This is a genomic window from Streptomyces sp. NPDC048484 (genome assembly GCF_040651415.1).
GTDB lineage: Bacteria > Actinomycetota > Actinomycetes > Streptomycetales > Streptomycetaceae > Streptomyces.
This window is the reverse complement of record NZ_JBEZJY010000029.1, coordinates 57,672-115,342: the sequence shown is the minus strand read 5'-3', so window position 1 is coordinate 115,342 and position 57,671 is coordinate 57,672. Positions and strand designations below refer to the sequence as shown.

General features: G+C 70.6%; 44 protein-coding genes and 1 tRNA gene (2 of these 45 cut by a window edge). 30 read left to right on the top strand and 15 right to left on the bottom strand.

Annotation, left to right across the window (positions count from 1 at the left end; all coding sequences use genetic code 11):
• Positions 1-396, top strand: the 3' portion of a protein-coding gene (locus tag AB0D14_RS27835) for a GatB/YqeY domain-containing protein (protein ID WP_362784208.1). It extends 69 nt beyond the left edge of the window; 396 of the gene's 465 nt are visible here — the last part of the coding sequence; the start codon falls outside the window, past its left edge; the stop codon is at positions 394-396.
• Positions 397-556: 160 nt separating this feature from the next.
• Here the strand turns inward: AB0D14_RS27835 and AB0D14_RS27830 are convergent, their stop codons facing one another.
• Complete coding sequence (locus AB0D14_RS27830) at positions 557-2,893, bottom strand: transglycosylase domain-containing protein (RefSeq protein ID WP_362784205.1); 2,337 nt, start codon at positions 2,891-2,893, stop codon at positions 557-559.
• A gap of 408 nt (positions 2,894-3,301) precedes the next feature.
• Here AB0D14_RS27830 and wblA point away from each other — a divergent pair, with 408 nt between their 5' ends.
• Positions 3,302-3,640, top strand: a complete 339-nt coding sequence (gene wblA / locus AB0D14_RS27825; RefSeq protein WP_362784238.1) for a transcriptional regulator WblA — start codon at positions 3,302-3,304, stop codon at positions 3,638-3,640.
• Between the two features lie 329 nt (positions 3,641-3,969).
• Here the strand turns inward: wblA and AB0D14_RS27820 are convergent, their stop codons facing one another.
• On the bottom strand, positions 3,970-5,454 hold the full coding sequence (locus tag AB0D14_RS27820; protein WP_362784202.1) for an ArsA family ATPase: 1,485 nt from the start codon (positions 5,452-5,454) through the stop codon (positions 3,970-3,972).
• Positions 5,451-6,428, bottom strand: a complete 978-nt coding sequence (locus AB0D14_RS27815) for an ArsA-related P-loop ATPase (protein WP_362784199.1) — start codon at positions 6,426-6,428, stop codon at positions 5,451-5,453. Before AB0D14_RS27815 ends, AB0D14_RS27820 begins: the two co-directional genes overlap by 4 nt.
• A gap of 284 nt (positions 6,429-6,712) precedes the next feature.
• Here AB0D14_RS27815 and AB0D14_RS27810 point away from each other — a divergent pair, with 284 nt between their 5' ends.
• The 4 genes from AB0D14_RS27810 (at position 6,713) to AB0D14_RS27795 (ending at position 9,151) form a co-directional block, all read left to right on the top strand.
• Positions 6,713-6,874 carry a DUF4177 domain-containing protein gene (locus AB0D14_RS27810; RefSeq protein ID WP_107099910.1) on the top strand — a complete coding sequence of 54 codons (162 nt, stop codon included), beginning with the start codon at positions 6,713-6,715 and terminating at the stop codon, positions 6,872-6,874.
• Positions 6,871-7,338 carry a RidA family protein gene (locus AB0D14_RS27805; protein ID WP_362784196.1) on the top strand — a complete coding sequence of 156 codons (468 nt, stop codon included), beginning with the start codon at positions 6,871-6,873 and terminating at the stop codon, positions 7,336-7,338. Before AB0D14_RS27810 ends, AB0D14_RS27805 begins: the two co-directional genes overlap by 4 nt.
• 107 nt (positions 7,339-7,445) lie before the next feature.
• Positions 7,446-8,315: an NUDIX hydrolase gene (locus AB0D14_RS27800; RefSeq protein WP_362784193.1), complete on the top strand. Its 870-nt coding sequence runs from the start codon at positions 7,446-7,448 to the stop codon at positions 8,313-8,315.
• Positions 8,312-9,151, top strand: coding sequence for an MBL fold metallo-hydrolase (locus tag AB0D14_RS27795; protein ID WP_362784190.1), 840 nt, complete (start codon positions 8,312-8,314; stop codon positions 9,149-9,151). The genes AB0D14_RS27800 and AB0D14_RS27795 overlap by 4 nt, the downstream gene beginning before the upstream one ends.
• 23 nt (positions 9,152-9,174) lie before the next feature.
• Here AB0D14_RS27795 and AB0D14_RS27790 read toward each other — a convergent pair whose 3' ends face one another.
• On the bottom strand, positions 9,175-9,984 hold the full coding sequence (locus AB0D14_RS27790; protein WP_362784188.1) for a nucleotidyltransferase domain-containing protein: 810 nt from the start codon (positions 9,982-9,984) through the stop codon (positions 9,175-9,177).
• Between the two features lie 187 nt (positions 9,985-10,171).
• Positions 10,172-10,846, bottom strand: a complete 675-nt coding sequence (locus tag AB0D14_RS27785) for a Crp/Fnr family transcriptional regulator (RefSeq protein ID WP_016642758.1) — start codon at positions 10,844-10,846, stop codon at positions 10,172-10,174.
• A gap of 389 nt (positions 10,847-11,235) precedes the next feature.
• On the opposite strand from AB0D14_RS27785, the gene nth reads away from it, so the two are divergent.
• The 3 genes from nth (at position 11,236) to AB0D14_RS27770 (ending at position 14,620) form a co-directional block, all read left to right on the top strand.
• Positions 11,236-12,543, top strand: a complete 1,308-nt coding sequence (gene nth / locus AB0D14_RS27780) for an endonuclease III (protein WP_362784186.1) — start codon at positions 11,236-11,238, stop codon at positions 12,541-12,543.
• 55 nt (positions 12,544-12,598) lie between these two features.
• On the top strand, positions 12,599-13,300 hold the full coding sequence (locus tag AB0D14_RS27775; RefSeq protein WP_362784183.1) for a CoA pyrophosphatase: 702 nt from the start codon (positions 12,599-12,601) through the stop codon (positions 13,298-13,300).
• Positions 13,301-13,420: 120 nt separating this feature from the next.
• Positions 13,421-14,620, top strand: a complete 1,200-nt coding sequence (locus tag AB0D14_RS27770; protein WP_362784180.1) for a MarP family serine protease — start codon at positions 13,421-13,423, stop codon at positions 14,618-14,620.
• 130 nt (positions 14,621-14,750) lie between these two features.
• Here the strand turns inward: AB0D14_RS27770 and AB0D14_RS27765 are convergent, their stop codons facing one another.
• The 6 genes from AB0D14_RS27765 to AB0D14_RS27740 form a co-directional block, all read right to left on the bottom strand.
• On the bottom strand, positions 14,751-14,930 hold the full coding sequence (locus tag AB0D14_RS27765) for a hypothetical protein (RefSeq protein ID WP_362784177.1): 180 nt from the start codon (positions 14,928-14,930) through the stop codon (positions 14,751-14,753).
• A gap of 264 nt (positions 14,931-15,194) precedes the next feature.
• A complete protein-coding gene (locus AB0D14_RS27760) occupies positions 15,195-16,145 on the bottom strand; it encodes an alpha/beta hydrolase (RefSeq protein ID WP_362784174.1) in 951 nt (316 codons plus the stop codon).
• The gene (locus AB0D14_RS27755; protein ID WP_362784171.1) at positions 16,142-16,630 is read right to left on the bottom strand and encodes a phage holin family protein; all 489 of its coding nucleotides are present in this window, start codon (positions 16,628-16,630) and stop codon (positions 16,142-16,144) included. The genes AB0D14_RS27760 and AB0D14_RS27755 overlap by 4 nt, the downstream gene beginning before the upstream one ends.
• Before the next feature lie 160 nt (positions 16,631-16,790).
• Positions 16,791-18,272, bottom strand: coding sequence for a Na+/H+ antiporter NhaA (gene nhaA, locus AB0D14_RS27750; RefSeq protein ID WP_362784168.1), 1,482 nt, complete (start codon positions 18,270-18,272; stop codon positions 16,791-16,793).
• Between the two features lie 308 nt (positions 18,273-18,580).
• Positions 18,581-20,578 (bottom strand): acetate--CoA ligase, encoded by a 1,998-nt coding sequence (gene acs / locus AB0D14_RS27745; protein WP_362784165.1) that lies wholly within the window; start codon positions 20,576-20,578, stop codon positions 18,581-18,583.
• Positions 20,579-20,750: 172 nt separating this feature from the next.
• On the bottom strand, positions 20,751-23,156 hold the full coding sequence (locus AB0D14_RS27740; protein ID WP_362784162.1) for a SulP family inorganic anion transporter: 2,406 nt from the start codon (positions 23,154-23,156) through the stop codon (positions 20,751-20,753).
• Positions 23,157-23,426: 270 nt separating this feature from the next.
• Between AB0D14_RS27740 and AB0D14_RS27735 the strand changes: the two genes are divergently transcribed.
• Positions 23,427-24,719 carry a hypothetical protein gene (locus AB0D14_RS27735; protein ID WP_362784159.1) on the top strand — a complete coding sequence of 431 codons (1,293 nt, stop codon included), beginning with the start codon at positions 23,427-23,429 and terminating at the stop codon, positions 24,717-24,719.
• A 225-nt stretch (positions 24,720-24,944) separates the two neighbouring features.
• Here the strand turns inward: AB0D14_RS27735 and AB0D14_RS27730 are convergent, their stop codons facing one another.
• On the bottom strand, positions 24,945-25,925 hold the full coding sequence (locus tag AB0D14_RS27730; RefSeq protein WP_362784156.1) for an ATP-binding protein: 981 nt from the start codon (positions 25,923-25,925) through the stop codon (positions 24,945-24,947).
• A 101-nt stretch (positions 25,926-26,026) separates the two neighbouring features.
• On the opposite strand from AB0D14_RS27730, the gene AB0D14_RS27725 reads away from it, so the two are divergent.
• Positions 26,027-26,878: an oxidoreductase gene (locus tag AB0D14_RS27725; protein WP_362784153.1), complete on the top strand. Its 852-nt coding sequence runs from the start codon at positions 26,027-26,029 to the stop codon at positions 26,876-26,878.
• A 523-nt stretch (positions 26,879-27,401) separates the two neighbouring features.
• Here the strand turns inward: AB0D14_RS27725 and AB0D14_RS27720 are convergent.
• On the bottom strand, positions 27,402-28,226 hold the full coding sequence (locus AB0D14_RS27720) for an HAD-IB family hydrolase (protein ID WP_362784151.1): 825 nt from the start codon (positions 28,224-28,226) through the stop codon (positions 27,402-27,404).
• A gap of 626 nt (positions 28,227-28,852) precedes the next feature.
• Here AB0D14_RS27720 and ssd point away from each other — a divergent pair.
• The 7 genes from ssd (at position 28,853) to AB0D14_RS27685 (ending at position 34,327) form a co-directional block, all read left to right on the top strand.
• Complete coding sequence (gene ssd / locus AB0D14_RS27715) at positions 28,853-29,956, top strand: septum site-determining protein Ssd (protein WP_362784148.1); 1,104 nt, start codon at positions 28,853-28,855, stop codon at positions 29,954-29,956.
• Complete coding sequence (locus tag AB0D14_RS27710) at positions 29,953-31,275, top strand: TadA family conjugal transfer-associated ATPase (RefSeq protein ID WP_362784145.1); 1,323 nt, start codon at positions 29,953-29,955, stop codon at positions 31,273-31,275. The genes ssd and AB0D14_RS27710 overlap by 4 nt, the downstream gene beginning before the upstream one ends.
• A 32-nt stretch (positions 31,276-31,307) precedes the next feature.
• Positions 31,308-32,147, top strand: a complete 840-nt coding sequence (locus tag AB0D14_RS27705) for a type II secretion system F family protein (protein WP_362784235.1) — start codon at positions 31,308-31,310, stop codon at positions 32,145-32,147.
• Entirely contained in the window at positions 32,144-32,947 is an 804-nt protein-coding gene (locus AB0D14_RS27700) for a type II secretion system F family protein (RefSeq protein WP_362784142.1), read from the top strand. Before AB0D14_RS27705 ends, AB0D14_RS27700 begins: the two co-directional genes overlap by 4 nt.
• A 91-nt stretch (positions 32,948-33,038) precedes the next feature.
• Complete coding sequence (locus AB0D14_RS27695) at positions 33,039-33,269, top strand: DUF4244 domain-containing protein (RefSeq protein WP_362784139.1); 231 nt, start codon at positions 33,039-33,041, stop codon at positions 33,267-33,269.
• A gap of 54 nt (positions 33,270-33,323) precedes the next feature.
• Complete coding sequence (locus tag AB0D14_RS27690) at positions 33,324-33,725, top strand: TadE family type IV pilus minor pilin (protein ID WP_362784232.1); 402 nt, start codon at positions 33,324-33,326, stop codon at positions 33,723-33,725.
• Between the two features lie 128 nt (positions 33,726-33,853).
• Positions 33,854-34,327 carry an Rv3654c family TadE-like protein gene (locus AB0D14_RS27685; protein WP_362784136.1) on the top strand — a complete coding sequence of 158 codons (474 nt, stop codon included), beginning with the start codon at positions 33,854-33,856 and terminating at the stop codon, positions 34,325-34,327.
• Here the strand turns inward: AB0D14_RS27685 and AB0D14_RS27680 are convergent.
• Positions 34,324-36,930: a DEAD/DEAH box helicase gene (locus tag AB0D14_RS27680; RefSeq protein WP_362784133.1), complete on the bottom strand. Its 2,607-nt coding sequence runs from the start codon at positions 36,928-36,930 to the stop codon at positions 34,324-34,326. The two genes, AB0D14_RS27685 and AB0D14_RS27680, sit on opposite strands and share 4 nt — an antisense overlap.
• 80 nt (positions 36,931-37,010) lie before the next feature.
• On the opposite strand from AB0D14_RS27680, the gene bldG reads away from it, so the two are divergent.
• From bldG to AB0D14_RS27620, 12 genes are all read left to right on the top strand, one after another.
• Positions 37,011-37,352 carry an anti-sigma factor antagonist BldG gene (bldG, locus tag AB0D14_RS27675; RefSeq protein ID WP_003975386.1) on the top strand — a complete coding sequence of 114 codons (342 nt, stop codon included), beginning with the start codon at positions 37,011-37,013 and terminating at the stop codon, positions 37,350-37,352.
• 149 nt (positions 37,353-37,501) lie between these two features.
• Complete coding sequence (locus tag AB0D14_RS27670; RefSeq protein ID WP_362784130.1) at positions 37,502-37,945, top strand: ATP-binding protein; 444 nt, start codon at positions 37,502-37,504, stop codon at positions 37,943-37,945.
• Between the two features lie 760 nt (positions 37,946-38,705).
• Complete coding sequence (locus AB0D14_RS27665; RefSeq protein ID WP_362784127.1) at positions 38,706-41,111, top strand: sodium-translocating pyrophosphatase; 2,406 nt, start codon at positions 38,706-38,708, stop codon at positions 41,109-41,111.
• A gap of 203 nt (positions 41,112-41,314) precedes the next feature.
• The gene (locus AB0D14_RS27660; RefSeq protein WP_362784124.1) at positions 41,315-41,908 is read left to right on the top strand and encodes a small secreted protein; all 594 of its coding nucleotides are present in this window, start codon (positions 41,315-41,317) and stop codon (positions 41,906-41,908) included.
• Positions 41,909-42,193: 285 nt separating this feature from the next.
• Positions 42,194-43,711 (top strand): methyltransferase, encoded by a 1,518-nt coding sequence (locus AB0D14_RS27655; protein WP_362784121.1) that lies wholly within the window; start codon positions 42,194-42,196, stop codon positions 43,709-43,711.
• Between the two features lie 193 nt (positions 43,712-43,904).
• The gene (locus tag AB0D14_RS27650) at positions 43,905-46,430 is read left to right on the top strand and encodes a protein kinase (RefSeq protein ID WP_362784118.1); all 2,526 of its coding nucleotides are present in this window, start codon (positions 43,905-43,907) and stop codon (positions 46,428-46,430) included.
• Positions 46,431-46,651: 221 nt separating this feature from the next.
• A complete protein-coding gene (locus tag AB0D14_RS27645; RefSeq protein WP_362784115.1) occupies positions 46,652-46,849 on the top strand; it encodes a hypothetical protein in 198 nt (65 codons plus the stop codon).
• Between the two features lie 360 nt (positions 46,850-47,209).
• Positions 47,210-50,011 carry a type I DNA topoisomerase gene (gene topA, locus AB0D14_RS27640; RefSeq protein WP_362784112.1) on the top strand — a complete coding sequence of 934 codons (2,802 nt, stop codon included), beginning with the start codon at positions 47,210-47,212 and terminating at the stop codon, positions 50,009-50,011.
• Between the two features lie 224 nt (positions 50,012-50,235).
• Positions 50,236-53,466, top strand: coding sequence for a dTMP kinase (gene tmk, locus AB0D14_RS27635; RefSeq protein ID WP_362784110.1), 3,231 nt, complete (start codon positions 50,236-50,238; stop codon positions 53,464-53,466).
• 213 nt (positions 53,467-53,679) lie between these two features.
• Entirely contained in the window at positions 53,680-54,885 is a 1,206-nt protein-coding gene (locus AB0D14_RS27630) for a DNA polymerase III subunit delta' (protein WP_362784107.1), read from the top strand.
• Between the two features lie 202 nt (positions 54,886-55,087).
• The gene (locus AB0D14_RS27625; protein WP_362784104.1) at positions 55,088-56,689 is read left to right on the top strand and encodes an alpha/beta hydrolase; all 1,602 of its coding nucleotides are present in this window, start codon (positions 55,088-55,090) and stop codon (positions 56,687-56,689) included.
• 156 nt (positions 56,690-56,845) lie between these two features.
• A tRNA-Thr gene (locus tag AB0D14_RS27620) sits at positions 56,846-56,919 on the top strand.
• Between the two features lie 141 nt (positions 56,920-57,060).
• Here the strand turns inward: AB0D14_RS27620 and AB0D14_RS27615 are convergent.
• A protein-coding gene (locus AB0D14_RS27615; RefSeq protein WP_362784101.1) for a site-specific integrase crosses the window boundary here: on the bottom strand, positions 57,061-57,671 show its end. It continues 988 nt past the right edge of the window; 611 of the gene's 1,599 nt are visible here — the last part of the coding sequence; its start codon lies off the right edge, out of view; it ends in the stop codon at positions 57,061-57,063.

The window sequence follows — 57,671 nt, the reverse complement described above, 5'->3', positions numbered from 1 at the left end:
TCCTCGACGCTCCGGCTGACCCTCGCCGCGATCCAGAAGGAAGAGGTCGCGGGTACGGAGAAGCGCGAGCTCTCGGACGACGAGGTGCAGAAGGTGATCGCCAAGGAGGCGAAGAAGCGCCGCGAGGCGGCCGAGGCCTTCGCGCAGGGCGGCCGCGCCGAGTCGGCCGAGCGGGAGAAGGCGGAGGGCGAGGTCCTCGCCGGCTACCTGCCGAAGCAGCTCTCCGACGACGAGCTCCAGCAGATCGTCGCGCAGGCGGTTGCCGAGGCGAAGGCGGCCGGCGCGGAGGGCCCCCGTGCCATGGGGCAGGTCATGAAGATCGTGAACCCGAAGGTGGCCGGCCAGGCCGACGGCGGCCGCGTCGCCGCGGCGGTCAAGACGCTGCTCGCGGGCTGAGCCCGGAGCGAACCGGCCGCAGCCGTACGCCGATGGGGGCGCCCCTCAGAACAAGGGGCGCCCCCATCGGCGTACAGGCAATGCAAAGGGCAGGCCTACTGGACGGGTCTACGGGTCTACGGGTCTGCGGGTTACCAGACCGCCGGCCTACGGGACGGGTCTACGGCCAGTTGCCGCCGCCGCCGTTCCCGTTCCCGCCGCCGTTGTCACCCTCGTTCCCGCCGCCGTTGTCGCCCTCGTTCCCGCCGATCGTCCAATCGTCCGGGATCGAGATGGTCGGCGCCGGGAAGTCGGGCTGGCCGTTACCGCCGTTGTCCCCGCCCCCGTTGTTGTTTCCCCGGTTGTTCCCCTTGTCGCCGTCGCCGTCGTCGTTGTCGTTGTCACCGTTGTCCCCGTCGCCACGGCCCTTGTCCCGGTCTTCCTTGGGATCGGGGATGTTGACGAGGTTGAAGCCCGGGGATTCCTTGCCCGACAGGGCGCCGCTCATGGCGTCCTTCCAGATCGGTCCGGGCACCGCGCCGCCGAAGACCTTCTCGTGCCACTGCCCGCCGATCGTGATGTTGACCATCTTGACCTTCTGGGTGGCGCTGCCGACCCAGACCGCGCCGGACATGTTCGGTGTGTAGCCGACGAACCAGGCGTTCTTGCGGAAGTCCGTCGTACCGGTCTTACCGGCGTTGGCGCGGTCGGTGAGGCCGGCCTCCCGACCCGTACCGGAGTCGACCACGCCGCTGAGCAGCGTGTTGACCGTGTCCGCGGTGTTCTCCGACATCGCGCGCGAGCACGCCGACTTCGGAACCTGCAGGGACTTCTTCTCACCGCCGAGCTGCTGGCTGATCGACGCGATCGCGATCGGCGTGCAGTACTCACCCCGGTTGGCGAAGGCGGCGTACGCGCTCGCCATGGTCAGCGGCGAGATACCGGTGGAGCCGAGGGTCATCGACGCGGGCCGCTCGGGCAGCTTCGTGCCGTCGCCCTGCACGACGCCCAGCTTGTCGGTCATCTTCACCACCGGGCACATGCCGATGTCTTCGAGCATCTGCACGAAGTAGGTGTTGACCGACAGCGCCATGGCCTTCTTCAGCGGGTACGGGCCGACCTCCGACTCGTCCTCGTTCTCGACCTTCGCGTTCTCGCTGTTGCGCCAGGTCTTTCCGTCGCACGCCTGGACGCTGGCGGGATACGGCATCTGGTACGGCGCGGGGTAGACCTGTGTGGGCTGCTTGCCACCCTCCAGGGCGGCCGCGGCCAGGAACGGCTTGAACGTCGAACCGGTCGGGAAGCCGAAGTTCGAACCGCCCATCTTCTGGTCGACCGAGTAGTTGATCTCGGTCTCGTTCTTCCCGTAGCCGTACGGCTTCGACTGGCCCATCGCCAGGATCTTGCCGGAGCCGGGCTCGACGAGCGTCGACGCCGCCGCGACCTTGTCCGTCTGGTTGACGTGGTCCTTGAGCGAGGTCTGGACCGATTTCTGCGCCTGCGGGTCGAGCGTCGTACGGATCGTCAGGCCACCCTGGTTCCAGACCTTGGCCCGAGCCTTCTTGGTCTTGCCGAAGACCGGGTCGTTCTGGAACACCTTGCGCACGTAGGCGCAGAAGAAGCTGGCGTCCTTGACGGCCGTGATGCAGCCGTTGTTCGGCTTGCTGACCTTCAGGCCGAGCGGCGTCTTCTTGGCCGCGGCGGCCTCCGCCCGCGAGATGTCGTGCACCTCGGCCATGCGCTGCAGCACCACGTTGCGCCGCTTCACGGCCTCGGCCTCGTCGTTGACCGGGTCGTACCGGCTCGGCGACTGGACGATGCCGGCGAGGAGCGCGGCCTCCTGCACCTCAAGGTCCTTGGCCGACTTGGAGAAGTAGCGCTGGGCGGCGGCCTCCACACCGTAGGCCTGCTGCCCGAAGAACGTGATGTTCAGGTAGTTCTCGAGGATCTTCTTCTTGCCGAGCTCCTCCTCGACCTGGATCGCGAACTTCAGCTCGCGGATCTTCCGGCCGAGGGTCTGCTGAGTGGCCTGGGCGACCTTGGTCGCGTCGTCGCCGGCCTCCTCCACGAAGACGTTCTTCACGTACTGCTGCGTGAGCGTGGAGGCGCCCTCCGAGACGCCGCCGCTCTGCGCGTTCTTGTTGAGGGCCCGCAGGACGCCCTTGAGGTCGACCGCGCCGTGCTGGTAGAAGCGTCCGTCCTCGATCGCGACGATCGCCTTCTGCATGTACGGCGAGATGTCCTTGAGGTCGACCACCGTGCGGTCACGTGAGTAGACCGTGGCGATCTGGCCGCCCTGGTTGTCCAGGATCGTGGTGCGCTGGCTCAGCGGCGGCCGCTTCAGGTTGGCGGGGATCTCGTCGAATCCCTCGACCGAACCCTTGGCCGCGAGACCGAGTGCGCCGAACGCCGGCACGGCGATCCCGGCCATGACGGCTCCCGCGAGCACACTGACACCGAGGAATTTGGCGGCCTGCTGTGTGGGAGACAGACCACCGCCCGAGCGCTTGTTTGGCATGAGGGCAGCCTACGTTCTCATTTGCCGGACACGCGTAAAGGCATTGGCCTAAGCTGCTCTCAACTGTCACAGCAGTAGGGCTACGTATCAATACGTCCGGCGACCCCGAATCGCCTCGGTCTTCTCTCAACTTTTTTGTTGAGGACGTGCCCGAATACGCCTCATGTGTCACCTGGCGTCCGTTGTGACGGTACTCAACTGCCCCGGTTTGCCGGGAAGGTCACGTATGCCGTCGGGTCACTCCGTTGGGTGATCTGTCGCGTACCCATAGTCCATTCGGGCCATTCAAGATTGGGCCCGAAGGGGCTGGTTGACTGTGCCCACCTTCCGTAACGTCCTCAACTGGCGGCGGTGAATATGCCGCTGCCGCCGTGGGGGAGCCTCGATTCGGGAGAGGACGGCGCCGGTATGGGCTGGGTTACCGACTGGAGTGCGCAGGCGGCCTGCCGCACTACCGATCCGGATGAACTGTTCGTTCAAGGAGCAGCGCAGAACAGGGCCAAGGCGGTGTGCACCGGATGTCCGGTGCGCACGGAGTGCCTGGCTGACGCGCTGGACAACCGCGTCGAGTTCGGCGTGTGGGGAGGGATGACGGAGCGGGAGCGCCGCGCACTGCTGCGCAGGCGGCCAACCGTCACCTCTTGGCGCACGCTGCTTGAAACCGCGCGTACCGAGTACGAGCGAGGGGCAGGAATCCTGCCTCTCGACGAGGAAGAGGTGTACGAGAACTACGCAGCGGTGGGCTGACTGGACTGCCGACCGACTGACCGGACTGCCGATGGACCGCCGATCAGGCTTCCGTGCGCGTACGGGCCCACCACGGCTCCGTACGCGCCAGGGGTGCAACTGGCGTACTCGGAGGTACGAGTGACGTCTACGTGATCTCCGTACGGTGGCGTACACAACGTAGGCGACGGCGTACGCGACGTACGACGGCGTAGGTACCTACCCGACGTACGACGGCGTACGTGACCGCGTGATGTACGAGGGCGTACGGCGACTTACAGCGACGTACACGGCGCACGCCGGTGTACGCGGTCGGTGTACGCGGTCAGGGCCCCGCGGTCACGCGAGGCTCAGGAAGCTCCGGCCGGGGAAGCTCCGGCGGGTGAGGCGTTGGCCGCGAGCCGGTGCCCGATGTCCCGCAGTCCAGCGAGGTCGTGCACATCGCCGGGCAGCGCGCTCACTTCGGCGACGTCCACCTCGGGGTGGAGCGCGGCGAAGCGATCACGTGTGCGCTGTTCGCGGGAGAGCAGCTGCATACGTTCGGCGTGCAGCCTCAGCAGGCCTGCGGTGAGTTGTTCGACGGTGCGTTCGACGGTGCGTTCGGCAGTGGGGTGGGCGGTGAGGTCTTCTGTCCCGGCTCCGTCTGTGCTGGTCCGGTCCGCGGCGGGGGAGCCTGCGTCGGATGCGGGAGTCTCGGGAACGGTGGTCTGGGTAGCGGGTGGTTCTGAACTGCCGTACGTGTCGGGAGAGTTACGAAGACCAGCTTTCCCTCCCATCTGATCAACAATGCGGGCCTCGGCAAGATTTTCCGCGGCGGCGAGCGCACGCTCGGCAGACAGCTGGGTGGCGCCGCTGCCGTGGACCCGGTTCAGCACGAGACCGGCGAGCGGCATGTCCTCGGCGGCCAGCCGCTCCACGAAGTACGCGGCCTCGCGCAGCGCGTCCCGCTCGGGGGCCGCAACGACCAGGAACGCCGTGCCGGGCGCCTGGAGCAGCTTGTACGTGGCGTCCGCGCGGGTACGGAAACCACCGAAGGTGGTGTCCATGGCGGCCACGAACGTCTGCACGTCCTTGAGGAGCTGGCCGCCCAGCAGCTTGCCGATGGTGCCGGTCATCATCGACATCCCGACGTTCAGGAACTTCATCCCGGCCCGGCCGCCCAGCTTGGCCGGCGCGGTCAGCAGCCGGATCAGCTTGCCGTCCAGGAACGACCCGAGCCGCTTCGGGGCGTCCAGGAAGTCGAGAGCCGAGCGGGAGGGCGGGGTGTCGACGACGATGAGGTCCCACTCGTCGCGTGCCCGCAGCTGCCCCAGCTTCTCCATCGCCATGTACTCCTGCGTGCCCGCGAAGCCCGCCGAGAGTGACTGGTAGAAGGGGTTGTTCAGGATCGTGGCCGCCCGCTCGCGGTCCGCGTGCGCCTCGACGATCTCGTCGAAGGTGCGCTTCATGTCGAGCATCATCGCGTGCAGTTCGCCGCTCGCGGAGTCGTCGACGCCCTTCACCCGGCGCGGGGTGTTGTCGAGCGCGTCGATGCCCATCGACTGGGCGAGCCTGCGCGCCGGGTCGATGGTGAGGACGACCACCTTGCGGCCGCGTTCGGCGGCCCGCAGCCCCAGAGCCGCCGCGGTGGTGGTCTTGCCGACGCCGCCCGAACCGCAGCAGACCACGATGCGGGTCCCGGGGTCGTCGATCAGCGCGTCGACGCCGAGGACGGCCGCGGACGCGGTGTCGATCGCGCGGGCCGGGTCGTGTGCGCCGACGGGGTGACGTGCGGCGGCGCCGGCGGCGTCGTGCGCGTGGGCGGGGTCGTGTGCGCGGGCCGGGTCCTGGCTCATGAGATCCCTTGCTGACGCAGTTCCGTGGCGAGTTCGTACAGGCCCGCGAGGTCCATTCCCTCGGCGAGCAGCGGGAGTTCGTGCAGGGGCAGGCCCAGGTCCTGGAGGACGGCCCGCTGCTCACGCTCCAGCGCGTACCGCTCGGCGTACTCGTCCGCCTGGTTCAGCAGCGGCTCCACCAGACGCTCGGCGACCCCGCCGCGGCGTGCGCCGCCGAGGCCGGCGGCCGACAGCGACTTGGCGATGGCCGCACGCGGTGCCTTGCGGGTGAACTCCAGGTCGGCCTCGTCGAGGATCGCGGGCCGCACCATGTTCACGATGATCCGCCCCACCGGCAGCCGCGCGGCACGCAGCTCCGCGATGCCGTCGGCCGTCTCCTGGACGGGCATCTCCTCAAGGAGCGTCACCAGGTGCACGGCGGTCTCGGGCGACTTGAGCACCCGCATGACGGCCTGCGCCTGATTGTGTACCGGACCGATCTTGGCGAGCCCGGCCACCTCGTCGTTCACGTTGAGGAAGCGGGTGATCCGGCCGGTCGGCGGGGCGTCCATCACGACGTAGTCGTACGCGAACCGCCCGCGCTTGTCCTTTCGGCGTACGGCCTCACAGGCCTTACCCGTGAGGAGCACATCCCTGAGACCGGGCGCGATGGTGGTCGCGAAGTCGATGGCGCCCAGCTTCTTCAGGGCGCGTCCTGCGCCACCGAGTTTGTAGAACATCTGGAGGTAGTCCAGAAGGGCCAGCTCGGGGTCGATGGCAAGGGCGTACACCTCCCCGCCACCGGGAGCGACGGCGATCTTCCGCTCCTCGTAAGGCAGCGCCTCCGTCTCGAAGAGTTGCGCGATGCCCTGTCTGGCCTCGACCTCGACCAGAAGGGTGCGTTTGCCCTCGGTCGCGAGGGCGAGCGCGAGTGCTGCGGCGACCGTGGTCTTTCCGGTACCGCCCTTGCCGCTGACGACCTGAAGCCTGCTCACGTCTTCGAGCCTAATTCCTCACTGAGTGTTGCGGTGGCCGTGGGTGCGGTTACGAGGTCCGCGATTACCCGCGATCACCCGCGATCACCCGCGATCACCCGCGATCACCCGCGGTCATCCGCGACCGTGAACCCCTGGGCTGCGACCACTGACCCGTCGGCCCTGCTTCGCATACGGGTGCCCAGGGAGCGCCTCGCCCAGTCATCGGCCGGAGCGACGGCCGGAGCGACGGACAGAGGCAGGTCCACGAGGGGCGTGCCGCGCCAGCGGATACAGTCGCTCTCATGACCAAGTGGGAATACTCGACTGTGCCGCTGCTCGTCCACGCCACGAAGCAGATTCTGGACACCTGGGGCGAGGACGGCTGGGAACTCGTCCAGGTCGTGCCCGGGCCGAACAACCCCGAGCAGCTCGTCGCCTACCTGAAGCGGGAGAAGGCCGCGTGAGCGCTGTGGAGGCGAAGCTGGCCGAACTGGGGCTGACCCTGCCGGGCGTCGTGCCTCCGCTGGCCGCGTACCAGCCCGCGGTGAAGTCGGGCGTGTACGTGTACACGGCCGGCCAGCTCCCGATGGTGGACGGCAAGCTTCCGCTCACCGGCAAGGTGGGCGCGGAGGTCACGCCGGAGGAGGCCAGGGAACTGGCCCGCACCTGCGCGCTGAACGCCCTCGCGGCGGTCAAGTCGGTCGCGGGTGACCTCGACCGCATCGCGCGCGTGGTGAAGGTCGTCGGTTTCGTCGCCTCGGCCGCAGACTTCACCGGCCAGCCCGCCGTCCTGAACGGCGCGAGCGAACTTCTCGGCGCGGTCCTCGGCGACAAGGGTGTGCACGCGCGCAGCGCGGTCGGCGTGGCGGTCCTGCCGCTCGACGCGCCCGTCGAGGTCGAGATCCAGGTGGAACTCACGGAGGCGTGAGCATGCCTTCGCCCGCCTCTGCGAGGAGCCGACGCGCAGGCGGGGGCTCTCCAGGGGACCGCTTGTCGCCTCTCGAACATCAGCGCACTCCGGGATAACCTCCGCCCATGGCAAACGGGCAGTGGTACCCCCCGGAGTGGCCCGAGAGGATCCGCGCACTCGCGGAGGGCACTCTCACACCGGTCGCCCCCAGACGGGCGGCCACCGTCATGCTGCTCAAGGACACCGACTCCGGCCCCGCCGTGCACATGCTGCGCAGACGCGCCTCCATGGCTTTCGCCGGAGGCGCGTACGCGTATCCCGGCGGCGGTGTGGACCCGAGGGACGACGACCACCACCTCCGTTGGGCGGGCCCCACGCGCGCGTGGTGGGCGTCCCGGCTCGGCGTCGACGAGACCTCCGCCCAGGCGATCGTCTGCGGGGCGGTCCGCGAGACGTACGAGGAGGCGGGCGTCCTGCTCGCCGGTCCGACGCCGGACACCGTGGTCGGCGACACCACCGGGGACGACTGGGAGGCCGACCGGGCCGCCCTGGTCGCCCGTGACCTCTCCTTCGCCGAGTTCCTCGACCGCAGGGGACTCGTCCTGCGCTCCGACCTCCTGGGTGCCTGGACGCGCTGGATCACCCCGGAGTTCGAGCCCCGCCGCTACGACACCTGGTTCTTCGTGGCCGTCCTCCCGGAGGGCCAGCGCACCCGCAACGCCTCCACGGAGGCCGACCGCACCGTCTGGATCCGCCCCGCGGACGCGATGGCCGGCTACGAAAGCGGCGATCTCCTGATGATGCCGCCCACCATCGCGACCCTGCGCCGGATCGGCGCGTACGCGACCGCCGCGGAGGCCCTCGCGGCTGCGCCCGGGCTGGACATGACACCCGTACTGGCCCGGGCCCGGCTGGCGGACGGCGAGGTGGTCCTCAGCTGGCCGGGCCACGACGAGTTCACCAAACACATCCCGATCGGTGGAGCCTCCGCATGACCGACGCCGCAGCCCTCCCCGGGCAGCCACGCGGAGGGGTGCTCTCCGGACCCGCCACCCCGCGTGCCGTCAACGTCCTGGCCCCGAACGCGTCCGCGATGACCCTGGACGGCACGAACACCTGGATCGTGGCCGAGCCCGACTCCGAACTGGCGGTGGTGATCGATCCGGGGCCCCTGGACGACGTACACCTGCGGAACGTCGTCGACACGGCGGAGAAGGCCGGCAAACGGATCGCCCTGACCCTTCTGACGCACTGGCACCCGGACCACGCCGAGGGCGCCCCACGGTTCGCGGAGCTGACGGGCACGAAGGTACGGGCGCTCGATCCGGCACTGCGGCTCGGCGACGAGGGCCTGGCCGCCGGGAACGTGATCACCGCGGGCGGCCTGGAGCTGCGGGTCGTACCGACGCCCGGCCACACCGCCGACTCGCTCTGCTTCCATCTGCCCGCCGACCGGGCCGTGCTGACCGGCGACACGGTCCTGGGCCGGGGCACCACGGTCGTGGCGCACCCCGACGGGCGGCTGGGCGACTACCTGGACTCCCTGCGGCGCCTCAGGTCCCTGACGGTCGACGACGGCGTGCACACGGTCCTGCCGGGGCACGGGCCCGTCCTGGACGACGCCCAGGGCGCCGTCGAGTTCTACCTCGCCCACCGCGCCCACCGCCTCGCCCAGGTCGAGACGGCCGTCGAGAACGGCTGCACGGGCCCGTCCCAGGTCGTCGCCCACGTCTACGCGGACGTCGACCGCTCCCTGTGGCCGGCGGCGGAACTGTCCGTCCGGGCGCAGCTGGACTACCTCCGGGAGCACGGGCTCATCGGACGGGAGTGAGCCGCGGGGCCCGCTGGTGGGGCCTACTGAGGGCGCGGTTTCTTGATGCCGTGCACGCGCGCGTACTCCTCGGCGAGCCATGGTCCGAGATCGTCGACGTACGACCGCAGGACGGCGGAGTCGCCCTTCGGCTCGTAGCCGAGGCCGGCCGCTTCCCGCAGCTGGGCGGCCCGCTCCGGGTAGTACGCCCCGAACACCTCGGCCATCTCCGTCAGATCGCTCGTCCAGCCGTTCCAGCGGGGCATGACGAGGGTGAAGCCCGTCCGGACGAGATGGCGGGACATGAAGCGCACAAGGGGCCGCCTGGCCTCCTCGGAGTCGCCCGCCCCGGCGATCCGCTCGCGCCAGCGCGGCAGGAACAGCGCGAGGTCGCCGTTCGTCTCGCGGGCGAGGAGCGAGTCGGGCCGGTAGCGCGGCAGGTCCTCGGCGAGGTCCTCCCCCAGCAGCGGCGTACAGAGGCACGCGACGAACCACCCGAGGTCGTGCCTCTCCAGCTCACTCAGTACCTGCGTCCGGTCGACCAGCAGTGTCCCGGCCCCGTCGATCTGGGAGAACTCCTTGTCGAGGGCCTCGTCGAGCGAGCGCGCGTCCGTCCGGTCCGCGTCCGTGACCTCCTCGCGCAGGGCGAGCAGCAGATCCAGGTCGGAGCGGCCCACGCGCGCGGTGCCGCGCGGAACCGACCCGTACAGGTACGCGCTGTGCAACCGCGCCCCGAAGACGTCCAGCACCCGGTCGCGGGCCGTGACCACGACCGGCCGGAACGCCTGCGGGATCCGCCCGGGGGAACCCTCGCGCTCGATGTACCCCAGGGCGTCGAGCCCTTTGTTCGACATGCGACCACTGTGCCCGGACGGGGCCGCGAGGTCATGTCGTTTCCAGCGGAACAGACCGTGCCACTTCCAGCGGAACACGAGAAGGGCCCCGCCGTGGCGGGGCCCTTCAGTAAGAAGCCGTGATGTACGGCCGGCGTATGCGCTACGGCCGGTGCGTGGCTACGGCCGACCGGCGGACGCGCTGCGGCTAGCGCGAGCGCTTCGCGAGGCGCTCCACGTCCAGCAGGATCACCGCGCGGGCCTCCAGACGGAGCCAGCCGCGGCCCGCGAAGTCCGCGAGTGCCTTGTTGACCGTCTCACGGGAGGCGCCGACCAGCTGGGCCAGCTCCTCCTGGGTCAGGTCGTGCACGACGTGGATGCCCTCCTCGGACTGCACGCCGAAGCGGCGCGAGAGGTCCAGGAGCGCGCGGGCCACCCGGCCCGGCACATCGGAGAAGACCAGGTCGGACATCTGGTCGTTGGTCTTGCGCAACCGCCGGGCGACGGCGCGCAGCAGGGCGGCGGCCACCTCGGGCCGCGCGTTCAGCCAGGGCTGGAGGTCGCCGTGGCCGAGGCCCAGCAGCTTCACCTCGGTCAGCGCGGAGGCGGTCGCCGTGCGCGGACCCGGGTCGAACAGCGACAGCTCGCCGATGAGCTCGCCGGGGCCGAGCACCGCCAGCATGTTCTCGCGGCCGTCGGGGGAAGTGCGATGGAGCTTCACCTTGCCCTCGGTGACCACGTAGAGGCGGTCTCCGGGGTCGCCTTCGTGAAAGAGGGCGTCACCGCGTGCCAGAGTCACCTCACTCATGGAGGCGCGGAGCTCCGCGGCCTGCTCGTCATCGAGCGCCGCGAAGAGCGGGGCGCGCCGCAGAACGTCGTCCACGAGTTCTCTCCTTGTCGACCTGCTCAGGGGATCTTGTTCCCCGGTGTACCAGGGGACCGTGTTCCCCGTTTTGCTGGACGGTCCAAACAGTGTGATCAGTCACAAGTCTGCCGCACCGGCGTGACCGGCAGTGCGGCAGGGGGCCAATTGGGGGCCGATCTCCGGTGGCCGGGGCAGATGTCGGTGGTGGGCTTTAGGCTGGCCGGGTGTCCAAATCGCCGGTGAGAGCACAGGCCAAGGGGGCTGGGCGGGTGGGAGTACGTCGCGATTCCGCTGTGGGCGAACAGGACTCCGGTGGAGCGAAGAAAACGACAAAAGCGGCAAGGTCGAGACCTGCGAGGAGTGCGGCCGGGGCCGCCGGGAAGGCCGCGGGGGCTGCCGCCTCCGAGATGGCCGCGGCGGCGAAGAAGGCCGCGGTAGCCAAGAAGGCTGCCGTCGCGAAGCGGACGGCCAAGGAGAGCGCCAAGAAGAACGCGCCTGCGAAGGCGCCTGCCAAGAAGACCCGGGCGTCCGGAGCTGCCGCGACGAAGAGCGCGGCGGCGGCGACGCGTGCCAAGAAGGCCGCGGTCGCCAAGGCTGCGCCTGCCAAGAAGGCCGCGGTCGCCGAGGAGGCCGCGGTCGCCAGGAAGTCCACGCCGGCTGTGAAGCCCACGTCCGCCAGGAAAGCCGTGCCCACGAAGAAAGCCGTGACCGCGAAGAAAGCCGAGCCCACGAAGAAAGCCGTGACCGCCAGGAAAGCCGAGCCCACCGAGAAAGCTCTGCCCGCCGAAGCGGCGTCTGTCCGCGTCGCCCCCGCCACGCCGCCCCGGAACGAGTCGCACACGGCTCTCGTCCGGCGGGCCCGGCGCGTCAACCGTGAGCTGGCGGAGGTGTACCCGTACGCCCATCCGGAGCTGGACTTCGCGAACCCCTTCCAGCTGGTGGTCGCCACCGTCCTGTCGGCGCAGACGACCGACCTGAGGGTGAACCAGACGACGCCGGCGCTCTTCGCGAAGTACCCCACGCCCGAGGATCTGGCGGCGGCGAACCCGGAGGAGGTCGAGGAGATCCTGCGGCCCACCGGGTTCTTCCGGGCCAAGACCAAGTCGGTGATGGGCCTCTCCAAGGCCCTGCGGGACGACTTCGGGGGCGAGGTCCCCGGCCGTCTCGAGGACCTCGTCAAGCTGCCCGGCGTCGGCCGTAAAACGGCCTTCGTCGTCCTCGGCAACGCCTTCGGGCGCCCCGGCATCACGGTGGACACCCACTTCCAGCGGCTCGTACGGCGCTGGCAGTGGACCGACGCGAAGGAGCCCGACAAGATCGAGGCGGCCGTCGGCGCGCTCTTCCCGAAGAGCGAGTGGACGATGCTGTCGCACCACGTGATCTTCCACGGCCGCCGTATCTGCCACGCCCGCAAACCCGCCTGCGGCGCCTGCCCCATCGCCCCGCTCTGTCCGGCGTACGGAGAGGGCGAGACGGACCCGGAGAAGGCGAAGAAGCTCCTCAAGTACGAGAAGGGCGGCTTCCCGGGCCAGCGCCTCAACCCTCCGCAGGCCTACCTGGACGCGGGCGGCATCCCGGCCCCGCCGCTGGGCGCAACGCCGCCCGGTGCTCCCGAGCCCGGTACATCCGCGTCCGGCTCGTCCGGCGCATCCGAGTCCGGCGCGCCCAAGTCCGGTTCACCCGAGTCCGGTTCACCCGCACGGGGCACGGGATGACGGAACGATCCGCCACGCCGTGGGCGTTGAGAGCAGCAGAACGGGGGTGGCGTTGATGCGCGCGAGCCACACGCACGACATGCAGGACGGCGATCTGGCCCTGACCAGGGACGGGCTGCCCGGCTGGCTGGATCCGGTGGTGCGCGCCGTCGAGACGGTCCAGCCGGGCCAGTTGAGCCGCTTCCTGCCGCCGGCGGACGGCGCGGGGCGCCAGTCGGCCGTGCTGGTCCTCTTCGGTGAGGGCGAGCGCGGCCCCGAGCTGTTGCTCATGGAGCGTGCCACGTCACTCAGGTCGCACGCCGGGCAGCCGGCCTTCCCCGGCGGCGCCCTCGACCCCGAGGACGGCGACCCGACGGGCGACGGGCCGCTGCGGGCCGCTCTGCGCGAGGCCGAGGAGGAGACCGGGCTCGACCCCCGCGGCGTCCAGCTCTTCGGTGCGCTCCCGAAGCTCTACATCCCGGTGAGCGGCTTCGTGGTCACCCCGGTCCTCGGCTGGTGGCGCGCGCCGACACCGGTCGGCGCGGTCGATCCGGCCGAGACCGCCCGGGTCTTCACCGTCCCCGTGGCGGATCTCACGGATCCGGCCAACCGCGCCACGGCGGTCCACCCCAGAGGCCACCGGGGTCCGGCATTTCTGGTCGAATCCGCCCTGGTCTGGGGCTTCACGGCCGGAATCATCGACCGCCTGCTGCACTACGCGAACTGGGAACGCCCCTGGGACCGCGAGAAGCAGGTCCCGCTCGACTGGCGCGCATGACAGGGTGGTCCCTGTGCTGTGTCTTCCCGGGAGGCTCCGTGTCCCCCTGCCGCTGTGCGGCGGGTCGGCCCCCCGGCCAGGACGTGGCTACCGCAAAGTGATGAGGCGAGGCTCGAAGCAGTGAACGTGCTGGACATCCTGTTGCTGGTCGCCGCCGTGTGGTTCGCGATCGTGGGCTATCGCCAGGGGTTCGTCGTCGGCATCCTGTCGGTGATCGGTTTCCTGGGTGGTGGCCTCGTCGCTGTCTACCTCCTGCCCGTCGTCTGGGGTGCGGTGACGGAGGACGCGGAGGTGGGCACGACCGCCGCTGTCGTCGCGGTGGTCGTGGTGATCGTCTGCGCCTCGGTCGGCCAGGCCCTCACCACGCATCTCGGCAACAAGCTGCGCCGGTACATCACCTGGTCCCCGGCCCGCGCTGTGGACGCCACGGGCGGCGCCCTCGTCAACGTCGTGGCGATGCTGCTCGTCGCCTGGCTCATCGGCTCGGCCCTCGCCGGTACGACGCTGCCGACACTCGGCAAGGAGGTCCGCGGCTCCAAGGTGCTGCTCGGAGTGGCACGGGCTCTGCCCGGCCAGGCCGACACCTGGTTCGCGGACTTCTCCTCCGTCCTCGCGCAGAACGGCTTCCCGCAGGTCTTCAGCCCCTTCTCGGACGAGCAGATCACCGATGTGGACCCGCCCGATCCGGCCCTCGCGACGAGCCCGGTCGCGGCCCGTGCCCAGCGCTCCATCGTCAAGGTCACCGGCACCGCCCAGAGCTGCGGCAAGGTCCTCGAAGGCACCGGCTTCGTCTTCGGCCAGCGCCGCGTGATGACCAACGCCCATGTGGTGGGCGGCGTGGACGAGCCATACGTCCAGATAGGCGGCGAGGGCAGGCGGTACGCGGCGAAGGTCGTGCTCTACGACTGGGAGCGCGACATCGCCGTACTCGACGTGCCAGAACTGCGGGCGCCCGTCCTGCAGTTCGCCACCCAGGAGGCGTCCAGGGAGGACGGCGCGATCGTCGCGGGCTTCCCGGAGAACGGCTCGTACACGGTCAACGCCGCGCGGGTGCGCGGCCCCATCACCGCCAACGGCCCGGACATCTACCACCGGGGCACCGTGCAGCGGAAGGTGTACTCGCTCTTCGCGACCGTGCGCCAGGGCAACTCCGGAGGCCCCCTGCTCACCCCGGACGGCAAGGTGTACGGCGTGGTGTTCGCGAAGTCCCTCGACGACCCCGATACGGGTTACGCGCTGACCGTGGAAGAGGTCCAGGAGGACATCACCAAGGGCCGCACCGCCAACCAGCAGGTGGACAGCGATAGTTGCGCGCTCTAGACCTTCAGGACTCGCCGGACTCGCCGGACTCGCAAGTCACGCAGGACTCGGCGGACCGGCCCGGCAGAGCACCGGCCCCGAGACAGAGCACCGGCCACGAAGTTCAGGCGGGTGAAGGCTCCTGAGCGGCTCAGCCGCGGGGATGACGCAGGCGGGCCGATACCCAGCGGGCCCGACGCCTCAGAATGTGTGGAATTCCCAGCCGGGGATCCGTGCCCTGCAATTGCGGGGCGCCCCTCTGATGGGAGATCAGCCCGCCGGTCGAGCGGCGGTTGCGTGCTGCGTCACTGTAGTCGTGCGTCCAGCCCATACACCGACGTCTGCCCCCGCCCCAAGGTCGATAACCGCCCCCACGCCCCCCAATTGGCTTATGCGCCAGGCAATTGGCGTTCGTAGGACAGACGTGCTGGTGCACGTGTGGCGCACGGTGCGACGGGCCTCTCGGGTGGTCGTTCGGACAGGCGGCGGGCAGCTTCTGGACAGCCGTCGAACGGTCTTCGAACGGTCTTCGGGATGCCGTCCGAACGCCGTCCGAATGCAGGCCGAAAGCCGTCGGACCTGTGGCGCGACGGCCTCAGCGGTCCGGCTCGGGGTCCTTCAGCCAGTTTACCAATTCGGTGGAAAACGCCACCGGGTCCTCCTCGTGCGGAAAGTGCCCGAGCCCGTCGAACAGCCGCCAGCGGTACGGCGCTTCGACGTACTCCCCGGACCCCGCCGCGCTCCGCGTGCGCATCACCGGGTCGAGCGACCCGTGCAGATGCAGCGTCGGCACCCGCACCGGCCGCTTCATGCGCCGGTTGAACTGGATTCCGTCGGGGCGGGCCATCGAGCGGACCATCCATCGGTAGGGCTCGACCGAGCAGTGCGCGGTCGAGGGGATGAGCATCGCCCTCCGGTACGTCTCCACGACATCGTCCTCCGGCAGCCGCGGCCCCGACCAGCCCCGGATGAGCCGGCCGACCAGGGCGCCCTCGTCGGCGATCAGTTGGCGCTCCGGGATCCAGGGCCGCTGGAAGCCCCAGACGTACGAACCGGCTGCGGTCTGCTTCATGTCCGAGAGCATCGCCGAGCGCCAGCGCCGGGGATGCGGCATCGAGGAGACCGCGAGCCGGCGCACCAGTTTGGGGCGCATCACGGCGGCCGTCCACGCCAGATAGCCGCCGAGGTCATGGCCGACCAGCGCGGCGTCGGGCTCACCGAGGGACCGTACGACCCCGGTGATGTCGAGCGCGAGGTTCGCGGGGTCGTAGCCGCGCGGGGTGCGGTCGCTGCCACCGACGCCCCTCAGGTCCATCGCGACCGCGCGGAAGCCCGCCTCGGAGAGCGCCACCAGCTGGTGCCGCCAGGTCCACCAGAACTGCGGGAAGCCGTGCAGCAGCAGGACCAGCGGCCCGTCACCCATCTCGGCGATGTGGAAGCGCGCCCCGTTCGCCGCGACATCCCGGTGGATCACCTCTTTGGCGCCGGGCACGTCGAGCCGTACGACAGAGGTGGGTTGCGCCGGTGATGTGGGGGGATCCGTCATGAGGATGAGCGTGCCACAGCCTCGACTCCGTCACCGACCTGGTCCACCGGGGTCACCTGGCGGGGGTGCGGCTTCACGTTCTGCAGTACGGCCGCCGATTCCTTGACCGAGGCCGCCGTCTTCTGCGGACCCTTCCCCTTCTTGGCCTTCTTCGCGAAGACGATGCCGATCAGCGCGAGCACCCCGGCGACCAGCACGTTCGCGGCGAACGACAGCAGGAAGCAGACGGCCATGTTCCAGTCGCTCCAGGTGCGGATGCCGTACGCCAGGGCGAAGCTCAGCATCGGCAGGGAGAAGATCAGCACCGCGCCGGCCGCGCTGAACGCGCCGCCGCCGACCGCGCCCTTCTTGACGTCCCGCTTGAGCTGCGCCTTCGCCAGTGCGATCTCGTCATGCACCAGCGCGGACATCTCGGTCGTCGCCGAGGCGAACAGCTGGCCGATGCTGCGTTCGGCGCCGACCGGGCTGCCGTCGGGTGCGCTCATCGCGTTCTCCCTGGTGTCTTGTCGCCGTTGTCTTGCGGGTCTTGTCGGTCTTGACGGTCTTGTCGTCGTTGCTTCGGCGCCGTGGGCGTCTTGCGTACGTTCGGACCGTACGTTCGGGCTGTGCGCTTCGGACTGTGCGTTTCGGACCGTGTGTGTCAGATCATGCCGGACCGTCGTGCTCCACGCCTGCCCCGCTCGTCACTTCGGCAAGCCTTCGGTGTTCGGCGGCCTTCCGCTCGTAGATCTCGGCCATGCGCAGGTGGTAGGCCGGGTCGTCCTGCTCGTACACGTCGGGGACGCCGGAGAGGTCCTCGTCGCGCTCCTCGTCCTCCCACAGCCTGCGGTACTTGGCGTTGCGCAGTTTCAGCAGCACGCCCGACAGGACGGCCGCGATCACGGAGCCCGCCAGGACGGCGGCCTTGACCTCGTCGGTGAGCGCCGTATCGCCCTCGAAGGCGAGTTCGCCGATGAGCAGCGACACGGTGAAGCCGATACCCGCGAGCGAGGACACCGCGAAGACATCCGGCCAGGCGAGGTCGTCGGACAGCGATGCTCTTGTGAAGCGGGCCGTCAGCCACGTACCGCCGAAGATGCCGACCGCCTTGCCGACGACGAGACCGAGTACGACTCCGAGGGTCTCCGGCTGGGTGAAGACGTCGCCGAGCGCGCCACCCGACACCCCGACCCCGGTGCTGAACAGTGCGAACAGCGGCACGGCGAGGCCCGCCGACAGGGGACGTACGAGATGTGCGACGTGTTCGCCGGGCGAGTGCTCCTCGCCTTCGTCCTCGCGGGTGGTACAGCGCAGCATCAGGCCCATCGCGACGCCGGCGACGGTGGCGTGGACGCCGCTGTTGTACATCAGGCCCCAGACGACCAGGGCGAGCGGCACGTACACGTACCAGCCGCGTACCTCTTTCCTGAGCAGCAGCCAGAAGAGGGCGAGGCCTGCGACGGCGCCGCCGAGCGCGGCGAAGTTCAGGTCGTCGGTGAAGAAGACCGCGATGATCAGGATCGCGAAGAGGTCGTCGACGACGGCGAGCGTGAGCAGGAAGGCGCGCAGGGCGCTCGGCAGCGAGGTGCCGAGGACGGCGAGGACGGCGAGTGCGAAGGCGATGTCGGTCGCGGTGGGTACGGCCCAGCCGGCCAGCGAGCCGCCGCCGGTGACGCCGACCAGGGTGTAGACCAGCGCGGGCACGGCCATCCCGCAGAGCGCGGCGACGACAGGGAGCGCGGCGGCCCGGGGGTCCTTGAGGTCACCGGCGACCAGTTCGCGCTTGAGTTCGATGCCGGCGACGAAGAAGAACACCGCGAGGAGCCCGTCGGCCGCCCAGTGCTCGACGGAGAGGTTCAGACCGAGTGCGGCGGGCCCGGCGTGGAAGTCCCGGACGGCCTCGTAACTCTCCCGGACGGGGGTGTTCGCCCAGATCAGCGCGGCGACGGCGGCGATGAGCAGGAGGACGCCGCCGACCGTCTCGGTGCGCAGCGCTTCCGTGACGACGGTCCGTTCGGGCAACGAGAGTCGTCCGAGGGCTCGGCGGTCCTTCGGGGGTCCCCCGTCTGATCCGGGAGCGGGGGGCGGGGCGGGGGTGGGCGCGGACAAGGGGGTCGACCTCCGGTCGGTGGGCAGGGCTGAGCACATGCCGACCAGACTTCCCGGCGCACCTATGGAGATCTCGGAGCTCGCGGAGAGCCCAGAGTTCGTTGTCGCGTGCTGACGCGTACCGATGTGTGTCGACGTGTGCCGACGTGTGGCGAGGCGCCTTGACGTGTTACTCAGCTTACCCATGGTGCGGCCGGAGCCTCTGCCTTGCCCATGGTGCGGCCGGGTCGATCCGGTGATCTTCACGGTAGACGCGAGACGCGGAAGGGGCACCCGGCGCTTCCGCTGCCGGGTGCCCCTTCGAGGACCACGCCCCTTCGAGGCTCATGCCCCTCTCGCGCCGTGCGTCAGTCCTCGCTGACAGCCGAAGGGAGCTTTGTCTGGATGAGTGCCATGACCGTCGAGTCGGTCAGCGTCGTGATGTCTCCCAGCTGGCGGTTCTCCGCGACGTCGCGGAGCAGCCGGCGCATGATCTTGCCGGACCGGGTCTTGGGCAGCTCGGCCACCGGCAGGATCCGCCTCGGCTTGGCGATCGGGCCGAGGGCCTTGCCGACGTGGGCCCGCAGTTCGCCCACGAGGGTTTCGGTCTCCGACGCCGTACCGCGCAGGATCACGAAGGCCACGATCGCCTGGCCGGTCGTCTCGTCGGCCGCGCCCACGACGGCCGCCTCGGCGACCGACGGGTGGGAGACGAGCGCCGACTCGACCTCGGTGGTCGAGATGTTGTGCCCGGACACGAGCATCACGTCGTCCACCCGGCCGAGCAGCCAGATGTCGCCGTCCTCGTCCTTCTTGGCGCCGTCGCCCGCGAAGTACTTGCCCTCGAAGCGCGACCAGTACGTGTCGAGGAACCGCTGGTCGTCGCCCCAGATGGTGCGCAGCATCGACGGCCACGGCTCGGTCAGGACGAGATAGCCGCCGCCCCCGTCGGGGACTTCCCGTGCCTCGTCGTCGACGACCGTCGCCGAGATGCCCGGCAGTGCCCGCTGCGCGGACCCCGGCTTGGTCTCGGTCACGCCCGGCAGCGGCGAGATCATCATCGCGCCGGTCTCGGTCTGCCACCAGGTGTCCACGATCGGGGTGCGGTCACCGCCGATGTGCTTGCGATACCAGATCCACGCCTCGGGGTTGATCGGCTCACCGACGGAGCCGAGTACGCGCAGGCTCGACAGGTCGAACTTCGCGGGGATGTCGTCGCCCCACTTCATGAACGTACGGATGGCCGTCGGGGCCGTGTAGAGGATCGTCACGCCGTACTTCTGGATGATCTCCCAGAAGCGCCCCTGGTGGGGGGTGTCGGGCGTGCCCTCGTACATCACCTGGGTCGCGCCGTTCGCCAGCGGACCGTACGTGATGTAGGAGTGCCCGGTGACCCAGCCGATGTCGGCCGTGCACCAGTAGACGTCGGTCTCCGGCTTGAGGTCGAAGACGGAGTGGTGCGTGTACGCGGTCTGGGTGAGGTAGCCGCCGGAGGTGTGCAGGATGCCCTTCGGCTTACCCGTCGTCCCCGAGGTGTAGAGGATGAACAGCGGGTGCTCGGCGTCGAACGCCTCGGGTGTGTGCTCGGCGGACTGCTTCTGCGTGATCTCGTGCCACCAGACGTCGCGGCCCTCGGTCCACGCGACCTCCTGGCCCGTACGGCGCACGACGAGCACCTTGTCCACGCCGTCGACCCGGGAGACCGCCTCGTCCACGGCCGGCTTCAGCGCGGCCGGCTTGCCGCGCCGGTAGCCACCGTCCGAGGTGATGACCAGCTTGGCGTCGGCGTCCTGGATACGGGTGGCGATGGCGTCGGCGGAGAAGCCGCCGAAGACCACGGAGTGCGCGGCGCCGATGCGGGCGCAGGCCAGCATCGAGACGACGGCCTCGGGAATCATCGGCAGATAGATGGCGACCCGGTCGCCCTTCTCGACACCCAGCTCCGTCAGGGCGTTGGCGGCCCTGGAGACCTCGTCCTTGAGCTCGGCGTAGGTGATGGCGCGGCTGTCGCCGGGCTCGCCCTCGAAGTGGATGGCGACGCGGTCGCCGTGGCCGGCCTCGACGTGCCGGTCCACGCAGTTGTACGCGACGTTGAGCTTGCCGTCCTTGAACCACTTCGCGAACGGAGGGTTGGACCAGTCCAGGGTCTCGGTCGGCTCGGTGGCCCAGGTCAGCCGACGGGCCTGCTCGGCCCAGAAGCCGAGCCTGTCAGCCTTGGCCTGCTCGTACGCCTCCGCGGTGACGTTGGCGTTCGCGGCCAGGTCGGCGGGCGGCGCGAACCTGCGTTCTTCCTTGAGCAGGTTGGCCAGGCTTTCGTTGCTCACGACATCTCCCTTTCCCAGGGTGTCCGTTGTGTCCCAGGCCACAGCTCATCAGACGGGGACCCCTGGTGACAAGGGCCGTCCGAGAATTGGTTTAGACCTATGTGCGGGATCATGTGCGGGATCACGTGTTCGTGTGGCCTGCCCGCAGACACGGGCGGCCACACGTTCTCACGGACGGGGGAGGAGCGCGGTTCAGGCTCGCGGCCTGTGCGCTTCAGGCCGGGCTGTCGTGCAGGGCCGTCGCAGTGACCCGGTCGAAGAGCTCGCCCTCCTCGGCCCCGTGGGACGTGGCCTCCGTGAGGAGGTACGCCTGGGCCTCGCCCACGTGGAAGTACATCCCGTGCAGTTCGAGCGCGCCCTCCTCCAGTGCTCGCGCCACCGCCTCGTACGCCCGCAGATGCTCCAACTGCTGCACGACGTTGGTGAGACAGAGCTGCTCGGCGGCGTCGGCGGGCGCCCGTCCGGCGATCCGTGTGCAGGGCCGGTCCTTGGCCGCCATCCGCTCCACGCTCGGCAGCCCGTGCCGCAGCCACCGCTTCAACGGCGTCGGTGTGCCTCCCGGTTCGGTGTTCATCAGTGCCTGCATCGCCCCGCATCCGGAGTGCCCGCACACGGTGATGGACCGCACCTGCAGCACCTCCACCGCGTACTCGATCGCGGCCGCCACCGAGTCGTCGCCGCTCTCCTGACCGGGCGGCGGCACGAGATTGCCGACATTGCGTACGACGAAGAGGTCGCCGGGGCCGCTGGAGGTGATCATCGATGTGACCAGCCGGGAGTCGGCGCAGGTCAGGAAGAGCTGTGCGGGCCGCTGTCCCTCCCGCGCGAGCCGGGCCAGCTCACCGCGCACCAGCGGTGCGGTGTTGCGCTGGAACGTACTGATACCGGTGGCCAGTTGGTGCCCGCTGGCGTGCCCGCCGGGCGGCGGTGACTCGGGGCTCTCGCAGTGATGGTTGCGCCATGGGGTCCAGGGTCGGCAGTGACAGTGCGACGACTGCCCGTACCCGCCCTTGACGTGCGGTTCAGCGAGCCGTGCTCCGGTGCGCCCGGTCAGCTCGACGGAGCCGCCCCGGGTGGTGTGCGCGCTCTGCCAGTCGTGCAGCGACTCGTACGCCGCGTGGTCCATGAAGGAGCCGTCCAGCTCGACCACCGCTTCGGCCCCGGGCGGCACCAGATGAAGTGCCCGGCTGAGACGGGGGACTGCGAGGAACGTCAACTGCCCGCGTACCCGGATGTGATGGACGCCGTCCGGGGCCACCTCGCAGGTGATCCGTGTACGTGTGAGGCGGTGCAGGGCGACGCCGACGGCCATGGCGATCCCGAGGACGACGCCTTCCAGGACTCCGAGAACGACGACGCCCAGGGTGGTGGTGGCGTACACCAGTACCTCTCGGTGCCGGGTGACCGTGCGGATGTGGTGCAGGGACACCATCTGGATGCCGACGGCCATCACCAGGGCGGCCAGGGCCGCGAGGGGGATCAGCTCCAGGAGCGGGACCATCAGCAGCGCGGCCACCACCACCCAGACGCCGTGCAGCATCGTGGAGTTTCGGCTGAGGGCGCCGGCCCGCACGTTCGCCGAGCTCCGCACGGCCACGCCCGCGACGGGGAGCCCGCCGAGCGTTCCGGCGACGATGTTGGCGGCGCCCTGTCCGAGTAGCTCGCGGTCGAGGTCGGAACGTCCTTGCTGGGCGGGCAGTCTGGCGGTGAGCTTGTCCACGGCGACGGCGCCCAGGAGCGACTGGACACTGCACACCAGCGTGGTGGTGAGCACGGCGGCGATGATTCCGAGTGCCGGGCCCTCGGGCAGCCCGGCCAGGGCGTGGCTCCGCCAGGACGGCAGGTCGACCTTGGGCAGGGTGAGTCCGGCGAGGGCGGCCGTCGCGGTGGCCGTGGCGACGGCGACGAGCGCGGCCGGGACGGTACGCAGTATCCGTCCTGCGCGTCCGGGCAGCCGGGACCAGGCCAGCAGGATCGTCAGCGTCAGGGCGCTCATCGACAGGGCCGCCACATGGGGGTGAGCCAACTGGGCGGGCAGTTCCCGCACGTTGTCGACGACGGAGCTGCTCGGGGATCCGCCCAGCACGATGTGCAGCTGGGCGACGGCGATGGTGAGGCCGATGCCGGCCAGCATGCCGTGCACGATCGCGGGGCTGACGGCCAGTGCGGAACGGGCCACCCGCGCAAAGCCCAGGACGAGTTGGACCAGTCCGGCGAGGACGGTGATGGCGCAGGTCGTACGCCACCCGTATTTCTGGATGAGGTCGGCGGTGACCACGGTGAGCCCAGCGGCGGGCCCGCTCACCTGGAGCGGCGCACCGCCGAGCCGGCCGGCCACGAGCCCGCCCGCGGCGGCGGCGACGAGCCCCGCCTGCAGCGGCGCCCCGGTGGCGAGGGCGATGCCCAGGGACAGGGGCAGGGCGATCAGGAAGACGGCGATCGAGGCCGACAGGTCGGCGGCCGCGATCCGGGGGGTCCGGGGGACCCGGGGGAGCCGGAAGCGCCGAGGAAACCGGGGGATCCGGGGAGCTCGGCCGCTGGATCGGGGCGGGCTGTGCGGCCGCCCTTCGTCCGGCATGTGCGAAGAGTCGTCGGTGCGGGTGGGGACGCAGGCAGGCATGGTTCCCGTCTCCTCCGGGGCTACGCGGTCGCTTGGGGGCGCGGCCGTGGGTCACGGCGTACAGCGGCGGGATTTCTCAACGCTCGGTAAATGAATCGTAATGGAGAGTAAAGGCTGTGTGCGAAAAACTGGCGCAAATAGGTCAACAGTTCACACCGGAGAGTGATTAATCATTTTGATCGGCTTGTCGTACTACTTCCTTCCGGGACCTCTGCGATCTTGGCCTCGCCGTCTGTGTTGTCCCGATCGAAGGAAGAAGGTGGGCGGAACATGGCCGCCACTCAGAGGGGCCCCACGGGCGCCGCCGTCGCCGTCACCACTGTCTGCGCCGTGGCGCTCGCCGGTTGCGGGATCGGCGACACCGGCGCCGAGAAGGGAGCGCACGGCGAGGGAGCGCACGGCGCGAAGGAGGCCGTGGGCGCCCCTGCGCCCAAGAACCTGGTCCGCCTGATCGGCGACGGCTCCACCGCGTTCACCGGCGCACAGCCGCGACTGCCGCGGGCCGAGCGGCTGAAGCCCGGCCGACGGCCGCCGCAGTTCGTGGTCTTCTCCTGGGACGGCGCGGGCGAGGACAGTCAGCGGCTGTTCTCGCACTTCCGCAAGGTGGCCAAGGGCAACCGGGCGGCCATGACGTACTTCCTCAGCGGCGTGTACATGCTTCCGGAGGGCAGGCGCGACCTGTACCGGCCGCCGCAGCACTCACGCGGCAGCTCAGACATCGGCTTCAACGACAAGCAGGGCATCAAGGCCACCGTGAAGCAGCTGCGCGGCGCCTGGCTCGAGGGCAGTGAGGTCGGCACGCACTTCAACGGCCACTTCTGCGGCAGCGGGGGCGGAGTGGGTGAGTGGTCGGTCGAGGAATGGAAGGACGAGATCGCCCAGGCCAAGTCCTTTGTGAAGTCCTGGAAGACCAACACGGGCACGAGGAAGGGCCTCCCGCTGCCCTTCGACTACGACAAAGAGCTCATCGGCGCCCGCACGCCCTGCCTGGAGGGGCAGAAGAACTTCATGAGGGCCGCCCGTCAACTCGGTTTCCGCTATGACACAAGTGGTGTCAACGACCAGGTCTGGCCCAGGAAGAAGAAGGGTCTGTGGGACCTGTCGATGCAACTCGTCCCGGTCCCGGGCCGTGGGTTCGAGACGTTGACCATGGACTACAACTTCATGGTCAACCAGTCGGGCACCACGTCCCACGGCGATCCCGCCAAGCACGAGTACTGGGGCGACCAGATGCGTGACGGCCTGCTCAAGGGCTTCTCCCGCGCCTACAAGGGCAATCGCGCGCCCCTGATCATCGGCAACCACTTCGAGTCCTGGAACGGCGGCACGTACATGCGCGCCATCGAAGAGACGATCGAGCGCGTCTGTACCAAGCGCGAGGTGCGCTGCGTCTCCTTCCGCCAACTCGCCGACTGGCTCGACGCCCAGGACCCGAAGACCCTTCGCAAGCTCCGCAAGCTCAAGGTGGGTCAGTCCCCGAAGCGGGGCTGGGCGTCGTTCCTGTCCCGCCGGCCCGCCCCGGCCCCGAAGGGAGTGCCGGGCGCGCCGGCGGTCAAGCCGTAGCGGCGCCGGCGACCGAGTCGGTGCGCCTCTGTCGTGCGCCTCAGCGGTGTGCCTGGGCGGGGCGGTCAAGTCGCAGGGTCCGGACGGCACATGTGAGGCAGCGGCAGCGGGATCGGGATCGGGATCGAAATTGGCATCGGGGCCAGGCTTAGGCCAGGGCCAGGGCCAGGGCCAGGGCCAGGGCCAGCGCCGGGGTCGGCCGGTCGTGGCCGGGGGCGTGTGGGCTCACGCCGTCGCGGTCTCGGCCTCCCGCAGGACGAAGGCGGGGTCGACCTGGGCGGCCAGGTCGGCGCCCGTCCGCTCATTGCCCCACGACTGCGCGTTCTTCAGATGGAAGTGGACCATCTGCCGCGTGTAGCGCTCCCAGTCTCGCTGCTCGTAGGTCGCGTCGACAGCCGCCTGGAGGGCGTTCAGCGCACGGCGGTTGTCGTCCTCCAGCTCCTCGAACCGGGGAGGGCGGCCTTTCTCCATGGCCCGTACCCAGTCCGAGTGGCCGACCGTCAGCAGCAGGTCGTCGCCGACCTCGCTCCTGAGGAAGTCGATGTCGTCCTGGCCCTGCACCTTGTTGCCCACGACCTTCAGGGTGACGCCGAAGTCGCGCGCGTACTCCTTGTACTGGTGGTAGACGGAGATCCCCTTCCTGGTCGGCTCGGCGACGAGGAACGTGATGTCGAAACGGGTGAACATGCCGGACGCGAAGGAGTCCGAGCCCGCCGTCATGTCGACGACGACGTACTCGCCCTGGCCGTCGACGAGATGGTTCAGGCAGAGCTCCACTGCACCGGTCTTGGAGTGGTAGCAGGCCACTCCCAGGTCGGCCTCGGTGAACGGGCCGGTGACCATCAAACGGACGGTGCCGCCGTCGAGTTCCACCGGTCGCGCACAGGCTTCGTACACCGGGTTGCCCTCGCGCACCCGCAGGAGACGGGAGCCCTCACCGGGCGGAGTGGTCTTGATCATCGTCTCGGTGGAGGTGATGCGCGGGTTGGAGCCGCGCAGATGGTTCTTGATGAGGCCCAGGTGGTCGCCCATGGCGGGCAGCCGCTGCGCTTCCCTGTCGGTGAGGCCGAGTGCCGGGCCGAGGTGCTGGTTGATGTCGGCGTCCACCGCGACGACGGGGGATCCGGTGGTCGCGAGGTGGCGGACGAAGAGCGAGGACAGGGTGGTCTTGCCACTGCCGCCCTTCCCGACGAAAGCAGTTTTCATGTTCATAAAGAGTAGCGGCGTGCCTGTGCCCGAGGGCTGCCACACGTGAAGAAGACCACTCGTTCGTGGAGTGCGGGCCAGGTGTGCGTAGGGTCGTACTCATGAGTACGACAGGTGCGAACGCGGACCCCCTCGCGGCGCTGGGCTCGCTGCCCGGCGTGGCGGAATCCGTCGAGTCCGTACGCAAGGCCGTGGACCGGGTCTACGGGCACCGCATCATGCGGCGCCGCAGCAATGAGATCACCGGGGAGGCCGCGCTGCGGGGCTCCCGCGGGTCCGCGGCGCTGTCCGGCGCCGACTGGGCCCTCGAAGAAGTGCGCCGCAGGACCGACTTCAGCGGGGACGACGAGGCCAGGGTGGTGGGCGCGGCCCTCAGGCTGACCGCCGAGGCGGGCGAACTCCTCTCCATCTGGCGGCAGTCGCCCCTTCGGGTACTGGCGAGGCTGCATCTGGTGGCCGCCGCCGACAACGGGGACGCGGTCGGACGTCCGCGGCGTGACGGGGAAGCCGTCACGGAGACCCCGGCGGCAGGCGCCGCGGGACCGTCGTTGATCGGGCTTCCGCTGCCGGACGCGGCCGAGGTCGAGGGCCGCCTCGACGGTCTGGCGCGGCTGGTCATCGGGGGAAGCTCGGCGCCCGCCCTGGTGACCGCCGCCGTGGTGCACGGTGAACTCCTCGCGCTTCGCCCCTTCGGCTCCCACAACGGCCTGGTCGCGCGCGCGGCCGAACGGATCGTCCTCATCGGCAGCGGCCTCGACCCCAAGTCGGTCTGCCCGCCGGAGGTCGGTCACGCGGAGCTGGGCCGTGCGGCCTATGTCGCCGCGCTCGACGGCTATGCCTCCGGGACCCCGGAGGGGATGGCGGCCTGGATCGGCCACTGTGGCAGGGCGGCCGAACTCGGTGCCAGGGAGTCGACGGCCGTGTGTGAGGCGCTGCAGCGAGGCGCCGCGTAAGCCCCTGAGCGGGGTCGTAAGCCCTGGAACAGGTGGTAAGTCCTGACCCTGGAACAGGGTCGTAAGTCCCCTGGCCCTGGTACAGGGTTGTCGGCCCTGACCTGAATGGGGCGGTCGGCCCTGAACAGGGTTGCGGCGGTACGGATGTCCGTACCGCCGCTGGCATGTTCACCCGGTTACCAAGCGTCCTCGGAGTGTTGCCCATCAGGTCGGGAACTGTTGCCCGTCGCCTGGTGCGGCTGGCCCGTAATCGACGGGTCGACGTCGCGTGGGTGCCCGGTGTTCATGCTCGGTCCGTGGGGCCTCGGTTGCGTTAGAAGGTGATCCTTTCGGATGTCCTTGGTCTCGCGGGCCGTTAATCCCTTTGTACTCCAGGACCGGGGCAAGCGGAACCCCTCGCCGTACTTCTTTACTTTTGCCCCTAAAGGGGGCGAATCGGTCGCTCGACCCGAAAGAGCGAACGAGGAGGGGCCGACGGGAGCGAGGAGGTAGGAGTGGCACCTCGCCGACAGCTCAGCTCAGCTCAGCTCACCGCCGCGCGGCGTCGGCTCGCATACCAGACGAGTCCCGCCGTGGCCGCCGCCGCTCCGATCGCCGCCGCCGCGACGATGGCCGGCCGGGGCGGTGCGGACAGCCGCTGCTTCAGCCGCACCGGATGGTGGAAGTCGAGGACGGGCCAGGCGCGCGCGACAGCCTCGCGGCGCAGCGCGCGATCCGGGTTCACGGCGTGCGGATGGCCGACCGCCGCGAGCATCGGGATGTCGGTCGCCGAGTCGCTGTACGCGTAGCAGAGTGCGAGGTCGTACCCCTCGGACGCGGCCAGCTCCTTGACGGCCTCGGCCTTCGTGGGGCCGTACGCGTAGTACTCCACCTCGCCCGTGAAGCAACCGTCGTCTCCCACGATCATGCGGGTCGCCACCACCCGGTCCGCGCCCAGGAGCTCACCGATCGGCTCGACGACCTCCGCTCCGCTCGTGGAGACGATCACGACGTCGCGACCGGCGATGTGGTGCTCCTCGATGAGGGAGGCGGCCTCGTCGTAGATGATCGGGTCGATCAGGTCGTGCAGGGTCTCGGCGACGATCTCCTTCACCTGCTGGACGTTCCAGCCTCGGCACAGGGCGGACAGATACTCGCGCATCCGCTCCATCTGGTCGTGGTCGGCGCCTCCCGCGAGGAAGACGAACTGGGCATATGCGGTACGCAACACCGCCCGGCGGTTGATCAGGCCGCCTTGGTAGAACGACTTGCTGAAGGTGAGCGTGCTCGACTTCGCAATGACCGTCTTGTCCAGGTCAAAGAAGGCCGCTGTACGGGGCAAGGAGTGGTTTTCCACGAGGTTGAGCATATGCGCCCGCCATTCGGGCTACTGTGAGACGTGTGGGTTTGCCTGAGAGTGCTCTCGGGTACACCATGGAAGTCACGGATCGTTCGCGACCGTGCTAACCCGGTTTGGCTCCTCCCCCCCCGAGTCAAACCGTGGGGACGACCCCCGCTCTCCCCCCCGGCGGGGGTCGTCGCATGTCCGGAGGGGTTTTCCCCTCCTTTTGAAGAACGCCGGGCCCCGTTGTGCGGGGCCCGGCTTTTTTCTGCAACCGCACACGGTCTGTCACTCTGCGTAGTCGTTGCGTTGCTCCAGGGTTGCTCCAGCGCTGATCCGGGACTGCCCGGCCGCTGTTCTGTCGCTGCTCCGGGGAACTCGTACATCGGTCACTGGTTCGGGTGAAGGCGATATCCACAACCGCCGAGATGTCCACAGTTATCGACCAAGATCCACACGATTTCCAGGATCGCTGCACCGTGATTCCAGCGCGTACCGCTCGCGGAAGTTCATGGCCGGTTCCGATTGTCCGGCGGCTATGGCCGGTTCGTATCGGCGGTTCATATGGAGAGCCGGGTGCCGGTTCTTGCGCTGGGCGGGAATCGCGGGGCCGCAAGAGCTCCGCGGGGAAGCAGCGAAGGGGGCTGGAGAGCATGGCGGGAGCCATCACACATGACCGGCAGCCGGTCGCCGAAGGGCGGCAGGGCGGACCGTTGATCGTCACGGAGGACGCGAATCTGCTGGACGACCTGCTGCGGCTGTGTGCCGCGGCCGGCGCCAGGCCGGAAGTCCACCACGGGGTGCCGGAGCGTGGCGGCGGCTGGGACACAGCGCCCCTGGTGCTCGTCGGCGACGACGCGGCGCGACGGGTGCGCGGTGCCGCACGCAGACGCGGAGTGGTGTTGGTTGGGCGGGATCAGGACGATTCCGGGGTCTGGCGAAGGGCTGTGGAGATCGGCGCGGACCATGTGCTGGTGCTGCCGGATGGCGAACAATGGCTGGTCGACCGGATCGCCGACGTGGCCGAGGGAGTCGGCCCGCCCGCCCTCACCGTCGGAGTGATCGGCGGTCGCGGGGGCGCCGGATCGTCCACGCTCGCCTGCGCGCTCGCGGTCACCTCGGCGCGCCAGGGCAGGCGCACTCTCCTTGTCGACGCGGATCCACTGGGCGGCGGACTCGACGTACTCCTCGGCGGAGAGGCCGTCGAAGGGCTCCGCTGGCCGGCCTTCGCCGCCTCGCGCGGGCGGGTCGGCGGCGGAGCCCTGGAGGAGTCGCTGCCCGCACTGCACGCCCTGCGGGTCCTCAGCTGGGACCGCGGCGACTCCGTCACCATCGCGCCCGAGGCCGTCCGGGCCGTCCTGGCCGCGGCCAGGCGGCGCGGCGGGGTGGTGGTCGTGGATCTGCCGCGCCGGGTCGACGAAGGGGTCGCCCAGGTCCTCGCCCAGGTCGACCTGGGGCTGCTCGTGGTCCCCGCCGAGCTGCGTGCCGTCGCGGCGGCCGGGCGGGTGGCGTCCGTGATCGGCATGGTCCTGAGGGACCTGCGCGTCGCGGTGCGCGGGCCGTACGCACCAGGCCTGGACGACCGGGAGGTCGCCCGGCTTCTCGGACTGCCCCTGATGGGCGAAGTGCCCATGGAGGCAGGGTTGTCGGCGGCCCAGGACCGGGGCGCTCCGCCCGGCGGAGACGGCCGCGGGCCGCTCGCGCGTTTCTGCTCGGCCTTCTGGGAGCGGGCCGCGGTCGCCGGAGGGGGCGTATGAGCGGGGGTACGGGCGGGGGTACGGGCCTGCGGGGCGCCGTGCCCGCACCCGCGGTCCTGCCGGGCGGGTACAAGGTCACGGGCCTCGCGAGCAGGCCGCAGAGCGGAAGTCCGCCCGCTGATACGGGGCTGTTGGCCGGGGTCCGGCAGTGGCTGGCCGAGAGCGGGGGCGAACCGACCCCCGCGCGCGTGGCGCAGGCCCTGCGGGAGCAGGGGCGGGTGCTCGGGGACGCCGAAGTCCTTGGTGCGGCCGAGCGGTTGCGGTCGGAGCTGGTCGGGAGCGGCCCGCTGGAGCCGCTGCTCGACGATCCCTCGGTGACCGACGTGCTGGTCTCGGCGCCCGACAGGGTGTGGGTGGACCGCGGTGGTGGCCTGGAGCTGACAGCTGTGGCCTTTCCGGACGCTGCGGCCGTACGACGCCTTGCGCAACGCCTCGCGGCCGTGGCGGGGCGGCGGCTCGACGACGCACACCCCTGGGTGGACGCCAGGCTTCCCGACGGCACCCGGCTGCACGCGGTGCTGCCACCGGTCGCCGTCGGCTCGACCTGCCTGTCGCTTCGGGTGGTTCGGCCGAAGGCGTTCACGCTCGACGAACTGGTGGCCGCGGGGACGGTGCCGCCGGGCGGGGACCGACTGCTGCGGGCGCTGCTCGACGCGAGGCTCTCGTTCCTGATCAGCGGCGGTACGGGCAGCGGCAAGACGACACTGCTGAGCGCTCTGCTCGGCCTCGTCGGACCGGGCGAGCGGATCGTGCTCGCCGAGGACTCGGCGGAGCTGCGCCCCGACCATCCCCATGTCGTACGGCTGGAATCCAGACCTCCCAACCAGGAGGGCGCCGGACTCGTCACGCTCCAGGACCTGGTGCGCCAGGCACTGCGCATGCGGCCGGACCGACTGGTCGTGGGTGAGGTGCGAGGCCCCGAAGTGGTCGCTTTGCTGGCCGCGCTGAACACGGGACATGAGGGCGGCTGCGGGACCGTTCACGCCAACGCCGCGTCGGGAGTGCCGGCCCGTCTGGAGGCGCTGGGCACGGCCGCGGGGCTCGACCGGGCGGCGCTGCACAGCCAGGTGGCGGCCGCGCTGTCGGTGGTGCTCCATCTCGTACGGGACCGGGCCGGGCGGCGGCGGATCGCCGAGGTGCATGTGCTGGAGCGGGATCCGGCAGGGCTGGTCGTGACGGTGCCCGCGCTGCGGTGGGGCACGGAGGCCTTCACGTACGGGCCCGGGTGGGCGCGGCTGCGAGAGCTGCTCGGGGGCGTGAGCGACGTGGGCGGTGTGAATGGCGCGAGTGGTGTGGGCGAACGGAGGGAGGGGCTGTGACGGGGATCGGCGAGGTGTCGGTGGGGACGGCGATGGCGTGTGCGGGGGCGGCTGCCTGGCTGATGGGCGGGCCGGGGACCGGGGCGCGGCGGGCGCGGCTGGTGTGTGCGGGTGGCGCGGCGGCGGGCATCGGGCCGCCGCCGTGGAAGGGGGCGGTACGGATCGGGGAGCGGCTGCGGCGGCTGCACAGGACACGGGGCGAGTGGTGGGCGCTGGTCGCCGGGTTGGTGGGCGGGCTGCTGGGGGCGTCCGTGGTGCCGGTCGTCCTGGGGGCACTCGGGGTTCCGCTGGTACGGCGAGCCCGGCGTGCCGGAGCGGCGCGGAGAGCGGGCGAGCGGCGGGCCGCAGCGGTGATCGCGCTGTGCGGGGCGCTCGCGGGGGAGATCCGGGCAGGGCGGCAGCCGGGCGAGGCACTGCTGGGTGCCGCCCGGGACTCAGGAGGGCTCGGCGGCGCGCGGACGGTGGTCCTGGCGGCGGCCCGGTTCGGCGGGGATGTGCCGGCCGCGCTCACCGAAGCGGCACGGCGGCCCGGGGCCGAAGGACTGCTGGGACTCGCCGCGTGCTGGCGCGTCGCCGTGGACCGGGGCGCGGGACTCGCGGCCGGGCTCGACCGGCTGGAGGGGGCGCTGCGAGCCGAGCGGGACCAACGCGCCGACCTGCGGGCCCAGTTGGCGGGCGCGCGGTCGACGGCGGTACTGCTCGCGGGGTTGCCGGTGCTCGGACTGGTCCTGGGTACCGCGCTCGGCGCCGACCCGTTGCACGTCGTGCTGCACACCGGGGCGGGCCTCGGCTGTCTGCTGGTCGGAGGGGTTCTGGAGAGCGTCGGCCTGTGGTGGGCGCTGCGGATCGTACGGGGAGCGGAGGCGGGATGAGCACGGAGGTTGTCCACAGGCTGGGGGTGGCGGTGTGTGTGGCGCTGGGATGGTGGGCGCTGGCCCGGTCCATGGGCGCGGCGCAGCGGGAACGGAGGGTGCGCAGACGGTTGGCGGCGCTGCTGGTACTCCTGGCCGACGAGCGCGGGCCGGCTGGGGAGCGGATCTCCTCCGGACGGCGCCGGCAGGCGCGTGATGCCGTGCGGCGATGGCTACCGGTGATCGGTGCCATGAGCGGCTGCTGGGTGTTCGTCGGTGGCGTGACCGGGGTTGTGGTGGGGCTCGTGGCGGCGTTCGGGATGTGGCGGTGGCAGCGCAGACCGGCGCCGGTGGAGGAGTTCGACGCGGCACGGGCCGCACGCCAACTGCCCCTTGCCGCGGATCTGCTGGCCGCCTGCATCGCTGCGGGGGCGAGTCCGGTCCTGGCAGCCCGGGCGGTGGGGGAGGCCCTGGACGGGCCGGTGGGGGAGCGGCTGGCGCGGGGAGCCGCCGAGGTGCGTCTCGGCGGCGAACCGGCAGAGGCGTGGCGAGGACTGGCCGCGTTGCCGGGGGCCGGAGCACTGGCCCGGTTGCTGGAGCGGGCCGGCGAGTCGGGCGTACCCGCGGCGGTACCGGTCGCGCGTCTCGCCTCCGAGGCCCGAGCGGAACGGGAGCGTGCTGCCACGGCTCGTGCGCGACGGGCGGGCGTTCTGATCACCGCGCCTGTCGGGCTGTGCTTTCTGCCCGCGTTCATCGCGCTCGGGGTCCTGCCGGTGGTGCTCGGGCTCGCGAGCGGCGTGCTGGGCGGGGGCGACGGATGACGGGCTGAACAAGCGAAAGCGGCCGAACAGGCTGAACAGGCTGGACGACGGATGAGCAAGGTCAGCGGAACAGAGTCGTACGGGGGTTCGGATGGGTAAGGCAGTGCGGGTGCGAGTGCGGGCGTGGGTCAAGGTGGGCAAGGCCTGCGTGGGTTGGGCGCGAGTGGTCCGGAGGGATGCCGGGATGGTCACCTCCGAGTACGCGATGGGACTGATCGCGGCGGTGGGGTTCGCCGCGCTGCTCTACGAGGTGCTGACCAGCGGGCAGGTACGCGGTGCTCTGCAGGACATCGTGGGCCGGGCGCTCCATGGGCGATTCTGAGGCGGGGCGATGACGGGAGCGATGACGGGGGCGACGGCGGCAGCGGCGGCTGCGATGACCGGGGCGGCTGTTCCCGGCAGGGCCCCGGGCCCTGCCCCGCCCGCGGAGACAGGAGACCGCGGCTTCGTGACGGCGGAGGCGGCCGTGGTGCTGCCGGTGCTGGTCGCGTTCACGATGGCGCTGGTCTGGGCGTTGCTGGCCGCCGCCGCGCTGATCCAGTGCGTGGACGCGGCCCGGGCGGGCGCCCGCGCGGCGGCCAGGCAGGAATCACCGGACACGGTGATGGAGACCGCCCGACAGTCGGCACCGAGCGGCGCCCGGGTCTCCGTCCGTCGCGAGGGCGACCTGGTGTACGTCCGGGTCGAGGCCGACACACCGGGACCGGACGCGCTCGCCCTCGACCTGACACAGGAGGCCACCGCCCTGGCCGAGGAGACGGTGGGGGCTGCCCGGTGAGAACGACGAGGCGGCCGATGAGAACAGTGAGGGCGACGAGAACAGTGAGGGTGGTACGAGCCCTGCGGGTGGTGGGAACTTCGAGGGCAGTGGGAAGGGGCGGCCCCGGGCCGCGTACGAGGCCACGCGTGCCGGGGTCTGCGTCGGGCCGGGGGTTGGCGTCGGACCGGGGGTCGGCGACCGTCTGGACCGTGGGTGCGCTCGCGGTGCTGTGCGTCGTCTTCGGTGCCGTGCTCGCGATGGGGCAGGCGGTGGTGGTCCGGCATCGCGCGGGTGGCGCGGCCGACTTGGCGGCCCTCGCGGCGGCCGACCACTGGATGGACGGCGGGACGGAGGCGTGCGCCCGGGCGGACCGGGTGGCACGGGCCCAGGGCACCAGGGTCGTGCGGTGTGCGGTCAGCGGCGACATCTCGGATGTCACGGTCGCGGCGGGGCGCGGGCCGTTGACCGCCGAGGTGCGGTCACGGGCCGGCCCGGCCGGCCAGGTGGTCCCGGCCTTCCACGGGGGACCGGCGGCGCCGACCGGTTCCTCGGGGCCAGTGGGTCGGGTGGGTCGAGTGGAAGCAGGCGAGATCCTGTCCACGCCCACGGCCGGACCCTAGGTGGTTTCTGCGGACTCGCCGGTAATGCCCGTCTCCCCGCCGATCACGCCGATCACGCCGTTCTCCTGGCCGACGGCGACCTCCAAGTCGGTGGCGGGCGCCTCCGGTGATACGGGTGCCTCGGGTGCCTCGGGCGATTCCGGCGCCCCCGATGCCCCCGGGGCACCCTGTAGGAGCACCGTCAGCAGCCGTACAGCTCCGCGCTTGTGCAGCGGGTCGTTGCCGTTGCCGCACTTGGGGGACTGGATACAGGACGGGCAGCCGGCGTCGCACTCGCAGGAGGCGATGGCCTGACGGGTGGCGGTGAGCCACTCGCGAGCGGTGTGGAAAGCACGCTCCGCGAAGCCCGCGCCGCCGGGCTGGCCGTCGTACACGAAGACGGTGGGCAGCAGGGTGTCCGGGTGCAGCGGGACGGAGACGCCGCCGATGTCCCAGCGGTCGCAGGTGGCGAAGAGCGGCAGCATGCCGATCGACGCGTGCTCGGCGGCGTGCAGGGCGCCGCCGAGGATCTCGGGGTTCACGCGAGCGGCGTCGAGCTGGTCCTCCGTGACCGTCCACCAAACGGCGCGCGTACGGAGCGTGCGGGGAGGCAGATCGAGTTTCGTCTCACCGAGCACCTCACCGGTGATCAGACGACGACGCAGGAAGGAGACGACCTGATTGGTGACTTCGACGGAGCCGTAGCACAACCGGCCGTCGCCCCAGGGGATCTCGACGTCCGTCTCCAGGACGGAGATGGCAGTGGTGTCGCGGGCGACCGTCGAATAGGGCGGGTTGGCCTCCTCGACCAGGGCGACCGAATCGTCCAGGTGCAGCTCGTTGACCAGGTACGTACGACCCTGGTGGAGGTGGATCGCGCCTTCGTGGACGGTGGTGTGAGCGGCCGAGGCGTCGACCGTGCCCAGCAGCCTTCCGGAACCGGCCTCCACGATCTGCACCGGGTTCCCGCCTCCGCCGCGGATGTCGGTCAGGTCGGCGGCCCGCTCCCGGCGCGTCCAGTGCCACGCCTTCGTGCGGCGGCGCAGTAGCTTCGCGGCCTCCAGCTGCGGCATCAGCTCGGCGGTGGCCGGACCGAAGAGGGCGAAGTCCTCCTCCGTGAGGGGAAGTTCGGCTGCGGCGGCGCACAAGTGGGGCGCGAGGACGTACGGGTTGTCCGGGTCGAGGACGGTGGACTCCACCGGCTGGTCGAACAGGGCCTCGGGGTGATGGACGAGGAAGGTGTCCAGCGGGTCGTCGCGGGCGACCAGCACCGCGAGCGCCCCCTGCCCGGCCCGGCCCGCGCGGCCTGCCTGCTGCCACAGGGACGCCCGGGTGCCCGGGTAGCCGGCGATGAGGACGGCGTCCAGCCCGGAGACGTCGATGCCGAGTTCCAGAGCGGTGGTGGCGGCGAGGCCGAGGAGTTCCCCGGAGTGGAGGGCGCGTTCGAGGGCGCGGCGTTCCTCGGGGAGGTATCCGCCGCGGTAGGCGGCCACGCGCCGGGGCAGGGAGCGGTCGACCTCGGCGAGGCGTTCCTGGGCGATCACTGCGATCAACTCGGCCCCGCGGCGGGACCGTACGAAGGCGACCGAGCGGACACCCTGCACGGTCAGGTCGGTGAGGAGGTCCGCGGTCTCGGCGGTGGCGGATCGGCGGACCGGGGCGCCCTTCTCGCCGTGCAGGTCGGTGAGGGGCGGTTCCCAAAGCGCGAACACCAGTTCCCCACGCGGTGAGGCGTCGTCGGCGACCTCCACCACGCTCAGGCCGGTGAGGCGGGAAGCGGCGACCGAGGGCTCGGCGGCGGTCGCCGAGGCCATGAGGAAGACGGGGGAAGAGCCGTAGCGGGCGCACAGGCGGCGCAGCCGACGGAGGACCTGGGCGACATGCGACCCGAAGACGCCCCGGTAGGTGTGGCATTCGTCGACGACGACGTAGCGCAGGGCGCGCAGGAAGGAGGCCCACCGGGCGTGGGAGGGCAGTATCCCGCGGTGCAGCATGTCGGGGTTGGTGAGGACGTAGTTGGCGTACTGGCGCACCCACTCGCGTTCCTCGACGGGCGTGTCCCCGTCGTAGACCGCGGAACGTACGGCATGGCCCAGAGGTTGTGAAAGTTTCTTCACGGATCGGCGCTGATCTGCGGCGAGAGCCTTGGTCGGAGCGAGGTAGAGGGCGGTCGCACCGCGGCCGTTCGGCGCTTCGGAACCGTCGAGGAGTGTCGACAGGACCGGGACGAGGTACGCCAGGGACTTGCCGGAGGCCGTGCCCGTGGAGACGATCACCGATGCGCCGTCCAGGGCGTGCTCGGCCGCGAGAGCCTGGTGGGCCCAGGGGTGTTCGATGCCGGCGGTCTGCACCGCCGCGATGACCTCCGAGCGGATCCGGTCGGGCCACACGGCATGGCGACCCTCACGCGGGGGCAAGTGCTCCGTATGAGTGATGCGCGAAGCCCGGCTCGGCCCCGAGGCGAGCCGGTCCAGGATCTCGCCCGGCGAGGGGCGGGATGTGGTGTCCGTCGAGGTGCGATCGGGTCGGAGATTATTGGCCATCGGCATCGAGTGTGTCACTGGCGTGACGGACAATGGACCCAAGGCGTCGTGCACGCCTGCCGGTAAGTGATTGAATGCCATCGCGGCTGGCGAACCGTCCCGGGGGCTCCGCCGAGGTGTCCCTTGGGATGACCGCTCGATAGCAAGGTGCTGGAGGATCCGTGGACCTGTCCCTGTCGACCCGTACCGTCGGCGATCGTACGGTCGTCGAGGTCGGTGGCGAAATCGATGTATATACCGCGCCCAAGTTGCGCGAACAGCTGGTCGAGCTGGTGAACGACGGCAGTTTCCATCTTGTCGTCGACATGGAGGGCGTGGACTTCCTCGACTCCACCGGTCTCGGCGTGCTGGTGGGTGGCCTGAAGCGGGTGCGTGCCCATGAGGGCTCGCTCCGGCTGGTCTGCAACCAGGAGCGCATTCTGAAGATCTTCCGCATCACCGGCCTCACCAAGGTGTTCCCGATCCACACCTCGGTCGAGGAAGCGGTGGCGGCCACCGACTGAGCGGCCGTCGTCCGGCCCGTCCCTGACTGGCCGGTCAGTCGCCGACAGCCGGTTCCCGGCCGAGCCCGGGAGGCAGAAGTCAATGGAGGGGGGTCAGGTCTCGGCGACCCGACCCCCCGACCGCACGCCCGTAGTTCCGAGGGGGATGCATGGCCACCGTTGAACTCCGCTTCAGCGCGCTGCCCGAGCACGTCAGGACCGCCCGACTGGTGGCGGCAGCGGTGGCGCGCAGGGCCGGAGTGGACGAGGCCGTCCTCGACGAGGTCAGGCTCGCCGTCGGCGAAGCCTGCACCCGGGCCGTCGGCCTGCACCAGAGTGCCGGAATCTCGGCTCCGGTGCGGGTCTCGCTGATCGAGGAGGAGAAGCAGTTCTCCATCGAGGTCGGTGATGAGGCGCCGCACACGGTTCCCGGTGAAAAGCCGCCGGGTGCCCATGGCGGAGCCGACGGTGTGGACGCCGAGACCGAGGAGGACGAAATGGGCCTCGCGGTCATCAGCGGCCTCGTCGACGATGTGGAAGTGACCGCCGGTGAGAACGGCGGACTGATCAGGATGAGCTGGCCCACCACGCCGCCGGCCACGCTCGTTACCTGATCCACCCCCAGGCACTGCCTGAACCTTTGCGAAAGGGCCCTGCTCACCAGGGCCCTTTGGCATGTCCGGCCCCGAACTGCCTCGCACCGCACTGCCTCGCACCGCACCGCCTCGCACGGGCCGCCGCCCCGGCCTCCTGCAGCGCCGCCATCCGGCCCTGGCTACGCCCCTCACCGGCCTCCGGCCCCAGCCCCAGCCTCCGGCCCCGCCTGGCCGCCGCCTGGCCTCACCGTCCTGCCGCCACACGGCTCCGCTGTCGCCCAGGAACCCTCTCCGGCACCCATATCTCCGGGAGGCCTTCGCTTTCCCTGAGAGGCTCTCCCCGGGCCCTTCCTGAGCCACCCTCAGAGGTGTCGGCAGCTGCCCTCCCGGACTTCCCCTGCCAGCCACTCGACGGCCGCCCTCGGGACCGTCCCTCTGACCGCTCGGCGGGACGGACCTCGGGCCGCCCGGTCAGCGCTCGGTGACCGCCCCGGCGGCTCCTCAACCGCTCCGGATCAAGCCATACGCATTTCGTGAATGAATTCACGATCGGGGTTGCGATCAACAATACGATCAGCTTTACACCGCGCCGCACGGCAATGGACCTGGCGTCAACGCCTTTGAGGCATTACCGCTTTCGGGTCCCGTGCTGACGCGTGGATCATTCGCTGAAGAGCATGTGAAGGCCAATTCCGCTTACCGCGCACTGTTTCGATCAGGCTCCGGTACCTACAATCCGTCCACATCTTGAGCTCGGTCCAAGCGTCAAGGAGGACCAATGGCGGGGCTTTCTACCCCTCATCAGTTTGACCAGCCCACTACCCTCGCAGCCGCAGTACTGACAGACGACAACCGTCTCATCGTGATGGTCATCGCGGTTGTCGCCCTTGCGGCGCTTGCCGTCGCCGGTGTCCTGGTCCGCCAGGTGCTCGCGGCGGACGAGGGCACCGACAGCATGAAGGAGATCGCTGTCGCGATCCAGGAGGGCGCAAATGCCTATCTGGGGCGGCAGATGCGCACCCTCGGGGTATTCGCCGTCGTGGTGTTCTTCCTGCTCATGCTCCTGCCCGCGGACGACTGGAATCAGCGCGCCGGCCGATCGGTCTTCTTCTTGATCGGCGCGGCGTTCTCGGCGACCACCGGATATATCGGCATGTGGCTCGCCGTACGCAGCAATGTGCGTGTGGCCGCCGCGGCACGGGAAGCGACCCCGGCGGAGGGTGAGCCGGAAAAGGATCTCACCGCCGTCTCGCACAAAGCCATGAAGATCGCTTTCCGCACGGGCGGCGTCGTCGGCATGTTCACGGTGGGGCTCGGTCTGCTCGGCGCCTCCTGTGTGGTGCTCGTGTACGCGGCCGACGCGCCGAAGGTCCTGGAGGGCTTCGGTCTCGGCGCCGCGCTGATCGCCATGTTCATGCGTGTCGGCGGCGGCATCTTCACCAAGGCGGCCGACGTCGGCGCCGACCTGGTCGGCAAGGTCGAGCAGGGCATTCCGGAGGATGATCCGCGCAACGCCGCGACCATCGCCGACAATGTGGGCGACAACGTCGGCGACTGTGCCGGCATGGCCGCCGACCTGTTCGAGTCGTACGCCGTCACGCTCGTCGCCGCGCTGATCCTCGGCAAGGCGGCGTTCGGCGACTCCGGGCTCGCCTTCCCGCTCATCGTGCCCGCGATCGGCGTACTCACCGCGATGATCGGCATCTTCGCGGTCGCTCCGCGCCGTGCGGACCGCAGCGGGATGAGCGCCATCAACCGTGGCTTCTTCATCTCCGCGGTGTTCTCACTGGTGCTGGTGGCCGTGGCTGTCTTCGTCTATCTGCCGTCGTCGTACGCGGACCTGGACGGCGTCACGGACGAGGCCATCCTCGGCAAGTCGGGCGACCCGCGGATCCTCGCGGTCCTCGCCGTTGCCATCGGCATCGTGCTGGCAGCGCTGATCCAGCAGCTGACCGGCTATTTCACCGAGACAACCCGCCGCCCCGTGCGGGACATCGGCAAGACCTCGCTCACCGGCCCGGCCACCGTCGTCCTCGCCGGTATCTCACTCGGTCTCGAATCGGCCGTCTACACCGCCCTGTTGATCGGCCTCGGCGTCTACGGAGCCTTCCTGCTCGGCGGTACGTCGATCATGCTGGCCCTGTTCGCGGTAGCCCTTGCCGGAACCGGTCTGCTCACCACGGTCGGCGTCATCGTCGCCATGGACACCTTCGGACCGGTCTCCGACAACGCGCAGGGCATCGCTGAGATGTCCGGCGACGTCGAGGGCGCGGGCGCGCAGGTGCTCACCGACCTGGACGCCGTGGGCAACACCACCAAGGCCATCACCAAGGGCATCGCCATCGCCACCGCGGTACTCGCGGCGGCGGCGCTCTTCGGCTCGTACCGCGACGCCATCCTCACGGCCGCGAACGACGTGGGGCAGAAGGTCTCGGGCCCGAGCGCTCCGATGAACCTGATGATGGACATCTCACAGCCCAACAACCTGGTCGGGCTCATCGCGGGCGCGGCGGTCGTCTTCCTCTTCTCGGGGCTGGCGATCAACGCGGTGTCGCGGTCCGCCGGTGCCGTGGTCTACGAGGTGCGGCGGCAGTTCCGCGAGCACCCCGGGATCATGGACTACACGGAGAAGCCCGAGTACGGGCGCGTCGTCGACATCTGTACCAAGGACGCGCTGCGCGAGTTGACCACGCCGGGTCTGCTCGCCGTACTCACGCCGATCGCGGTCGGGTTCACGCTCGGGGTCGGCGCGCTCGGATCGTTCCTCGCGGGTGCCATCGGCACCGGCACGCTGATGGCGGTATTCCTCGCCAACTCCGGAGGTGCGTGGGACAACGCCAAGAAACTCGTCGAGGACGGCCACCACGGCGGCAAGGGCAGCGAGGCCCACGCCGCGACGGTGATCGGCGACACGATCGGCGACCCGTTCAAGGACACCGCAGGACCCGCCATCAACCCTCTCCTGAAGGTGATGAACCTGGTGGCGCTGCTCATCGCGCCGGCAGTAGTCAAATTCAGCTACGGCGAGGACAAGAGCGTGGGCATGAGGGTCCTCATCGCGGTGCTCTCGCTCACCGTCATCGTGGGCGCGGTGTACGTGTCCAAGCGGCGCGGTATCGCCGTGGGTGACGAAGGCAACTCCGGGCGGGTGGCCAAGTCGGTGGATCCGGCGGTGGTTTCGTAGCCCCTGGGCAATTGCCTGATCAGGATCCGCTCAACGGGCGGGCGGACGGCGCGCGTTGACGCGCCGTCCGCCCGCCCGCCGGTGTGTACGCCCTGTTCGTGAGCCTTATCTCGCTTGGTGCAAATGGCTGCAATAACGGTCCAAACGGATGTTCGTCACGGTGGTGTCGCCCACTTGGCGTGTATGTTCCGGGGCCGAGAGCCATGGAAGGGACCAATCCGGTGAACAAGAAGCTCGCGGCCGCACTGTCCAGCGGTGCGGTACTGGTACTGGCGCTGTCGGGATGTAGCGGTGACGACGACAGCGGCGACAAGCTGAACTCATGGGCCGAGCAGGTCTGCGAGGCCGTGCAGCCGCAGGCGAAGAAGATCTCGGCCGCCAACACCGCCATCCAGAAGCAGACCTCGGACAACAGCACTCCGGCGGACGTCCAGAAGACCGACGCCCAGGCCTTCCAGGACATGTCCGACGCCTACAAGGCGATCGGCAGTGCTGTGAAAAAGGCCGGGGCGCCGGACGTGGAGGGCGGCGAGAAGAAGCAGACGGACGCGGTCAAGGAGCTCGACACCATCTCCTCGTCGTACGGCGACCTCAAGAAGCAGGTCGACGACCTCGACACGAAGGACCAGGCGAAGTTCGCCGACGGTCTGAAGGGGATCGCCACCCAGCTGGACAAGCTGAGCCAGAGCGGCAACGACGCCCTCGCGAAGCTGGAGGAAGGCGAAGTGGGCAAGGCGATGGCCAAGCAGCAGAGCTGCAAGAGCGCGTCGGCTTCGGCTTCGGCGACGAAGAGCTGAGAGCCCGCGTCTGAAGCCCGGCGTCGTAGTCCGGCGCCGGGCTGCGGCTTGCGCCCGCCCGGCTGTCCACGACGGCCCGGCGGGCGCGATCGCGTTCGGCGTACGGCTCTCGAACCCGGCGCCCGGCGTCCGGCGCTCTGCGCTCGGCAGGATCGCTTGCGGCAGCGGCAGCGGCGGTAACGGCAAGCGGCAGCGGCGGGCGGCGGTAACAGTAAGCGGCAGCAGCGGTAGAACTGGCGGCAGTGGTGCACTCGCCCGTCGCCCGTCGCGCGTCACAATGGGCGGGTGAGTAACACCACCCTGGCACCGCTGCCCTCGTCCGACCGCACCGACGTCACCGCACGGCTGCGGGACGCCCTACTGAGCGCGTCCTTCAGCGCCGACGGGCTGCTCGACCTGCTCGGCGCCCCCGCGTACGCGGCGCTGGCCCGCAGTGAGACCGTGCCCGCGCTCCGGGCCACCCGGGGCGACTCCCCGCTGGAAGCGCTCGTACGGCTGTTCCTGCTGCAGCAGCCCGTGCCGCACGCGCGCGTGGCGGACGTCCTGCCGGTGGAGGACTGCCTGGAGGGCGGCTGGCTGACCCGCGTCGGCGGGGACGAGGTCGTGGCGGCGGTCGACGTACGGCCGTACGGCGGACCGGGCGGCGAGGACTGGTTCATCGTCTCGGACCTGGGCTGCGCCGTGGGCGGGGCCGGCGGTATCGGCAGCCGTGACGAAGGTGTCGTACTCGGTGTGGGCGGCGCGTCCACCACACTCGCGGGCATCACCGTGCGGGCCCCCGTCGCCGCAGCGCTCGATCTCGGCACCGGCTCCGGGATCCAGGCGCTGCACGCCGCACAGCACGCCACGCGCGTGAGCGCGACCGACCTCAACCCCCGTGCGCTGCACACCACCGCGCTCACGCTCGCCCTGTCCGGGGCTCCGGCGGCCGATCTGCGGGAGGGCTCCCTCTTCGAGCCGGTGGCCGACGAGACGTTCGATCTGATCGTCTCGAACCCGCCCTTCGTGATCTCCCCCGGTGCTCGGCTCACCTACCGGGACGGCGGAATGGGCGGGGACGATCTGTGCCGCACGCTCGTGTCGCAGGCGGGTGACCGCCTGAACGAGGGGGGATACGCGCAGTTCCTGGCCAACTGGCAGCACGTGGAGGGCGAGGACTGGCAGGACCGGCTGCGCTCCTGGGTGCCGCGCGGTTGCGACGCGTGGATCGTGCAGCGCGAGGTCCAGGACGTCACGCAGTACGCCGAACTGTGGCTGCGCGACGCGGGCGACCACCACGGCGACCCGGTGGAGTACCAGGCGCGGTACGACGCCTGGCTGAACGAGTTCGAGGCGCGGAAGGTGAAGGCCGTCGGCTTCGGCTGGATCACCCTGCGCAGGTCGGGGGCGGAGCAGCCCTCGATCGTCCTGGAGGAGTGGCCGCACCCCGTCGAGCAGCCGCTCGGCGACACCGTGCGCGCGCACTTCGAGAGGGTGGACTATCTGCGTACGCACGATGACGCGGCGCTGCTCACGGGGCACTTCGCGCTCGCCGGTGAGATCGTGCAGGAGCAGGTCGGACTGCCCGGTGCCGAGGATCCGGAGCACGTCGTGCTGCGCCAGCACCGCGGGATGCGGCGGGCCACGAAGGTGGACACGGTCGCTGCGGGCTTCGCGGGCGTCTGCGACGGCACACTGAGTGCGGGGCGCATTCTGGACGCCATCGCCCAACTGGTCGGCGAGGATCCGGTGCTGCTGCGCGACCGGACGCCGGCCCAGATCCGGCTGCTGGTCGAGCAGGGATTCATCGAACCCGCACAGTGACGCCCCGGGGGCGGCCCCGGCGAGTCGGCCCGGAGGCTACGGATGATGCGTATCTGTTCCCATGAGTCGGATGTGCCGGTTCTGGCAGGATTGGTCCGCAAAAGGTCTCCTGTCAGTGGCACGTGCGAAGCTACCTTCGAGAGACAGAACTGACGCGTCCTCGGGGGAGGCGCGCTGTCTCGGGGGAGGCTGTATGTCGGGGGACACACCGGGCCGGGGTGAAGGCAGGCTGATCAGCGGGCGGTACCGGCTGCTGCGCACACTGGGCGCGGGCGGTATGGGTCGCGTCTGGCTGGCGTACGACGAGGAGTTGGCCTGCGAGGTCTCCATGAAGGAGATCAATCTGCCGGATCTGCCGATGGAATCGGCGGAGTCCGAGAGCGGGGGCTCTCCTGATCGCACGGACCCGAAATCTCAGGAACGCATCGCCCGGGCCCGCAGCGAGGCACGGAACGCGGCGCGGCTGCGTGGCCATCCCCATGTGGCGACCGTGCACGACGTGTTGATGTACGAGGGGCTGCCCTGGATCGTCATGGAGTTCGTGCCGGACGCGGTCGATCTCCAGACGGTCGTCCGGCGGTCGGGGCCGCTGACACCCGAACAGACGGCCCGGATCGGGCTCGGGGTGCTCGGCGCGCTCACCGCCGGACACCGGATCGGGATCCTCCACCGCGATGTGAAACCCGCCAACATCCTGCTGGCCCCGGACGCCTCGGGCGATCCGTACGCGCGCGTGCTGCTCACCGACTACGGGATCGCGCTGCAGCCCGAGTCCCGCGAGCCCCGGCTCACCGCCACGGCCGGCATCCTCGGCACGCCCGGCTACCTCGCACCGGAGCGGGCCCGCGGCGAGCCGCCCACACCGGCCGCCGACATGTTCTCCCTCGGCGCCACGCTGTACGCGACGGTCGAGGGGCGCGGCCCGTTCGACCGGCACGGGGAGTTCGCGACGTTCACGGCCCTGCTCAGCGAGGAGCCCACCCCGCCGGAGCGGGCAGGTGAACTGGCGCCGGTGCTGCACGGCTTGCTGGTGAAGGACCCGGTGCGCAGGTTCTCGCCGGAGGCGGTGGCGCGGGGCCTGGAGCGGGTGGTGCAGACCCCGCGGGGCGGGGTCTTCGGGCCACCGCCCGGGATGCTGCCGGGCGGCGGGGCGGCGGCTCCCGGGGACGGGCCGCCGTGGTCGACACCGACCCCGGGATCCGCCCAGGGAGCCGCCCCCGGACCCGCGTTCGGGCCCGTTCCTGGGGCGGGGCAGCCCGGCGCGGGCACGCCGGGGTCGGCGCCCGGGGCGGGGCAGGGCGATCCGTGGGGCAGGCCGCAGACGCCCGGTTTCGCGCCCGGCTCCGGGCCGCCCGGTTCGTGGCAGGGGGCGGAGACGCCCGGGTCGGCGCCCGCGGCAGGAAGTCCGCCGCAGTTCCCGGCCTCGCACACGCCTCAGGGCGCGCCCGCACCGAACACGCCCCAGAGCCACAGCACTCCGCAGACGCCTCCGCAGACACCGCACACTCCGGGCACTTCTTCTGCGCAGAGCCCGCCGGGCGCGGCGCAGGGCTCCTGGCAGGGGCCCGGGTCGCGGGGGCCGTACGAGCCCTGGAATCCCTATGCGGGCGGGTCTCCCTCGGCGTACGCGGGCAGCGGCTCTCCCCAGTCCGCCCAGTCCTCCCAGCCCTACGGGAGCGCCGGTTCCGCCGCCTCGCCCTACGGGAGCCCGTCCACGCCGTACGCCGGCAACGGGGCCCCGCCCTACGGCAGCGGTCCGGCGACGGTCAGCAGCGGCGGGGCCGGTGGTGACCAGGGCGGCCGAGGCGGCGGCGAGCGGCGTCGCAAGCTGCCTGCCGGAGCGGTCGTCGCGATCGTCGTGGCACTGGTGCTGGTGATCGGCGGCGCGTGGGCGGTCGTCACGCTCGGCGGTGACGACAAGAAGGAGCCGAAGGCCGGCGGGACGAAGCCGTCCTCGGCGGACGACAAAGGGCCCTCGGACGAGCAGACGGGGCCGGCTCTTCCGTACGGGCAACAGGTCGGACTCAAGAAGCCGTTGCAAGCCGGGGACTGTGTGAGGGCGGTCTGGTCGGGAGCGGCCTTCAAGTCGGTGCCGAACCTCGGCGTCGTGAACTGCGCGGACGACTGGCCGGACGGCCAGGTGGTGGCGGTGGACACGGCAGCCGACTACGCCGACGCCCGCGACGCGGGCTCCAGGCGCTGCGAGCGGCAGGGCGAGGACATTGCCGGGGCGCTGCCGGACGCGGACCTGTACGCCGTGCTGCCGACGAAGCGGGGGTTCGAAGCGGCCGACGGCGGTACGGCATGCCTCGTACTGGGACGGCATGCCGCCATCGGTGGCGAAGTGGGGCGTTTCCGGGACGACGGGACGAAGCTGTGGGTCGGTCAGATGAGCATCGGCGACTGCTGGGTCCTCAAGGAGCTGGAGGACACCTATGAGGCCCCGCTGACCGACTGCGCCAACCTGCACACCGACCAGGTGATAGGTGTCGTCCCGGCCCCGGCGAAAATGGACTACAAGAAGGGCGCCGCCAACGCGAACAAGCTCTGCAGCAACAAGTTCGAGTCGACGTGGGCGTCCGACCCGGAGCGTGTCGTCTACGGCTGGGTGGCCGACAAGAACGACTGGAACAACGGATTCACCAAGGCGGTGTGCACGGTGAGCCGTGCCGACGGCACGCAGACGAGCGGAAAGATACCGGCCCCCGGCGCGGTGTGACGGACTCCACCCGTGGGCGTGATCGGCTCCGAGCACGTGCGGTGGCCGGGCCTGTGCACGTGCGGTGGCCGGGCCCGTGCGGGCGGTGTGGTCGCGGTGTGAGCTATCCCGCATCGGGGCGCACGGAGTGGGTCGCCTTCCGTTCATCCACGGTTGGGGTCCCGGCTTCCCGGAGGTGCCAGGGTCCCGACCCAGGGTACGCAAGGGCGAAGGGACGAGCCATGGAGAGCGGACCGGCGATCTTCACGGGATCGGTGTTCGCCCTGTTCGGAGGCGGACTGCTGCTGTGGACCGCGGTCCGGCTCAGGCAGCGCGCCCCCGTCGCCCACGGGGTGAATCCCCTCGCTTCGGCGACGGCCGCGGGCTCGGCCGGGGCGGCCGCCCTACTCCTCGCCGTGTGGTGTTTCACTCGCGTCTGAGTGCCGCCCGCAGAAGCGCACGGGCCTGCTCCCGCTGCCCGGGAGGCGCCCGAAAGACGCCTCCTCCAAGTCCGGGAACCGCGGCTCCGGCGGCGGGCGCGGGCAAGATCCACACGTGCCGGATCCCACCTCCGCGGTAATTGAGAGGTCACGCTCCGGATACCCCGGAAACGGCAGGTCGGCACTCCGGGCGGCAGGAATGGCGGGAGTCGGGTTACCGTTCGAGTGGCCGTTGCGGGCTTTTCCCGTTTGACAGGGGGGCGGGATGTACCGTCACACTCCGCAGCGTCAGCATGACCCGACCCCCGGGTTCCAGGCCTGGGGCGAGACCCCCTGCGTCGACCGGAGAGAAGAGCGAAGTTGTCCCCGACCAGCGAGACCGCACACGGCGGCCGCCGACTCGTCATCGTCGAGTCGCCTGCCAAGGCGAAGACGATCAAGGGCTATCTCGGCCCTGGATACGTCGTCGAAGCGAGCGTCGGGCACATCCGCGACCTCCCCAACGGCGCCGCGGAGGTGCCCGAGAAGTACACCGGCGAGGTGCGCCGGCTCGGTGTGGACGTCAATAACGACTTCCAGCCGATCTACGTGGTCAACGCTGACAAGAAGGCGCAGGTCAAGAAGCTCAAGGAACTGTTGAAGGATTCCGACGAGCTCTTCCTCGCAACCGATGAGGACCGCGAGGGTGAGGCCATCGCGTGGCACCTTCTTGAGGTCCTGAAGCCCAAGGTCCCCGTCCACCGGATGGTCTTCCACGAGATCACCAGGGACGCGATCCGCAGCGCCGTCGCCAACCCGCGCGAGCTCAACCAGCGCATGGTCGACGCCCAGGAGACCCGCCGCATCCTCGACCGCCTCTACGGCTACGAGGTCTCGCCGGTCCTCTGGAAGAAGGTCATGCCGCGGCTGTCGGCGGGCCGCGTCCAGTCCGTGGCGACCCGCCTCGTCGTCGAGCGGGAGCGCGAGCGCATGGCCTTCCGCTCCGCCGAGTACTGGGATCTCACCGGCACCTTCGGCACCGGCCGTGCCGGTGACCAGAGCGACCCGTCGAACCTGGTCGCCCGGCTGACCGCGGTCGACGGCAAGCGCGTCGCCCAGGGCCGCGACTTCGACTCGGTCGGCCAGATCAAGAGCGCGAACACGCTCCACCTGGACGAGACGAACGCCCGCACGCTGGCCGCCGCCCTGGAGAACACGAACTTCTCCGTACGGTCCGTCGAGTCGAAGCCGTACCGACGCTCGCCGTACGCACCGTTCCGTACGACCACGCTCCAGCAGGAGGCGAGCCGCAAGCTCGGATTCGGCGCGAAGGCCACGATGCAGGTGGCGCAGAAGCTGTACGAGAACGGCTTCATCACCTACATGCGTACGGACTCCACGACCCTCTCGGACACCGCGATCACCGCGGCCCGGGCGCAGGTCACGCAGCTCTACGGCGCGAGCTACCTGCCGGACAAGCCGCGTACGTACGCCGGGAAGGTCAAGAACGCGCAGGAGGCGCACGAGGCGATCCGCCCCTCGGGTGACCGTTTCCGCACCCCGGCCGAGACCGGCCTGACCGGTGACCAGTTCCGGCTGTACGAGCTGATCTGGAAGCGGACCGTCGCCTCCCAGATGAAGGACGCGGTCGGCAACTCCGTCACCGTGAAGATCGCGGGTGCGGCCTCCGACGGCCGGGACGCCGAGTTCAGCGCGTCCGGCAAGACGATCACCTTCCACGGCTTCCTGAAGGCGTACGTCGAGGGCGCGGACGACCCGAACGCCGAGTTGGACGACCGCGAGCGCCGCCTCCCGCAGGTCGATGAGGGAGACCCGCTGTCCGCCGAGGAGATCACGGTCGACGGCCACGCGACCAAGCCCCCGGCGCGCTACACCGAGGCCAGCCTGGTCAAGGAGCTGGAGGAGCGGGAGATCGGCCGCCCGTCGACGTACGCGTCGATCATCGGCACGATCCTCGAACGGGGCTATGTGTTCAAGAAGGGGACGGCCCTCGTGCCCTCCTTCCTGTCCTTCGCCGTGGTCAACCTCCTGGAGAAGCACTTCGGGCGGCTCGTCGACTACGACTTCACCGCCAAGATGGAGGACGACCTCGACCGCATCGCGCGGGGCGAGGCCCAGGCCATTCCGTGGCTCAGGCGCTTCTACTTCGGCGAGGGCGAGGCGACCGGCGCCGCGGAGGCGGGCAACGGCGACGGCGACCACCTCGGCGGTCTCAAGGAGCTTGTCACCGACCTCGGCGCCATCGACGCCCGCGAGGTGTCGTCGTTCGCCGTGGCCGACAGCGACATCATGCTGCGCGTCGGCCGCTACGGCCCGTACGTCGAGCGTGGCGAGAAGGACTCCGAGAACCACCAGCGCGCCGACGTCCCCGAGGAGCTCCCGCCCGACGAGCTGACCGTCGAGCTCGCGGAGGAACTGCTCGCCAAGCCGAGCGGCGACTTCGAACTGGGGGCCGACCCGGAGTCGGGCCGCCAGATCATCGCCAGGGACGGACGCTACGGCCCGTACGTCACCGAGGTGCTTCCCGAGGGCACCCCGAAGACCGGCAAGAACGCCGTGAAGCCGCGTACGGCCTCGCTCTTCAAGTCGATGTCCCTGGACATGGTGACGCTTCAGGACGCGCTCAAGCTGATGTCGCTGCCGCGCGTCGTCGGCAAGGACGCCGAAGGCGTGGAGATCACCGCGCAGAACGGCCGCTACGGCCCGTACCTGAAGAAGGGCACCGACTCGCGCTCCCTGACGAGCGAGGAGCAGCTCTTCTCGATCACCCTCGACGAGGCCCTCGCGATCTACGCGCAGCCCAAGCAGCGCGGCCGAGCGGCTGCCAAGCCGCCGCTGAAGGAGCTGGGCGCCGATCCGGTCAGCGGGCAGCCGGTCGTCGTCAAGGACGGGCGCTTCGGACCGTACGTCACCGACGGCGAGACCAACGCGACGCTGCGCTCCGACGACAGCGTCGAGGAGATCACTGCGGAGCGGGGCTTCGAACTGCTCGCGGAGAAGCGGGCGAAGGGGCCGGCGAAGAAGACGGCCAAGAAGGCGCCCGCCAAGAAGGCGCCGGCGAAGAAGACGGCAGCCAAGAAGACCGCGGCCAAGAAGACCACCACCGCCAAGAAGACGACCGCGAAGAAGGCGACCGCCGCCAAGGCGACGCCCGAGGACTGAGCGGCTCCATAGAGCACCTCGCTCCACAGAGCACCGAACCGCTCCATATTCGGTGCTCTCTATCGGGTGGGTGCTCCATATTCGGTCGAGGACCGGTCCGGAGGCGGACCGGGTTCTTCACCTTCGGTTCGCCGAACGAGCGCCCTGGCACCTCTTGGTGTCGAGGGCGTTCGCATGTTCGGGGGCCTCTTCGAGGACGGGCCCCCTGCCGATAGGCTGGTGGAATGACGCGTGCCGAGCAGCCAACGGCCCACCAACCGGCCCCTGACGACGCCCTGGTCGCGGATTCGCGGGAGCGAGCCGTCCGGGCGCTGCTGCGTGTACCGCAACTGAGGCGGTTGTGGAGCGCCCAGCTGGTGGGTGGCGTCGGCGATGCCCTCGCGTTGCTCGTCCTGGTTCTGCTCGCCCTGCAGGCGGCGGTGCTCGACGGTTCCTTCGGAGGCGGCTACCGCGGAGTGGCCCTCGCCATGTCGGCGGTCTTCGGGGCACGGATCCTCGCGACGCTGCTCTTCGGGGCGGTACTTCTCGGCCCGCTCACCTCACTCACCTCCCAGGACGGTCCGCTCGACCGCCGCTGGACCATGGCCGGCGCGGACGGCGTACGGGCCGTGCTGCTGATCATCGCGCCCCTGTGGATCGACTGGACACCCGAGAACGCGCCGGCCGTGCTCCTGGTGACGGCGTTCGTGATCGGAGTCGCCGAGCGCTTCTGGACGGTGTGCCGTGAGAGCGCGGCTCCCGCGCTCCTGCCCACGCCGCCGCTGGAGGGCGCGACGGTACGGCCGCTGCCGGACCACATGGACGCACTGCGGCGCCTGGCACTGCGTACGGGCTTCGTCACGGTGCCCCTCGCGGCGGCGGCGCTCGTTGTCGCCGGGCTCGTCAACAATCTGCTGGGCGCCGGAGTCGCGTGGTTCGACCAGCACCAGGCGGCGCTCGCCTCGTACGTCTCCGCGGGCCTTTTCGCCGCCTCCCTGTCGATCCTCACCTTCCTCGAACTGCCCGACGCACGGACCCCCCGCGCGCGGTCGCCGCTCGAAGGGCTGCGCCGCCCCAAGACCGGTACAGGCATCGACAAGGGCCGCACGGGGGTCATCCCGCTCCTGGTGCTCGCCTGCGCGGCCGTCGCCGGTGCGATCGCGGCCGCTGTCGCCGTGGCCGTGCTGCACGCCAAGGACCTGGGCGGCGGCCCGGTGACGTACGGGCTGCTGGTGCTCGCGCTGACCGGGGGTGTCGCGATCGGCATCCGTACGGCGGCCAAACTGCTGCCGTCCCTGTCGCGCCGGCGCCTGCTCGCCCTGGCGATCGCCTTCACCGGGATCGCCCTGCTCGCCGCCGGGCTCGTCCCGGACGTCACCACCGAGCTGCTGATCGTGGGCCTCGCGGGCATCGGCGCGGGCGTCGCCGCGAACACCGGGCACGCGCTGCTCGACCAGGAGGCCGAGGACTACCGGCGGTCGCGTACGACGGAACACCTGCACGCGGTCGTACGGGTCTCCGTGGCCCTCGGCGCCCTGCTGGCCCCGCTGGTGGCGGCCGCCATCGGGCCGCACCGCCTCGAAAACGGCAAGTTCGTGTTCGCGCACGGGGGCGCCGCCTTCACGCTGATGCTGGTCGGCGCGCTCCTGCTGCCGGTCGCCGCACTGGTCCTCGCCAAGGCCGACGACCGCGCCGGAGTGCCCCTGCGGCACGACCTGCGCGACGCGCTGCGCGGCGGGGACGATCCGGTGCAGGCGCCCACCGACGCCGGGTTCTTCATCGCCCTGGAGGGCGGCGACGGGGCCGGCAAGTCGACCCAGGCCGAGGCGCTCGCGGAGTGGATCCGCGCCAAGGGACACGAGGTCGTGGTGACGCGAGAGCCGGGCGCCACACCCGTGGGGAAGCGGTTGCGGTCGATCCTGCTCGACGTGTCGTCGGCCGGACTGTCGCACCGCGCGGAGGCGCTGCTGTACGCCGCCGACCGCGCGGAGCACGTGGACACCGTGGTGCGGCCCGCCCTTGAGCGGGGCGCGGTCGTGGTGTCGGACCGGTACATCGACTCCTCGGTGGCCTACCAGGGAGCGGGACGCGATCTGTCCCCGACCGAGGTCTCCCGCATCAACCGGTGGGCGACGGACGGGCTCGTTCCGCATCTGACGGTTCTGCTGGACGTGTCGCCGGAGACTGCGCGGGAGCGGTTCACCGAGGCGCCGGACCGGCTGGAGTCGGAGCCCGCCGAGTTCCACGCGCGCGTGCGGTCCGGTTTCCTGACGCTGGCCGCGGCCGACCCGGGCCAGTACCTGGTCGTCGACGCGGGCCAGGAGCCCGAGGCCGTCACGACCGTGATCCGGCACCGGCTCGATGTGGTGCTGCCGCTCTCCGAGGCCGAGATCAAGGCCAAGGAGGAGGCCCGCAAGGCGGCCGAGGAAGAAGCCCGCCGACGCGCCGAGCAAGAGGCCGCCCGCAAGGCCGAGGAGGAGCGGCTGGAGCGCGAGCGCCAGGAACAGCTCGCCCGGCTGCGCGCGGAGGAGGAGGAGCGCAAGCAGCGCGAACTGGAGGAGGCCCAGCGGCGCGAGGCCGAGCGGCAGGCCGAGGAGGCCCACCAGCGGGCCGAGGCCGCACGCGTGCGTGCCGAGCAGGAACAGGCGCGGCAGCTCGCGGAGGAGAAGACCCGCGCGGCCGAGGAGGAGCGCCGGCGCAAGCAGGCCGAGGATGAGGCGCGGCTCCGGGCCGAGGCCGAGGAACGGCGCCTGGAGAAGCAGCGGAAGGCCGAGGAGGCGCTGGTCCGGGCCGAGGACGCGCGCAGGGCCGCCGCTGAGGCGGCTGAGGCAGCCGCCGCGGCTACGGCAGCCACGGCGACTGCTGCTTCCGAGATGGGGTCTGACGGTGGGTCTGCCGGGGCCGGCCGGTCGGCGAGTGCTCGTGACGACGAGAGCACGGTGCAGGTACCCGTCGTGACGCCCACGAACACGTTCGGTGGCCCGGCCGACGAGACGGCCGTCCTGCCTCCGGTGGCGCCACGGGACACCGGACGACCGGACACCGGACGGAAGGCCGGACCGAATGCCGAGGAGACGACCGAGCTGCCGCTGCCGCAGCCCCCGCACGCCCCGCAGGGAGCTGCTGACGAGACGGCCGTGCTGCCTCAGGTCCCTCAGGGCGGGCGTGGCCCGGCAGCGGACGAGACGGCGGTCCTTCCTCCGATACGGGACGACCGCGGCGGTGAGCAGGAGAACGGGCCCGCGGACCGGGTGCCTCCCGGGTACTCACGTGGTGGGCGGCCGGAAACAGGAGCCTCCGACGGCGGTACTCGTGAACTGCCCCAGGTCGACGCGCAGGGCGTGCCTCGGCGACGTCCCCGCTCGGACTGGGCGGAGGAGACGCCGCTGGACGATCTGCCGACGCTGGCCGACGAGTTGCTGGGCCCGCCCGACGACGACGAGCAGGACGAGGGGCGCGGGCGGCGACGACGCTGACGGCGGTGGGGCCCGCGCCGGCGGGGCGCGGGGCATGCGCGGTCGGGCGGTTGCACCGGCCGGGCGGTTGCCGGGCGAGGGCGCGCCCGGCCTCCTCTCCCGCCCGCTCGCCGGAGCCGGCCTCCGTACGCGGCCGCCACGGACCTCGTTGTCAGTCCCCTCCCGCACAATGGGACGCAGCAGGGCACAGGTGCGACGAAAGGGCGGCACCCCATGACCGTATGGGACGACCTGGTGGGCCAGGAGAAGGTGAGCGAGCAGCTCGCGGCTGCCGCGCGGGACGCCGATGCCCTGGTCACCGCGGTCGCGGCCGAGACACCGTTGCCCGAGGCCTCGAAGATGACGCACGCCTGGCTCTTCACGGGACCGCCGGGTTCGGGCCGTTCCACCACGGCGCGCGCCTTCGCGGCGGCCCTCCAGTGCACGAGCCCCGACCGTGCCCTCGGCGGAGCCCCCGGCTGCGGATTCTGCGACGGCTGCCACACGAGTCTGATCGGTACGCACGCGGACGTGCAGATCATCCGCACCGACCTCCTCTCCATCGGCGTGAAGGAGACCCGCAGCCTGGTCCGCCGTGCCCAGCTGTCCCCGGCGGTCGGCCGTTGGCAGGTCATCGTCCTGGAGGACGCCGACCGCCTCACCGAAGGCGCGGGCAACGTACTGCTGAAGGCCGTCGAAGAGCCCGCCCCCCGTACGGTCTGGCTCCTGTGCGCGCCCTCCCTGGAGGACGTGCTGCCGACGATCCGCTCCCGGTGCCGCCACCTCACGCTCCGGACGCCCCCGGTGGCCGCGGTCGCCGACGTCCTCGTACGCCGTGACGGCATCGAGCCGGACGTCGCGGCCGCCGTGGCCCGTGCCACACAGGGCCACATCGGGCGCGCCCGCCGTCTCGCCACGGACGAGCGGGCCCGCGCGCGCCGCGCCACCGTCCTCAAACTGCCTCTCCGGGTCGACGACGTGGGCGGCTGCCTCAAGGCGGCCCAGGAGCTGATCGACGCGGCCTCCGACGACGCCAAACAGGTAGCCGAGGAGACTGACGGGAAGGAGACCGAGGACATGAAGGCAGCCCTCGGCGCGGCGCAAGGCGGCCGTATGCCGCGCGGCACCGCGGGCCTGATGAAGGAGCTGGAGGACAAGCAGAAGCGCCGCAGGACACGTACGCAGCGTGACAGCCTGGACCTGGCCCTGATCGACCTCACGGCTTTCTACCGGGACGTGCTCGCCCTCCAGTTCGGCACGAATCTCGCCCTCTCCAACACGGAGATGCAGGACACGCTGGACCGGCTGGCCCGCGGGTCGTCGCCCGAGGCCACCCTGCGCCGGATAGAGGCGATCGCCGATTGCCGCGAGGCCCTGGACCGGAACGTGGCGCCGTTGCTGGCGGTGGAGGCCATGACCATGGCGTTGCGGGCAGGATGACGCGGTGACGCGGTGACGGAATGCTGCTGACAGCCGGCGAGGCAGACGCCGCCACGGCAGGCGCCGGCGAGGCGGATGCCGGCGAGACGGAGCGGCTGGCCCCGGCCGGAGGTTGCAGGCCCGCGGATTGACGCCGTCACTCGTACGAGGCGTACGTGCGACTCTGCGCGATCAATCAATCGCGCAGGGTTACGCTCATGCGATGTACACCAGGCGCCGGCCCAGGTCATCCCGGGCCCACCGATCCCTCCGTGCGTACGGCACCCTGTTCACCGTCGCCGGGCTCCTCGTCTCCGCCTGCTCCACGGGGAGTTCGACGAACTCCGCGAGCCCGGCCGGATCGGTGGCGCTGCGCGCGCTGCCCGAGGCCACCCCGTCCGCGCTGGCCCCGTACTACGGGCAGCGGCCGACCTGGCGCGCCTGCGGTGCCTCCGACTTCGAGTGCTCCACGCTGAAGGCCCCGCTCGACTACGCCGAGCCGGCCAAGGGTGACATCCGGCTGGCCGTGGCCCGTAAGAAGGCCACCGGACCGGGCAAGCGGCTCGGCTCGCTGCTGGTCAACCCGGGCGGGCCGGGCGGCTCGGCGGTCGACTACCTTCAGTCGTACGCCGGAATCGGCTACCCGGCGAAGGTGCGCGCCCGCTACGACATGGTCGCGGTGGACCCGCGGGGCGTCGCCCGCAGCGAGCCCGTCGAATGCCTCACCGGGCGGCGGATGGACGCGTACACGCAGACGGACACGACCCCCGACAACGCGCGCGAGACCGGTGAGCTGGTCGACGCCTTCAAGGAGTTCGCGGCGGCCTGCGGGGAGCACTCGGCGAGACTGCTGCGCCATGTGTCCACGGGCGAGGCGGCCCGTGACATGGACCTCGTCCGGGCCGCGCTGGGCGACAAGAAGCTGACGTACGTGGGTGCCTCGTACGGCACGCTCCTCGGGGCGACCTACGCGGGCCTGTATCCGGACCGCGTCGGCAGGCTGGTCCTGGACGGCGCGATGGACCCGTCCCTGCCCGCCCGGAAGATGAACCAGGACCAGACGGCCGGCTTCGAGACGGCCTTCCGGTCCTTCGCGAAGGACTGCGTACACGAGTCCGACTGCCCGCTGGGCGGGGCGGGCACCTCGCCGGAACAGGTCGGCGAGAACCTGAAGGCCTTCTTCCGGCAACTGGACTCCGCGCCCATCGACGCGGGCGACGCGGACGGCCGCAAGCTGGGCGAGGCACTGGCCACCACGGGCGTCATCGCCGCGATGTACGACGAGGGGGCCTGGCCGCAACTGCGCGAGGCCCTCACCACGGCCATGAAGGACGAGGACGGCGCGGGCCTGCTCGGTCTGTCCGACAGCTACTACGAGCGGGACGCGGACGGCCGGTACGCGAACCTCATGTCCGCCAACGCGGCGGTCAACTGCCTGGATCTGCCCGCAGCCTTCGCCTCCCCCGAGGAGGTCGAGAACGGCATCCCCGACTTCGAGAAGGCCTCGCCGGTCTTCGGCGAGGGCCTCGCCTGGGCCTCTCTGAACTGCGCCTACTGGCCGGTGAAGCCCATCGGCGAGCCCCGCAGTATCCAGGCGAAGGGCTCCGCGCCCATCGTCGTCGTTGGCACCACCCGGGACCCCGCGACTCCCTACTCCTGGGCCCGGGCCCTCGCCGCCCAGCTCTCCTCCGGAACGCTCCTCACCTACGACGGCGACGGCCACACGGCGTACGGGCGCGGCAGCGCGTGCATCGACTCCGCGATCAACCGCTACCTCCTCGAAGGCACCCCTCCACAGAACGGAAAACGCTGCTCGGCAACCTGATCCCCGAGCCGCTGGCAGTCCGCCAGCGAGCCTGCCGGGGGTGCGCCCGGGCCGGTCAGCAGCCGGTCCGGGGCCGGTCCGGAGCCGGTACGGAGCACCCCAGGAAACTGTGTAGACTTGCTGACGTTGCCGACCGCACCATAGTTCTGGCAGCGCGCCGCCTTAGCTCAGCTGGCCAGAGCAACGCACTCGTAATGCGTAGGTCTCGGGTTCGAATCCCGAAGGCGGCTCTGTAGAAGCCCCAGACTCTCACTCGCCGTGACCTGGGGCTTTTGCTTTTCTTTGACGGAGGAAGGCCCCTCCGAGTTGATCTCGGAGGGGCCTTCCTCGTCGTCTGCGTGAGCGAATGGGAACGCCCTGGGAACATGCCGTCAGGCAGCGTCCTGGTCGGGAACATCCTGGGCGTCGTCGCTGTGCCCGCTGCCCAGCTCCTCCTCCGGCTCGTCCTGCTCCTCCTCTTGTGTCGTGCTCTCGTTCTCGGCCGTGGGCTGTGGGATCACGCGCTTGCGTGCGCGAGGCACGACGGAGACGGTCGCTTCGGCGGCCTCGCGCTCGACCTCTGCCAGGACGGTGGTGTAGATGTCCGAGGTGACGCGGATCGAGGAGTGCCCGAGCCTGCGCTGGACGGCGACCATGGCTACACCAGCGCGCAGGGCGAGGGTTGCTGAGCCGTGCCGTAGGTCGTGAAGCCGGATCGGCGGCAGGTCGGCCCTCTTGTAGAGCCGCTCGAAGCGGTCCGAGAAGAACTGCGGGTGGTACTCCGTACCGTCCTCAAGGGTGAAGACCCGGCCGCTTTCGGTCCATTCGCCCGTGGTTTCGAGCCACTCGTTCTTCTCGGCTTCCTGGCGGTCGCGCCACCACCGCAGAAGGGCGACTGTGTCCTCATCCAGTGCGATGTCGCGGATGTTGTCGGACTTGGGGGCGTCCGAGTGCGGCTCGTACGCGACGGTGACGATCTCCTCCGTGATGTGGATGACGCCGG

Bases quoted from the DNA above. Each gene is read 5' to 3' on its own strand.
- AB0D14_RS27755 (WP_362784171.1), bottom strand. From the start codon at position 16,630: ATGAGCGCACCCGACGGCAGCCCGGTCGGCGCCGAACGCAGCATCGGC.
- nhaA (WP_362784168.1), bottom strand. From the start codon at position 18,272: ATGTGCTCAGCCCTGCCCACCGACCGGAGGTCGACCCCCTTGTCCGCG.
- AB0D14_RS27830 (WP_362784205.1), bottom strand. From the start codon at position 2,893: ATGCCAAACAAGCGCTCGGGCGGTGGTCTGTCTCCCACACAGCAGGCC.
- AB0D14_RS27760 (WP_362784174.1), bottom strand. From the start codon at position 16,145: ATGACGGATCCCCCCACATCACCGGCGCAACCCACCTCTGTCGTACGG.
- AB0D14_RS27665 (WP_362784127.1), top strand. From the start codon at position 38,706: ATGGCGGGGCTTTCTACCCCTCATCAGTTTGACCAGCCCACTACCCTC.
- AB0D14_RS27740 (WP_362784162.1), bottom strand. From the start codon at position 23,156: ATGCCTGCCTGCGTCCCCACCCGCACCGACGACTCTTCGCACATGCCG.
- AB0D14_RS27625 (WP_362784104.1), top strand. From the start codon at position 55,088: ATGTACACCAGGCGCCGGCCCAGGTCATCCCGGGCCCACCGATCCCTC.
- AB0D14_RS27700 (WP_362784142.1), top strand. From the start codon at position 32,144: ATGAGCACGGAGGTTGTCCACAGGCTGGGGGTGGCGGTGTGTGTGGCG.
- AB0D14_RS27795 (WP_362784190.1), top strand. From the start codon at position 8,312: ATGACCGACGCCGCAGCCCTCCCCGGGCAGCCACGCGGAGGGGTGCTC.
- AB0D14_RS27705 (WP_362784235.1), top strand. From the start codon at position 31,308: ATGGCGTGTGCGGGGGCGGCTGCCTGGCTGATGGGCGGGCCGGGGACC.
- AB0D14_RS27680 (WP_362784133.1), bottom strand. From the start codon at position 36,930: ATGGCATTCAATCACTTACCGGCAGGCGTGCACGACGCCTTGGGTCCA.
- AB0D14_RS27800 (WP_362784193.1), top strand. From the start codon at position 7,446: ATGGCAAACGGGCAGTGGTACCCCCCGGAGTGGCCCGAGAGGATCCGC.
- AB0D14_RS27650 (WP_362784118.1), top strand. From the start codon at position 43,905: ATGTCGGGGGACACACCGGGCCGGGGTGAAGGCAGGCTGATCAGCGGG.
- AB0D14_RS27660 (WP_362784124.1), top strand. From the start codon at position 41,315: ATGGAAGGGACCAATCCGGTGAACAAGAAGCTCGCGGCCGCACTGTCC.
- AB0D14_RS27645 (WP_362784115.1), top strand. From the start codon at position 46,652: ATGGAGAGCGGACCGGCGATCTTCACGGGATCGGTGTTCGCCCTGTTC.
- AB0D14_RS27720 (WP_362784151.1), bottom strand. From the start codon at position 28,226: ATGCTCAACCTCGTGGAAAACCACTCCTTGCCCCGTACAGCGGCCTTC.
- AB0D14_RS27690 (WP_362784232.1), top strand. From the start codon at position 33,324: ATGACCGGGGCGGCTGTTCCCGGCAGGGCCCCGGGCCCTGCCCCGCCC.
- AB0D14_RS27710 (WP_362784145.1), top strand. From the start codon at position 29,953: ATGAGCGGGGGTACGGGCGGGGGTACGGGCCTGCGGGGCGCCGTGCCC.
- AB0D14_RS27735 (WP_362784159.1), top strand. From the start codon at position 23,427: ATGGCCGCCACTCAGAGGGGCCCCACGGGCGCCGCCGTCGCCGTCACC.
- AB0D14_RS27765 (WP_362784177.1), bottom strand. From the start codon at position 14,930: ATGGGCTGGACGCACGACTACAGTGACGCAGCACGCAACCGCCGCTCG.
- ssd (WP_362784148.1), top strand. From the start codon at position 28,853: ATGGCGGGAGCCATCACACATGACCGGCAGCCGGTCGCCGAAGGGCGG.
- AB0D14_RS27820 (WP_362784202.1), bottom strand. From the start codon at position 5,454: ATGAGCCAGGACCCGGCCCGCGCACACGACCCCGCCCACGCGCACGAC.
- AB0D14_RS27775 (WP_362784183.1), top strand. From the start codon at position 12,599: ATGCGCGCGAGCCACACGCACGACATGCAGGACGGCGATCTGGCCCTG.
- AB0D14_RS27630 (WP_362784107.1), top strand. From the start codon at position 53,680: ATGACCGTATGGGACGACCTGGTGGGCCAGGAGAAGGTGAGCGAGCAG.
- AB0D14_RS27730 (WP_362784156.1), bottom strand. From the start codon at position 25,925: ATGAAAACTGCTTTCGTCGGGAAGGGCGGCAGTGGCAAGACCACCCTG.
- AB0D14_RS27725 (WP_362784153.1), top strand. From the start codon at position 26,027: ATGAGTACGACAGGTGCGAACGCGGACCCCCTCGCGGCGCTGGGCTCG.
- AB0D14_RS27670 (WP_362784130.1), top strand. From the start codon at position 37,502: ATGGCCACCGTTGAACTCCGCTTCAGCGCGCTGCCCGAGCACGTCAGG.
- AB0D14_RS27790 (WP_362784188.1), bottom strand. From the start codon at position 9,984: ATGTCGAACAAAGGGCTCGACGCCCTGGGGTACATCGAGCGCGAGGGT.
- nth (WP_362784186.1), top strand. From the start codon at position 11,236: ATGGCCGCGGCGGCGAAGAAGGCCGCGGTAGCCAAGAAGGCTGCCGTC.
- wblA (WP_362784238.1), top strand. From the start codon at position 3,302: ATGGGCTGGGTTACCGACTGGAGTGCGCAGGCGGCCTGCCGCACTACC.
- tmk (WP_362784110.1), top strand. From the start codon at position 50,236: ATGACGCGTGCCGAGCAGCCAACGGCCCACCAACCGGCCCCTGACGAC.
- AB0D14_RS27695 (WP_362784139.1), top strand. From the start codon at position 33,039: ATGGGTAAGGCAGTGCGGGTGCGAGTGCGGGCGTGGGTCAAGGTGGGC.
- AB0D14_RS27810 (WP_107099910.1), top strand. From the start codon at position 6,713: ATGACCAAGTGGGAATACTCGACTGTGCCGCTGCTCGTCCACGCCACG.